The following is a 57,671-nucleotide window of genomic DNA, read 5'->3' as shown; positions in this document are numbered from 1 at the left end:
AAGCGATCAAACTGGATCTGTTGCTGATGGAACTGGCCTCGCAGCAAAGTCCGTTGACCGAACAGTTTTATCAGGCCTCGCATAGCAAACTGGATGCAGTCTGGAATGATTTCTTTGCCCTGGCCCAGCAGTACCGCTTTATTCAGGTCGATCTTCCAGAAAAACAGACCGAGCTGATCGTATCCCTGCTGACCGGAACCCGTCATCAGAAAATCCTGCTGGGTCTCAGCCTTCCCCCTTCAAGCGCAGAACAGCAACAGATCATTAACGAGGCCATTGAACTGTTTATGCTGAAATATGCCCTGCCGGATTAACTCCTTTCCTTCGGACTGATCGCCGATAACCATATGTGGCCTAAAATTTGCTAAAAAAGCAGCCAATGCTCTGCAACTTTTGTCTCTAAGGGACTTGGATTGTCATGCAGTCGCGGTATAGTCAAAGCATGCATGTGAGGGAATAAAAAATGATTCAACAGATTGATGCACCACTACGCGAAGACGTACGCTTACTGGGTAATTTGCTGGGGGAAACCTTAAAATTACATGCGGGGCAGGATTTGTTTAATCAGATTGAGCAGATTCGTGCTTTATCTAAAGGCGCACGTGATGGACAGGTCGAAGCAGAAAAACAGCTAGAACAATTATTTTTGAGTCTGGAAGATGCAGAAATCCTGCCGCTGACCCGCGCCTTTACCCACTTTTTAAACTTTGCCAATATTGCCGAACAATATCATGTGGTACGTCGTCGCCGTCAGAGCGAGTTTGATGACACTGCAGAATCGCCCAATCCTCTGGTGCCTTTATTTGAAAAATTTAAACAGCAGGAGATTTCTGCCGATACGCTGTATCAGCAAATCTGTGAACTGAAAATTGAACTGGTTCTGACCGCGCATCCCACAGAAGTCAGCCGCCGTACCCTGATTCAAAAATATGACGGTATCAATAATGCCCTGTCCAAATTTGACCAGCAGAAACTGACTCCACGTGAACGTCAGGCAGTTCTGGCCGATCTGAAACAGCTGATCAGCTCCGCCTGGCAAACCGATGAAATCCGTCAGCATCGCCCGACTCCGATCGATGAAGCCAAATGGGGTTTTACCACCATTGAGCAAACCTTATGGAATGCAGTACCGAAATTTATCCGTGAACTAAATGGCATGGTGCAAGCGCAATGTGGCCAGAACCTGCCCTTAGATGTCGCACCCGTACGTTTTGCCTCATGGATGGGTGGTGACCGCGATGGCAACCCCAATGTCACCCACACCGTCACTCAGGAAGTACTGTGGCTGTCGCGCTGGAAAGCAGCCGATCTCTATGTACGCGATATTGAAAACCTGCGCTGGGAACTGTCCATTCAGCAATGCAGTCCGGAAATTTCTGAAGCCTTGGGCCAGCCCCATCCTGAACCTTATCGTGAATATTTACGTGATACCCGTACCCGCCTGAAAGCCACCCGTCACTGGCTGGCAGAAAAATTAAAAGGCAATGATGCCGATGACAGTCTGGTGATTAAAAGTAAAGATGAACTTTTACAACCGCTCCTGACCTGCTACCGTTCACTGATGGACTGCAATCTGGCCGAAATTGCCAATGGCAGCCTGCTGGACTTTATTTACCGGGTCAACAGTTTTGGGATCGAACTGCTAAAACTAGATATCCGCCAGGAATCGGGTCGTCACCGTCAGGCGATTTCTGCGATTACCGAATATTTAGGACTGGGGAATTTTGAAACCTGGACTGAACAGGCACGGCAAAACTTTTTACTGCAAGAGCTGCAAAGCAAACGTCCGTTGCTGCCAAAACATCTGAATGAGCCAGCAGGCAGCCTGATTGAACATCCGGATGTACAGGAAGTGTTTGCCACCATGCGTACGCTAGCCGAGCAACCGAGCGAATCTCTGGGTGCTTATATCATCTCGATGGCGGAATATCCAAGTGATGTGCTGGCGGTTTTATTGCTACAGAAAGAAGCCGGCATCAAGCAGGCGCTACGGGTGGTTCCCCTGTTTGAAACCTTAAAAGATCTGGATGGCGCAGCCGCAACCATGTCGACCCTGTTCAATATGCACTGGTACAAACAGCATATTCAGGGCAAACATGAGGTCATGATTGGCTATTCGGATTCTGCCAAGGATGCTGGTTTTATGTCGGCCAACTGGGCCCAATATCGTGCCCAGGAAGAACTGACCGCAGTTGCCCAACAACATGGCGTGCAATTGACCCTGTTCCATGGTCGTGGCGGTTCAATTAGCCGTGGCGGTGCGCCAACCCAGCAGGCACTCTTCTCTCAACCGCCAGGGTCGATTTCAGGTGCGATCCGGGTGACTGAACAGGGCGAAATGATCCGTTTCAAATTCGGTCTGGAAGAAATCGCCCTGCAGAATCTGGAAATTTATACCGCTGCAACACTGGAAGCGACCTTACTCCCGCCACCTGAACCCAAACAGGAATGGCGCGACTTGATGCATCAAATGACCGAGCTATCGGTGCAGGTCTATCGCCAGACCGTCCGGGAAAATCCGCATTTTGTGAAATACCTGCGTACCGTCACGCCAGAACTTGAACTGCAAATGCTGCCACTGGGTTCACGGCCGGCGAAACGTAAAGTCAGTGGTGGGATTGAATCACTGCGAGCGATTCCCTGGGTCTTTGCCTGGACCCAGATTCGCCTGATGTTACCGGCCTGGCTCGGTACCGGTGCTGCATTAAATGCGGTACTGGATCAGGGACAACGCACGGTACTGGATGAGATGCTGGCAGAGTGGCCGTATTTTCAGACCCTGATTGATATGCTGGAAATGGTACTGTCCAAAGCCGATGCCAATGTGGCGCTATATTATGAATCGCATTTGACTCAGGATGAAGATCTTAAAGTTCTGGGAACAGAACTGCGTCAGCGTTTGCAGGATGCTGTACAAACCCTGTTGAGCTTAAAAGGCGAATCGAAACTCCTGAGCAGTAACGGTGTACTGGATCAGTCGATGAAAGTACGTAAACCCTATTTGTTACCGCTGCACTTACTGCAAGCTGAACTGATGAAACGTCGCCGTTTATATCTGGAACAGCAGCAGGCTGAAAATACCCCGGTCGATCATGCCTTAATGGTCAGCATTGCCGGCATTGCAGCCGGTTTACGTAATACCGGCTGATTTTTCGCCCTCGCATTCAAAGCACATCCTGGTGATGTGCTTTTTTTGTACATGAATTGGCCAAAACCACTCACTGCATCGTATTTTTTATAACTAAAATAACAAATCTTTATGAGTGAATTTTAAGCATAGCTATATGATTAATCCACTGATTTAACGCTACTTTTATATTAAAAATATTTACCAATTGATAAAAAATAAATAAAAGTCAATGAATTAACTTGAACAAAAAGTTGAAAGGAGTGATTAAAACTTCCAAAAAACCGGAGTATGATGTGCACAATTTATCTTTTGAGTGCTCATTTTATGTCCAGTTGGTTTCCCAAATGGCGCCCGTATGAGGGCAGTATCGATGCACGACCAGTAGGTACCGCAGAGTATTTGCCACCCGCACAAACGGTAGTTTTGGGTGTACAGCATGCCTTTGCCATGTTTGGCGCAACCGTACTGGCACCTTTTTTAATGGGCTTTGATCCAAACCTGGCAATTTTAATGTCAGGGATCTGTACCATCCTGTTCTTTTTAATCACCGGTGGCCGGGTTCCAAGTTATCTAGGTTCAAGCTTTGCCTTTATTGGTGTGGTCATCGCAGCAACTGGTTATGCGGGTGGTGGCGGACTGAATCCGAATATTGGCGTTGCAGCAGGCGGGATTATCGCATGTGGCATCTTCTATGCGCTGATGGGCTTTCTGGTCATGGCGACGGGCACCCGCTGGATCGAAAAGCTGATGCCACCGGTAGTGACCGGTGCCGTGGTGATGATCATTGGCCTGAACCTTGCTCCAGTCACGGTTAAAAGCGTCATGGGCAACACCTTTAATATGTGGATGTCTCTCGTTACCGTGATGTGCATGGGCTCGATTGCCGTCTTTACCAAAGGCCTGCTGCAACGCCTGCTATTATTGGTCGGTCTGTTACTGGCCTATCTGATCTATTTCATGCTCAGCAATGTCATGGGTTATGGCACTGCGATTAATTTCCTGCCAATCCAGCAAGCAGCCTGGTTCGGTTTACCGACCTTCCATGCACCGACCTTTGAAGTCAATGCCATGCTGATCATCGCACCAGTTGCCTTGATTCTGGTGGCAGAAAATCTGGGCCATATTAAAGCCGTAGGCGCGATGACCGGTGAAAACCTGGATCCGCATATTGGTAAAGCCTTTGTAGCAGATGGTATTGCAACCACTTTAGCCGGTGGTGTGGGTGCGCCGGGTATGACCACCTATGGTGAAAACATTGGTGTAATGGCCGTGACACGGGTTTACTCGACCATCATCTTTGCAGTCGCGGGTGTCTTTGCTGTGTTCCTGGGTTTATCGCCTAAGTTTGGTGCGGTGATTCATACTATTCCAACGGCGATTCTGACCGGTGCTTCGATTATAGTCTTTGGTTTGATTACTATTGCTGGTGCCAAAATCTGGATTGAGAACAAGGTCGATTTTTCGCAGAACAAGAACCTGATGGTGGCTGCGGTGACCATTATTTTAGGTACGGGTGATTTTGCCCTGACTTTTGGTAGCTTCAATCTAGGTGGTATTGGTACGGCAACGTTTGCAGCCCTGTTCTTAAACTGGTTCTTCAGTCTGGTCGATAAAAAATAAAATTCAGCGATGACTGGGCACAGCCTGTTGCAAGCAAAAAGACCGAACATATATGTTCGGTCTTTTTTGTAGCCTAAAACAGTCTGTCTAGAATGAACTGTTTTAAGTGACTGGCAATTGATTCGCGTTGGCTTATTTCTGTTTTTTAAGCGCTTGCTTCAGTTGCTTCAATTTGCCTTTATGTTTTGAAATCTTTTTCAAACGTGCTTTGATTTCTTGCTTTAAAGATTTAACTTGCTTAGCCATGGTATTACTCCCTAGTAAGGCTATTCGTTAGGCTTGTGTTGTTTCACAAAACCACGAATAAATTTTCTTAATTCACGAGCAGCACTAGTATCCAGTTCTTCGCAGAGACGAATAAATTCATCACGCTCCGTACTCTGAATACGAATTAAAAGTTGTCCATCTTTCTTGCCTGTCTTTATTTTTTTGATTTTCTCGCTCATTGCTTATCTCTCCAAAATAAAGACTGCTTTGCAAAAGATGTATATACAATATATATACTTTTTAAATTAAATCAAACTTACATTGTAAAAATATTTAATAAAATCAATTTATTTTTTTTACCATAATTTCTATAAAACCGTGCAAAGCCCGTCCAGGCAAGGCTTTAGGCACTTGGCTGAATGGGCTTTTTATGGATAAATTATTTTTGCAAAAAGGCGATGTTGTGCTTAAAAATCGCCATGGCTACAGCAAGATCTCCTGCATAGCTTGAAGATCGTCCGGCGTAGTTGAACTGAAATGAGCCCGTTTAAGGACGAAACTCTTTCAGTTCACGTTGAATAAAGTATTGGAACATTTCACGGTATAGATGTTCAATAAACTCCTGATCGAGGCCCTGCTTTTGCGCCAATGCCCTAACATTTTCTACAATCTGTTCCATACGTTCTGGTGACTGCAAATCGGTTTCGGTTTTTTTGAAACGGGTGGTTTGATCAACATAAAATTGACGCGCAGCGATCAGCTCAACTAAAGCTGTATCAATGGCATCGATCTGTTGACGTGCATGTTCTAGTGATTCAGCTTTGATCTTTTCCATGTTTTTTCAGTTCACTTTCAGTTTGATTATTACTCTTATACTTTTCTTCTAACACATTACTGAAAATACTTTCAATCATCCAGACCCGATATAAGCTATTAAATGTATAACTTTGATCATCTATGCGCAGTTCCAGTACCGGAAAATTCGGCTGCGACTTCATTTCACACAGCATATCATTGTCCTGCAGCTTGGCCAGAATATCGTCCTGGGTCAGATCTACAATATTTAACTGTTGCTGCAAATGCTTGAAATGGGGTGCATAAGACAGGTCTTCACCACGGGTCCAGACGGCCTGCAAGATCTGGTACATCGCCTCAATCCGCTGCTCCTCGGGACAGCTATAAAATAACTGTGCCATTGGCGCGATCGCCTGCTCGGTCGGTCGGCAGAACGGGGTAAATTCTACGTCAGTCCGTTTGGATAAACGTGTGGCCAGACTCCAGTCAAACTCATCCCGGCCACGATAGGACAAGGGATAAACATTCAGCTGGATATTATAATAATCCGCCAGTTCTTCCTTGATGTAAGCTAGGAGCAGCCAGGAAATCGGATCTTCCAGCGCGAGATACAAGTCCAGTTCCGGATCCATCGACTGGATCTCGTTCAGCTCTTCAGCATCACTGATCAGATGCTCACGCCATTCAATGTGATCGATCATAAAAATCGGATTACCGGTCAGCAGTTTTTGCTGCTCCAGACGCCGGGTCAGACGCAACAGGTCATCGACTGCCTGATACTGGCGACCGCCTAAATTAAAATAGCTGGCCAGAATCGGGGTCTGATCAAAAATACGTTCGGGAAAGTCCTGTGGCTGATGATGACGACTGGCCATGGCATAAAGGGTTCGTAATTTTCCGGTCTGTTTTTGCCAGAGCATATGGAAAACATCTTCCAGCAAATACAGGAAATCTTGTCCACGCAGAGGTGTATGCCGCAAAATCAGTTCAGCCTGTTTTAAGGCCTCAGCGCTCGGTAATTCCGGCGTATCATGAAAACTGAAACGATGCTGTTTTGACAGAATCTTGGCATCATTTAGGGTGTAGTGCTGCCATTCATCAAAAGACATCTGATTTGGGGGGGCTGCATGCGAACTGGAAATAATTACTTTCAGCGGCTTGAGCTGCGGACTTAAAATTTCTTCGAGCTGGGGCAGCTGCTGTACCGCCAGATAGCTGTACACATCATCCAGTCTTAAATGGATACTCAGCCCATCTTGAATAGATAACACCGTTTGACGGATTGGTTTCTGGTAAAACCAACTCGATCGGATTGGATCAAACCAACGGCGTAACAGGGACATGAGTTCGGCCTCGACAAAGATGACGGTGTGCAGTTCAAAAAATTGAATCTGTACAGAATAATCTATTTTTAAGATCGCAGAGCCAAAGCCCTGCATGGTGTAAAAACTTATATCAAGTCTTGACATACTCCCGCCACTTTCGACTAGCTCAAGTGGGGGATTCTAAAAGCAAAAGCTCTTAGGTGACTTCCTCACGGATTTCACTTGCTTTCTGCTTCACAGGGCGATCTTTACCGCATCTTCCCTCGACAGACAAAACGGTATGTCCCACCGCTAAAATGTTACGAGAAGCGTTAATATCTGCATTCTCGCTAAAACCACAACTAACACACTCAAACTTAGCCTGAGTAGGTCTATTTTCTTTTGCAACATGACCGCATGAACTACAAGTCTGACTTGTATATCTAGGGTCAATCTTAACGAGTAAACCACCTCGCCATTGTTGCTTATACTCCAACATATTGACAAGCATTGACCAACCTTGATCTAGGATTGATTTGTTTAAGCCTGATTTAGCTTTAACATTCTTTCCTTTTTCTTCGATTGAGCCTTTGGCTGACTTCGACATATTGGCTACTTTTAAGTCCTCAACTACGATCATTGCGTGGTTTTTGCTGAGAGTTGTCGTGACTTTGTGCAAGTAGTCATGCCGAATATTGGCAATATGATGATGTAATTTATTGATCCTTAAATTAAGTTTTTTCCAATTTTGACTAAATTCGGTTTTCTTTCTCAACTTGCGTTGAAGCCTAGCCAACTTTACTTGATTGGCTTTAAAACTATTGATTGGGTCAAATACCTGACCTGTTGATATTGTAATTAATTTTTTAATACCAAGATCAACACCAATTGTAGATTTTGATGGATGAATTGGTTGTTCGATTTCACGGTTAGTAAAAAATGAAACATACCAAAGCCCACAAATTTTCTTAATTGTAATACTTGTGATTTTACCAACAATTTCTTGTGATTTTTTAAATCTTATCCAACCTGTTTTTTTAGGCAAAGAAACTCGATCACCAATAACCTCACAATCTGCAAATGGAAGTCTAAAAGATTGCTCACCATCTAATTTCTTCTTGAATCTTGGCATGAGTGGTCTAAGCTCAATCTCACCACCATCAGCCAATTTAAAAAAATTGGGTTTACGTGGTTTCCGCTTGTTTTGCTTTAAACGAGCTTGTTCTTTTTTGTTGTAAAACTTACCCCATGCTTGAGCAAGATCACGTATTTTTTGCTGTAAGCAAGCTGAATATGTTTGACCAAGAAAAGAAAATTCAGGTGTTTTTTTAAGGGGTACTAATTTTTTTTCAATGCTTTCGTAACGAATATATTCATCTTTAGCAAACATTTCAAATGATTTAGCGAGAATTTGATTCCACACAAAACGAGCAGAACCTATTGCTTGATTAAGCAATATTTCCTGTTCTTGGTTAGGCAGAAGCCTAAACTTGTAGTGTTGTAAAATCTTCATTAAATCATTGTTTATAAAAGAATTGTAGTGTTTGAATTATAGCAAAAATAAGCAATAAAACCAAGAAAACATTATCTTTAATATGGCTATCGCCACTCGCTTGTATCCCCCACCTGACTGTCGGTGAGGGTCTTACGCCCGATTAAGATAAACAAATGTTCAATGTTTAACAATGGATTAGAGGTCAAGATTCAAGTCAGTGACCGCCCCGGTTTCTGCACCTGAGGTCAGTTTGGCGAATTTGGCCAGTGCTCCATGGGTATAGTTCGGTTTTGGTTTGATCCAGGCTGCTTGACGTGCTGCAATCTCCGGCTCATCCACATGCCAGGTCATTTCCCGGGTTTCCGCATTAATTGAAATCTGGTCGCCATTTTGTACCAGACCAATCGGGCCGCCATCATAAGCTTCGGGGGTGACATGACCAATCACAAAACCGTGACTGCCACCCGAGAAGCGTCCATCGGTAATCAGGGCAACTGAAGCGCCTAAGCCCTTCCCGATAATCGCAGAGGTCGGTTTCAGCATTTCTGGCATTCCCGGGCCACCTTTGGGACCAACGCCACGAATCACCACCACTTCACCCGGCTGGACTTCGCCATCCAGAATACCGCGCATGGCACCCTGCTCACCTTCAAACACGCGAGCCGGGCCAGCAAAATGCAGTCCTTCCTTACCGGTAATTTTGGCGACCGCGCCCTTCGGTGACAGATTGCCTTTTAGAATCACCAGATGTGAGTCTTTTTTCACTGGCGCATCAAAAGGCAGAATAATCTGCTGGCCTTCCGGATAGTCCTGCACATCGGCCAGATTTTCTGCCAGCGTCTTACCTGTGACCGTCAGACATGAGCCATCCAGCATGCCGGCATCCAGCATGCGCTTCATCAGTGGTTGAATTCCACCAATCGCAATCAGTTCTGACATCAGATATTTACCTGATGGACGCACGTCGGCCACCACCGGAATATCTTTACCAATCCGCACGAAATCATCCAGACTCAATTCCACTCCTGCTGTATGTGCCATGGCTAAAAGATGCAGTACACCATTGGTCGAACCACCCAGCGCAATCAAGACTTTAATCGAGTTTTCAAAGGCGGCTTTGGTCATGATGTCGCGCGGCTTAATATCCAGTCGCAACAGGTTCATCACCGCTTCACCGGCCCGGGCACAGTCAATTTGCTTGTCTTCCGATACCGCTTCCTGTGCCGAAGAGCCCGGCAGGCTCATGCCTAAAGCTTCAATCGCAGAGGCCATCGAGTTGGCCGTGTACATACCGCCACACGAACCCGGACCTGGCAAGGAAACCTCTTCAATATGCTTGACCTGAATCGCGTTGATTTCACCTTTGGCATATTGACCCACCGCTTCAAACACTGAAATCATGTCGGTATGACCTTCACCCGGTTTGATGGTTCCGCCATAAATAAACAGCCCCGGACGGTTGAGGCGCGCCAATCCCATGATGCAGCCGGGCATATTTTTGTCACAGCCACCAATGGCAATCACACCATCATAAGCCTGACAGCCGACCACGGTTTCAATCGAATCTGCGATCACTTCCCGTGACAGCAGGGAATATTTCATGCCGTCGGTGCCATTGGAAATGCCATCTGAAATGGTAATGGTATTAAAGATAATGCCCTTGCCACCCGCCGCACTCACGCCCTGCTCTACGGTTCTGGCCAGACCATCAATATGCATATTACAAGGCGTGACATTGGCCCAGGTCGAAGCGATGCCAATAAATGGCCGTTCAAAATCGGCATCTTTAAAACCGGTAGCACGCATCATGGAACGCGCCGGTGCATTTTCAATACCTTCATAAACAGGGGCAGAATGCTCGCGGATATTATCTTTACTCATTATTCTCTTCCTGGGCGATGACCGATTTTAAGTGTCGGTCTTGGACAATTTATTTTAAGGCCATTGTTTGACATACTCCCACCACTTTCACTTTATTCAAGTGGGGGATTCTAAAAGCATCAGCTCTTAGGTGACTTCCTCACGGATTTCGCTTGCTTTCTGCTTCATCGGGCAACCTTTACCGCATCCACCCTCCACAGACAAAACGGTGTGTCCCACCGCCAAAATATTACGAGAAGCGTTAATATCCGCATTCTCGCTAAAGCCACACGCAACACATTCAAAATGTGCCTGAGTAAGCCTATTTTCTTTTGCAACATGACCGCAGGAGCTACACGTTTGACTTGTGTATTTCGGGTCAATCTTAACGAGTAAACCACCTCGCCATTGTTGTTTGTACTCCAACATATCAACAAGCATTGACCAACCTTGATCTAGGATTGCCTTGTTTAAGCCCGACTTGGCTTTGACATTCTTTCCTTTTTTCTCGATTGTGCCACTTGCTGACTTCGACATATTGGCTACTTTTAAGTCCTCAACTACGATCATTGCGTGGTTTTTGCTGAGAGTTGTCGTGACTTTATGTAGGTAGTCATGCCGAATATTGGCAATATGATAATGTAGCTTGTTAATTGTGGTGTTCAACTTTTTCCAATTTTCACTAAACTTCACTTTTTTGCTCAACTTACGTTGAAGTTTAGCTAATTTAATTTGGTTGGTTTTAAAACTGTTCTTTGGGTTAAATACCTCACCCTCAGATGTTGTGACTAATTTCTTGACACCTAAATCAACACCAACTGCGGTTTTGGATGGATGTACTGGATTTTCCAATAACTCTTTTTCACTGCCAAATGAAATATACCAATGACCTGATCTCTTACTGATTGTCACATTCTTAATTGTGCCTAGAATATCTTGTGATTTTCTAAATTTCACAAATCCTATGCCATTTGGCAGCTTAACTCGATTACCCTCAATTCGACAATATTTATCAAATTGCACCAATCTAATTGAATCGTAACCATCTGATTTTTTCTTAAATCTAGGCATCAGTGGGCGTAACTGGATTTCAGAACCATCAGTGAGTTTGAGGAATTTGGGCTTGCGTGGTTTACGCTTATTTTCTTTTAATCTTGCATGTTCTTTTGCATTGAAAAACCTTGTCCAAGCCGAAGCCAGATCACGAATTTTTTGCTGTAGGGAAACAGCATTAGAATGATTTGCTAAAAAAGCATATTCAGGATTCTTTTTAAGACTGGTGATTTTATTCACCAAATTGGTTGCATTGATAAATTCATTCTTTGCAAACATTTCAAATGACACAACTAAAATTTGATTCCAAACAAAACGCGCAGAACCAACAAGATTGTTTAAAATAACCTCTTGCTCTTCATTAGGCTCAAGCCTAAATTTATACGCCTTGTTGATTTTCATTTTTTTTAAAACTTATTTAAATACAATGTTATATTTCTTTTATTTTAACATAAAAACGAATTAAAGCTAAATTAAAAAACTTACGAAATTCACCTCCACCCTGACTGTCGGGTGGAGTCCTCTTTCATTTTAAGATAGTTTCTTGTATAAAAAAAGCACCCCATCTGGAGTGCTATTTAAATCTGTAAAATTACAAATTAGATATCACGTACCGCACCTTTCGACGCACTAGTAGTATGCATCGCATACGCTTTCAGTGCTTTAGACACTTTACGCGGACGCTGTTCAGCAGGCTGCCAGCCTTTGGCTTCTTGTGCTTCACGGCGCGCTGCCATGGTTGCATCATCCACTGCCAGGTGAATGGTACGGTTTGGAATATCAATTTCGATACGGTCGCCATCTTCCACCAGACCAATTGCACCGCCTTCAGCCGCTTCAGGCGACACGTGACCAATCGACAGACCAGACGAACCACCCGAGAAACGGCCATCCGTTAAAAGTGCGCAGTCTTTACCCAAACCTTTCGATTTTAAGTAACTGGTTGGATACAGCATTTCCTGCATACCCGGGCCACCACGTGGACCTTCATAGCGAATCACGACGACATCACCCGCAGTGATTTTGCCGCCAAGAATGGCTTCAACTGCAGCATCCTGACTTTCAAACACACGTGCAGTCCCGTTGAATTTCAGGATTGAATCATCCACACCCGCAGTTTTTACGATACAGCCTTCTAGCGCGATGTTGCCGTAAAGTACCGCTAGACCACCATCTTGTGAGAAGGCATTGGCTGCATTACGGATCACGCCATTGTCACGGTCACCATCTAAGCGCGCATAGTAACGGTCTTGCGAGAATGCGGTCTGGGTCGGAACACCGCCCGGTGCCGATTTGAAGAATTGATACACCTCTTCATCTTCGGTACGGATGATGTCCCATTTATCCAAGGCATCTTTTAAAGTTTTTTCATGCACGGTTGGAACAGAAGTATCCAGCAAGCCCGCGCGATCCAGTTCACCCAGGATCGACATGATGCCACCGGCACGGTGTACATCTTCCATATGCACGTCCTGCTTCGCCGGCGCAACCTTACAAAGAACTGGCACATTACGTGACAAACGATCGATGTCAGTCATGGTAAAGTCGACTTCTGCCTCGTGTGCTGCTGCCAACAAATGTAGAACCGTATTGGTTGAACCACCCATGGAAATGTCTAAAGTCATCGCATTTTCAAACGCTGCTTTGGTCGCGATTGAACGTGGCAATAAGCTGTAGTCATTTTGCTCATAATGACGTTTAGTGATTTCAACAATCAATTGACCCGCACGCTCGAATAATTTTTTACGGTTGGCATGGGTTGCCAGCGTTGAACCATTGCCCGGAAGCGATAAACCAAGTGCTTCAGTCAAACAGTTCATCGAGTTTGCGGTAAACATGCCTGAACATGAACCACAGGTTGGGCAAGCTGAACGTTCATATTCAGCAACTTCTTCATCAGTGAAGCTGTCATCTGCTGCAACAATCATGGCATCAACCAGATCAATGGCTTTTTCATTGCCACGGATTTTGACCTTGCCCGCTTCCATTGGACCGCCAGAGACAAATACTACTGGAATGTTCAGACGCATCGCGGCCATTAACATGCCTGGGGTGATCTTGTCACAGTTCGAGATACATACCATCGCATCGGCACAATGGGCATTGACCATGTACTCGACCGAGTCTGCAATCAGGTCACGCGAAGGCAATGAATACAACATGCCATCATGACCCATCGCGATGCCGTCATCGACCGCAATAGTATTGAATTCTTTGGCCACGCCGCCTGACGCTTCAATTTGACGTGCCACCAGCTGACCCAGGTCTTTAAGATGCACATGACCCGGTACAAACTGGGTGAACGAGTTCACCACCGCAATAATCGGCTTACCGAAATCTTCATCTTTCATGCCGGTGGCACGCCATAAACCGCGTGCGCCAGCCATATTTCTTCCGTGTGTCGATGTTTTTGAACGATAGTCAGGCATTTTATATTTCCAACAAAGTTTGAGCTTGCAATGAATCGGGCAGATCCACTCTGGCTAAATCATACTGACAAGGAGCTTAAATCAGTTGAATTTTAAACCTATCATACTACAAGCCCTTGATTTACAAGATGGCCTTTTGGGTGTAGATACAGGCAAAAATGTCTATAGAGAGATTTGGATGATCTGACGATAAAAATTTCTTAATGAAATCTACTATACCGCCATCATCATCAGGACAATACAAAACTTTCATGAATAATTTTTACAATTTGCATGAGTTTTTTTTATATAAAAATTCCACTGAAATTCAAGCACTCACCAAGCTTCTCGGATAAGTTTTTGCAACGATTAGGCTGAAATTTGGCTTTTGGCTTATAATAGCTTTTAAGTTTATTTGGAATTTCATGTGTGAAGATCATATTTGCAGGCACACCAGAATTTGCAGCGACTGCATTGGCTGCGTTGCTTAGAACCGAACATGAAATTGTGGCGGTCTATACTCAACCGGACCGCAAGGCCGGACGTGGACAAAAGCTCACGGCATCTGCGGTGAAGCAGTTAGCGCTTGAACATCATCTTTCGGTCTATCAGCCTTTACATTTCAAGTCATCGACTGAAGAAGGTCTGGCGGCGCAAGCGGAACTTAAAGCCTTAAATGCAGATGTGATGGTGGTGGCAGCTTATGGCCTGATCCTGCCACAAGTGGTTCTGGATACGCCAAAATATGGTTGCCTGAATATTCATGGTTCGCTGTTGCCACGCTGGCGCGGTGCAGCCCCGATTCAGCGCGCGATTGCTACCGGCGATATCGAAACAGGTGTGACCATTATGAAAATGGCAGCCGGTCTGGATACCGGGGACATGATGTATAAAACACTGTGCCCGATTAGCGCCGAAGATACATCTGCCAGCCTGCATGACAAACTGGCGCTGCAAGGTGCTGAGGCGATTGTGGCCGTGCTCGAATCGGAACAGACTTTACAGCACTATCTTGAGACCCGTGAAGTTCAGGATGAAAATCTGACTGTCTACGCGCATAAACTGACAAAAGCCGAAGCACAAATTGACTGGACCCAGCCTGCAGCAGATATTGACCGTAATATTCGTGCCTTTAATCCCTGGCCAGTGGCATTCACCCCGCTAGATGACGGCAACAATTTACGCATCTGGAATTCATCACTTTCCACACAAAAGGCAAGCAATGCCCTGCCTAGTGAAGTGATTGCCCTGGATAAAGATGGCGTGCATGTGATGTGTGGTGATCAACATGCTATTTGCATCACCAATCTGCAATGGCCAGGTGGCAAAGCCCTGAATGCTGTTCAAATTAATCAAACTCAAAAACTATCGGTAGGATATAAATTCGCATGAGCCAAATTCAATCATCAGCTAAAAACTTGAATTTGCGCGCGCAAGTTGTAAAAACCCTATTGGCTGTACAAAACGGCCAATCACTTGCTTCTGTACTCAATCAACATATCAACATCGTGTCTGAGCGTGACCGTGGTCTGTATCACGAGTTAACTTTGGGCTGTTTACGTCAGTGGCATGGCCTGAAAGCCATTACTTTACCTTTATTAACCAAACCTCTTGATAACCAAGCTTTAGAAAGCTGCTTATATCTGGGTTTGTATCAGATTCTATGTACCCGTATTCCGGCGCATGCTGCGATTTCAGAAACCGTGACTGCAGCCAAACAGCTGGGCTTTGAACCTTTAAGCGGTCTGGTCAATGCCGTTCTGCGTCGTGTTTCACGTGAAACAGAAGAATTTGACCTGGCTTTAAATCAGGCGCATGGTCTGCCAAGCTGGCTCTACAAGCGTTTAAAGAAAGACTGGCCAGAACAGCTTGCCGAACTGTCGCATGACTTGAAACAGATTGCGCCGCTCACCTTGCGTGTCAATGTCAACCAGGTCAGCCGCGATGAATATCTGGAAATTCTGGAAGAAGAAGGTTATGAGGCGCGTGCCTGCACTCTTTCCGAAGTTGGCATCGTTCTGGAACAGAATGTCCATATTCCGAATCTGCCAGGCTATGAAGCCGGTGGTTTCTCGGTTCAGGATGAACATGCCCAGCTATGTGCGACCTTAGTTCCTGACCTTGAAGGCAAAGTCGTGGTAGATGCCTGCGCCGCTCCAGGGGGTAAGACCGCGCACATTCTGGAAAAATATAGCCCGAAAAAGCTTTATGCGATTGATCAGGATGCCAAACGTTTAGTCCGTGTGGCAGAAAATCTGGAACGTTTACTATTAACTGAATATGCGGAAGTTGAAATTATCGCGGCTGATGCGATCACTTGGACAGCACCTGAGTCGGTGGATTGTATCGTGCTGGATGCACCATGTTCCGCAATTGGTGTGATCCGTCGTCATCCGGATATTCGCTTGCTACGTCACTCTACAGATATTCCGCAAACGGTACATCTGCAAAAGCAGATTCTGGAAAATATGTGGCAGCAACTGAAAGTTGGTGGTACGTTGCTGTACATCACCTGTTCAATTCTGAAAGCCGAAAATGAACAACAGATGGTCGAGTTCTTTGCTCAACATGCCGATGCCAAAGAAATCAAAATCGAAGCCGATTGGGGCATCGAACAGATTCATGGCCGTCAATTGTTACCGAAAGCGGATCAAGGCGACGGCTTCTTCTATTGCCGTATTGAAAAAACGGCATAAATCATGCGTTTAAAATGAAAGGCAGCCTAAGCTGCCTTTTTTATATCTCGTGATTTAGTGAATATGAGGTTTATTGAATAAACTTAAAAATCACCAGACTGCTGGCCAATGCAGCCATGCCACTGACCAGCCCATATACCGTTTCATGTCCTTTGGCATAGCGTTTTGCCGTCGGCAATAATTCATCCAGTGCCAGATAAACCATCACGCCGCCAATCACCCCAAAGATCAGACCATAGACGGTTTCACTCATATAAGGTGCCAGAATAAAATAACCGAGCGCTGCCCCCAATGGTTCGGCCAAACCCGAAACCAGACTGGCCCAGAGCGCATAATCTTTACGGCCCGTGGCCATATATACCGGCAAGGCAATCGCCACACCTTCTGGTACATTATGAATCGCAATTGCCACCGCCAGTGGCGCACCCAAAGCAGGGCTTTCCAGTGTGGCAAAAAACGTCGCCAGTCCTTCCGGCAGGTTATGTGCGCTAATCGCAAACAGGGTCAACATGCCGGTACGCAGTAATTGGGTTGAACTGACGCCCTTGGCAGAATGGGTTTCAATGGTGTCATGGGGATTCGGCACAAAGCGATCCAGCAATAACACCAGAACTACGCCCAGTAAAAAAGCAAAAGTGCCAAAGGCAAAACCGTTTTTTTCATCAAAATCCAGGCTAAAGGACGCGATCGATTTGTTCAGAATTTCGGTTAAAGAGACATAAATCATGGCACCGGCAGCAAAGGCCAGACCAAAGGCTAGCAAACGGAAATTAGGTTTTTTTAAGAATAATACCAGTCCCCCACCCACCACGGTGGCCAGCCCGGCAAATAAAGTCACGGCAAAGGCTGTATGGACTTGTCCATCTGAAACGGAAATCATGTCAAAGCATCAGCCATTAAAAAAGTCATTATCATCAAGGATGATAATGACTTCTATTTATGGTAACAGTAGGTTTATGTGAAGATTTTTAGTCTTCTGGTTCTTCCGGATTCTTTGCCAGATGAATCACAGCCAGTACCAGACCACCCCATAATAAAACGATAGAGATGATCATCATGATTAGTGCAGATGTATTCATAGTCGCTCTCCTAGCTGTGACGATCTTTAATCAGGCTGAATAGAATGGCACCCAGAATAAAGAATGCCATTACTCCTCCACCTACCATCCATAGGGTACTGGCAGCATAGCCACCATAACCTTCTGCCATGATCGATTTCAGGGTCAGGCCCAATGCCAGCAATAATGACAAAGGCGTGATCACCGTTAGCATGAAGTTCCAGCTCGCACCCAGTTTCACGCTGGCAAACTCATTCACATGGCCTTCCAGCTGTTTCATTAATGGACGACGGAACCACGACAACAGAATAATCGATAACAGACCGCCACCGACAATACCGATGTTATTGGCAAAGTAGTCGATGATATCGACAAAGGTAATGGCACTATGTGTCGAGAACATCAGGGTAGAAATCACTGCTGAACCACCAGCAATAATCGTCACTGACTTGTTCTTTGACCAGCCCAGTTTGTCCTGGAACGCAGCAATCGGAACTTGCAGGATACTGACCATCGAGGTAATACCGGCAACCGTCAATGAACCAAAGAACAGGAAACCGAACAGGTCACCACCTGCACCTAAACTGGAAATGATTTTCGGAAACGCAATAAAGGCCAGACCGATACCGCCAGATACTACATCTTCAACTTTCGCGCCTGAGCTGAACGCCATAAAACCAAGCGCGGCAAAGACACCAATACCCGCCAGAATTTCAAAAGACGAGTTGGCCAATGCCACCACAATCCCTGAACCGGTCAGGTTAGTTTTGCGTTTCAGGTAAGATGCATAGGTCAACATGATCCCGAAGCCCACTGACAGTGAGAAGAAGATATGACCAAAAGCGGCTAACCAGACTTTATAGTTGGCCATCGCTTCCCAGTTCGGCGTGAAGAAAGCATTTAAACCATCGACTGCACCAGGTAAACGTACTGCCTGAATCACTAGGATCGTGAATAAAATCACCAGCAATGGCATAAAGATTTTATTCGCCAGTTCTACCCCACGGCGTACTCCACCGTAAAGAATCAGCATGACTGCTGCCCAAACGACCACCAGACCAAAGAACAGCACAGGTACAAAACCGAGCGTCAGACCCTCACCATTTTGTAGGTAAGTATTGAAGAAGAAGCCTTGGGTATCTGTGCCCCACTGCTGTCCAAAGGAATAGAACATATAGCTGCCAGCCCAGGACAAGACGCTGGCATAGTAAATCCCGATCACCAGAGTGACCATGACCTGCCACCAACCCAAGGATTCGGCATTCATGAGTTTTTTATAGGCCATAGGCGGTGCTTTACGGAACTTGTGTCCGACCGCATAGTCTAAAAACAATAAAGGTAAACCTGCTGCGAAAATCGCAATCAGATAGGGGATCAGGAATGCCCCGCCACCATTTTCATAGGCAACATAAGGGAAACGCCAGATATTCCCCAAGCCAACGGCGGAACCAATCGCTGCAATAATGAATCCTGATCGTGCGGACCAATTCTCACGAGTTTCTGTCATAGAACACCTAAACTTTTAACCCCTTTAGATGCTGCTTGTTATGGTTATGGCGCAAGCAAAAAAAGAAGCATTTTCAATAATTTTGGGTGTTTGAATTAGAGGGCACCTTGTGGGCGTCGAATTCTAATGTACAAACAGGTCAGCAGGTCTTACATCTTGCTTAAAGTCTGATCGAAAAACTGACCTTGTAGATGATTTAACAATACTGACTTTTTTAAATTTTTTCTGTAAATTCTGCTTAAAATATTCGTTATTTATAATCTATTCGAATTAAGCGTTCAATAATTCTGCAAAATAAGGCAGATTAAACAAGTTATATATTGACAAACTTTTTGGAATATATTTTTCTTAAGTTTTACTACAGGGTCGCTGTTTCAAAAAATGTATTCCAAGACTCTGATCCAGCATCTGTTTTTAGATCATTATTTGAAGATGAAACGGCTCATACTAAGGCACATGACCAAGCCGTGATATGGGAAATCAAATTCTCTCATGGAATTTTGACCTCTTTAAAAACCGGTTTAAATATCACAAGCAGATTTAAAAACCAGCCACCTGTGATATCGAAGCGATGAATTGAATATTCTGAACCTAGGCTTTAATCACCAGCATGCGCTCTTCCTGCATATCGCGAATGGCGGACTGAATTCCTTCACGACCCAGACCTGAATCTTTGACCCCGCCATAGGGCATGTTATCGACCCGGAAAGACGGAATATCATTGATAATGACACCGCCGACATGCAGATGATCCCAGGCATACAGCATCTTGTTCAGATTCTGAGTATACACTCCAGCTTGCAAGCCAAAACGGCTGCGGTTGATACAGGCAATACCGGATTCGAAATCAGCATACGCTTCCAGAATTGCCACCGGGCCAAAGGCTTCATCACGGTAGATTTCCAGACTGTGGTCTACATTTTCCAGCAAGGTCGGTGCGAACATCACACCATTCAATTCGCCTCCAATCAGGATTTTCGCGTCTTTTTTCACGGCTTTATCCAGCCATTTTTTCAGGCGTTTGGCTTCATCTTCCTTGATCATCGGACCAACCAAGGTTGTGCTCAGATTCGGATCAGCGGCTTTAATCGTTTTCAGTTTCGCCAGCAGTTTGTCCTTCACTTCAGTATAAATCTGCTGATGCACCAAAATGCGTTGCACACTGATACACACCTGTCCGGCATGGTTATACGCCCCGCCAATTAGACGGTTAATCAAGACATCGTTAATTTCGGTATCTGGCTCAATCATGACAGCAGCATTGCCACCCAGCTCCAAGACCACTTTTTTGCGTCCGGCACGCGCTTTCATATCCCAGCCCACAGCATCGGAACCGGTAAAACTGAGTAATTTAAAACGCTCATCAGTGACCAGTAGATCGGCCAGCTCTCGCGGACAGGGCAATACCGAAAAGGCACCTTGCGGTAAATCGGTTTCCGCCAGAATTTCGGCAATTTTTAAGGCAGAAATCGGGGTTAGACTCGGCGGTTTCAGCACAAAGGGACAACCGGCTGCAATCGCAGGAGCAATTTTATGCGCGGTCAGGTTTAAAGGAAAATTAAACGGACTGATCAGAGACACTGCACCAATTGGCACCTGCTTCACAATACCCTGATAACCGGATGCTGCCGCAGTCACGGCCAAAGGCAGCATACGTCCCTGATCAACCTGGGTCACGGCATCTGCGGCAATCTGAAAGGTATTAATCAGACGCTCAACTTCAGCTTCGGCCGCTTTACGCGGTTTACCGCCCTCTGCAATCAGAATTTCGGTCAGTTCTTCATGAATCTCACGAAAACGGCGTACGCAATGCAGCAGAATTTTCTGTTTCTGGAACGGCTCTAAGGCAGCCATTTCGGCTTCTGCGTCTACGGCAGACTGAATCGCCTGTTCCAGTGTGTTGGCATCTGCCAAAGCGACACGGGCATACAGTTCGTGGTTATATTTATGTTTGACCTCTAGCCATTCACCCGTCTGAGCCACCTGACCGGCGACATATAATGCATACTCTTTCGCTTGTTGTGTGCTTCTCGCTACCATCTTATTGTCCTGCAAAATCTAAGGATATACATTTTTGAAATTCTCTATATCATGCACTTGCTACTCCATATTAAGAAGATGCTTTTAAGTAACCAGACACTTCTAATTTTAATAAAGCTTTAGGGAATAGAGCCATGCGCGCAAAAATACTCACCACCTTATTCTTCGGTTTTGGACTCAGTACGCTCAGTCATGCAGATGTGATTGGCGTGAAAGCGGATCTCAGCTACTGGGATTTTGACGGCTATAGCCAGGATAACAATTTCAAGCATGAGCTGGATCGACAAGGTACAGCACAACTATCTGTCGCTGTAGAACATCCGGTACCGTTATTGCCAAATGCCAAGATTAAATACGTCAATCTGGACAGCACCAGCGAACAGAGTTCTCCTGTCAATGCCTCAGATATCGAGCTGAACAATATTGACTATATTCTGTATTACGAATTGCTGGATACCATTGTGCATGCGGATATAGGTGCAGGTTTAACCAATCTGGATGGTACGGTGGAAAACCGGACTGCCGGCGCTTTCACGCAATACGATCTGGATGAATATAGCCCACTGCTCTATGCAACAGCCGGGGTTAAATTGCCATTTACCGGTATGAGTGCCAAAGCAGAAGCGGTTTACAGTCGCGGCAGCGATACCCGAAAAACCGACGTACAGGCAGAATTGCAATATGATTTCATTGATAATCTGCTGGTCGATGTCGGTGCCAAAATCGGTTATCGCCTCATGCAGGTAGATTTTGAACAGGATCAACGTCCAGACTTACAGCTGGAATTTAAAGGTCCTTATATCGGCTTAGATATACATTTTTAATGCAATACAACCGGTTAAGTTTGCACAGCTTAATTTCTCTGCGCTGATGTAAGCCAAAGCGTACAGCAATAACCGCAATCTGCTGCTAGTGCGCCACCGGGATGTGTATTACTTTATAAACATAGAGAGCAGGATGCTCCAGAAGACCTAAAAACAAGAATAACATCGCAACACCAGGACGTGAGGTACGACAGGAGTTATACCTAAATCACGAGATACGAAAAAGCCCCGACAGGATGTCGGGGCTTTTTTTTCTGCCTATTATTTTATTTATCATTGCTTAACAGTTCCGAGCTAAAACTCCAACATTGTAAGAATCCCCTTGTTGTTAAGCTAAAAATCCTCGCATTTTTTAGGAACAGCAATCATGGTAAAAAAGGTCCTCTTTATTACATCTAATCAAGGCATTGAACATGATGAACTCACTGAGCCTTTAAATTTTCTAAAGTCCAAAGGTTTTGAAGTGATTCATGCTGCCGAAAAAAATGAAGATGTCGCGACGGTCAAAGGTGATACCAAAGCTGCCACCCAATATACGCCGGATACCAGTCTTGAACACGTCGATCTGGATGATTATGATCTTTTGGTGATTCCCGGCGGTACAGTCAATGCGGATACCTTGAGAATCAATCAGGATGCGCAAAAAATCATTCAGCATTTTGCCGATAATCACAAACCGATTGCCGCGATCTGTCATGGGCCATGGACCTTGATTGATGCACAGCGTATCAAAGACAAGAATCTGACTTCATATAAGAGCATCAAGCTGGATCTGGAAAATGCCGGTGGAAAATGGGTCGATGAACAGGTTCACCGCTGCAATACTGGCGACTGGGTACTGATTACTTCACGTAATCCGGATGATTTACCGGCTTTCAATGAAGCGATCTTAAAAGAGCTTGAAGGTGATGCTGCCTAAGCTCATACCATAAAAAAGAACCTCAAATTTGAGGTTCTTTTTTATATTCAGACACCACCGGCCAGACTTTTCAGATAAGTCACAACGTCTTTATTTCCGGCCATTTCGGCCAATTCTAAAGCAGTATTAGGACTGCGATGTGCAATATCAGCACCCTTGCTGACCAAGAGTTTGACCACTTCCAGATGATCATTTTCAGCAGCGGCCTGTAAAGCACTATAGCCTTCTTCGTCGGCAGAGTTAACGTCCAGACCTTTCTGTAAGCCTTGCTCGACCTGTTCAACATCGCCTAAAGAAGCCCAGTACACCAGTTCAGGAAGATGCAGTTCATCATCTTCAAGGATTGGGGAGAATGAGTTGAGTTTCATAAAATTATCCGTTTCAAGTTATTTAATTGAAAAATCTTCATTAGCATAACCTACCGTAACCTCAACTGAGATAGGATCACTGGTAGTTTTGATAACCCATACACCGATAAAATTATCGGTTCTTATAGTTGTAAAATACAATGACAATAATGATTCTATTGCTTTAATTTCTTTAGGTAATGTATCAACAAAATTTTTTAAATTTTTATCATGTCCCCATGGATTATCTGCATGAAGATATTTACCTAATTTGTCATACAATCTGATGAAATTATTAATCGTTAAAAAATTCTCTTTTTGTCTTTCAAAGTGATAATACCCTTCCTTGACAAGAAAGGGTTCTGATAAAGGAATAGGATAAAAATCTTTATTGATATTTTTTAATATTTTGACAATAGTGCTAGCTTTATAATCTTTACGGTAATCATTACGACTTTCAGCTTTTAACCTAAATTTTGCATACTCTGTTTTATTTGGAGCTATAGCAGCAAAAGCTAATAATTCTAAAGTTTTCCTCAACTGAAGTATTGCAGACTCTAAATAAGCTTGCTTTGAGGAATTTAAATAAATTTCTAAAAATTCTTTTGTAACTTTTAAACGCGATAATGCTTGTTCAATATTCTGTATATAAATATATTTCAATTCTTCCATGTTTTTAATTTTCAAAAATAAATATTAAAAACAAAATATATAATATCTCAAAAATAAAAAAGCCCCCTTTCGGAGGCTTCTTATTTAAAAACTTAGCTTTAAGCTTTAGACACTGCGGGTTCAATTGAACCAATCTTTTCAGACTCATTGTCATGCATGATCAACGCAACCGCAATTGCAGTAATCAGAACCGGTAAACCAACTGCCATAAAGTTAAAGTAAGCAGGCAGATTCATACCAAGTAAGCCACCAATCAGGATCGGCCCTACAATCGCGCCCATACGACCGATCGCAGAAGACCAGCCAATACCTGTCGAACGTACCGCAAGTGGGTAGAACTGCGCCACATAGCTATACAGCAACATTTGCGAACCAATCGACGCTGCCCCCGCCAAGAATACTAGGATGTAAAGTAAGAATTGGTTAGATGCAAAGCCCATTGAGCTCATCACAATCGCACCCATCATACCCAGGAACATCAGTACCGGTTTCAAGTGGAAACGATCCGCAAGAATACCACCACCGACAATACCTACAACCGCACCAACGTTCATCACCATCATGAACATCAAACTGTTGTCCATCGAGTAGCCCGCTGCCATCATTAACTTCGGTAACCAGCTGCTCAGTGCATACATGGTTAACAGACAAGTGAAGAACGCGACCCAGAACAGTAAAGTATTGACCGCACGACCACGACGGAACAAGCTCACCACGTTGGCTGCTTCAGGCACATTTTCCTGTGGCAAAGTGAAAGTTGTATTCTCGGTAACTGTCAGATTTGGCGCCAAGCGACGTACAATACGACGAGCTTCTGGCTGCTTATTCTGTTTCACAATAAATGCGAGAGATTCAGGCAGGAATTTCCAGATCACTGGTAACAAAAACAGTGGAATACCCGCGATAAAGAACATGATTTGCCAACCAAAACTTGGGGTAAACCATGAACCCAATAACGCAGCCATTACGCCACCTACCGCATAACCACTAAACATGGTGGTCACCAGCGTACTACGCATTTTTTGTGGGGCATATTCCGAAGTCAATGCCACCAGGTTTGGCATTACGCCACCAATACCAAGACCGGCAAGGAAACGTAAAATACCGAATTCGGTTGGGTTTGAAGCAAAGCCGCCGGCAAAAGTTAAACCACTAAATAATACAATACAGATCATGATCACTTTCTTACGGCCGATCTTGTCCGCGAGGGAACCAAAGATCATCGCACCAAACATCATGCCAGCCAGTGCGGTACTTGCAAGCATTCCGGCCTGCACTGCACTTAAGCCCCAGTCTTGCATCAATAACGGTAAAACTACACCATTGATTGCGAGATCGTAGCCATCAAATAAGATAATGAGTAAACACCAAGCAACTACATTGAAGTGGAAAGGCGTGAATTTCGCATTATCGACTACAGAATTTACATCTATTTTTTCCGTTGTCATCGTTCTCATCTCCCATGAGTACTTGTCCATAACATCTTGTTGAAGACTGAAGTCAATCTTCAATGTCAGGCAATATACGCAAGCGGGATTTAAGGCACAATAAGACTAATTGATATTCTGCTATGCTCACCGAAAGGTCATTTATTTGCGTGATATGTCACACTATTACTAATATAAACTTTTGAATAATTGATATTTATTTTTTAATTCGCCCAATATTTAAGCTCTTTTAATCCGCTTATTCTTTTGACCAATTGAATATTGATTTAATTTCATACTAAAGATATGAAAAAGCCCCTTTAAGTAAGGAGCTTTTTAACTGAGTAGGTCAATTACGAGAGTTTAAATTTTGGCTGTTTTTAATTTTTTCACCATAACGCGACCAGGTTGTGGCTTACGAATCATTGAAATAGCGATGATGCCAATAATACCTGGCATTGCAACTGCGATAAAGTTCCATTTATGTGGTAACTCCATCCCAAGCAGCATACCAATCACGATTGGGCCAACGATTGCACCTGTACGCCCTACAGCAGAAGCCCAACCAATACCAGTAGAACGTACTGCAACAGGATAGTATTGAGCAACATAGCTATATAACAAGATACTGGTACCAATAGATGAGGCACCTGCTAAACTGACAAGTAAATAAATAACAGGGGTTGGAGAATTAAAGCCCAAACCAACCAAAGACAGTACACCGACAGTTAACATACTCATAAGAACAGGTTTAAAGTCAAAACGGTCTGCCAAAATACCACCGCTAATGGTTCCGATCACGGCACCAATATTCAGTGCTAATAAGAACATTAAACTGCTACCTAAAGAATATCCCGCGGCCATCATAAGTTTTGGTAGCCAGCTTCCAAGTGCGTAAAGCATGAGTAAGCACATAAAGAAAGCAATCCAAAATAAGAATGTTCCTGTGGCACGATTTTCTGTAAATAAAGCTTTTACTGATGCACTTTGGGTTTGATCAGCGCTAGCTAGAACAAGTTCAGTATCTGCTTGTATGTCTGCAGTTGGCTCGACTTGCTTTATAAAGCGACGTGCTTCATTCACTTTTTGTTCTTTAACGAGGAAAGTTAAAGACTCAGGTAAGAACTTCCAAAAAAATGGAACAAAAAGTAATGGAATACCTGCAATGAAGAACATAATTTCCCAACCAAAACTTGGTGTAAACCATGTACCGCATAATGCAGCCATAATACCGCCTACGGCATAACCACTAAACATGGTGGTTACCAGTGTGCTTTTTAAACGTTTAGGTGCATATTCAGACGTTAAAGCGACTAAGTTTGGTAATACACCACCAATCCCTAAACCAGCAATAAAACGTAAAATACCAAACTCTGTTGGATTAGTGGTAAATCCACCTAAAAATGTAAAAGCACTAAATAAAGACACACAAATCAAGATAACTTTTTTACGACCAATTTTGTCTGCAAGCATCCCAAACAGCATGGCTCCAAACATCATGCCAGCGAGTGCTGTACTTGCAAGCATGCCTGCTTGAACAGCACTCATACCCCACTCTTGCATAAGTAGAGGCAGAACGACACCGTTAATTGCTAAATCATATCCGTCAAATAGGACAATAAACAAACACCACAATACAATGCTTAAGTGAAATTTAGTGAATTTTGCCTGATCAATCAGATCATTCACACTTACCGTGTTTGCTACTCTGTTCATGTTTTCTGCCATTTTTACTCACCTCCTGTGAGTTTTTTTCGTTGTTTTCAGCACGACACATGACCCTAACTCTTATTTATTATTTTTAATGATTCTTATCGCCATGTCTTCGCAACAACTTAGTTCAACACAGCTACTTTTCATGCAATATCCGACTAAAGTCTTACTTATTCCTTAAAATTCTAAACCCATGAGTCCAGTTTTTAATCAATACTCAACACTTCAACAATTATTTGACTAAAACCCGCGCATAAAAAAACACCCCCTATCAAATGACAGGGGGTGTTTCGAATAATGAGCTGGCGATGACTTACTCTCACATGGGTAACCCCACACTACCATCAGCGCTAAGAGGTTTCACTTCTGAGTTCGGGAAGGGATCAGGTGGTTCACTCTTGCTATGGTCGCCAGCACAACTGTTTATGGATACTTGCTAGGTCTTATTGAGATGCCTTGCTTTCTACCAAATAGAATTCATTAACAGGTTTTATTTGAGTTGAATATTGTCATACTAACGAGCTTATGAATCAAGCTGTTTTGCTGAATATCGAATCAATTGATCCTCACTTCTTTCGAAGTTCGTACAACAACTGTTTGGGTGTTGTATAGTCAAGCCTCACGAGCAATTAGTATTGGTCAGCTTCACATATCACTATGCTTCCACATCCAACCTATCAACGTCGTAGTCTTCAACGGCTCTTTAGGAGACATAAAGTCTCGGGGAAATCTTATCTTGAGGTAGGCTTCCCGCTTAGATGCTTTCAGCGGTTATCCCTTCCGAACATAGCTACCCGGCGATGCCACTGGCGTGACAACCGGTACACCAGAGGTTCGTCCACTCTGGTCCTCTCGTACTAGGAGCAGATCCTCTCAAATTTCCAACGCCCACGGTAGATAGGGACCGAACTGTCTCACGACGTTCTAAACCCAGCTCGCGTACCTCTTTAAATGGCGAACAGCCATACCCTTGGGACCTGCTTCAGCCCCAGGATGAGATGAGCCGACATCGAGGTGCCAAACACCGCCGTCGATATGAACTCTTGGGCGGTATCAGCCTGTTATCCCCAGAGTACCTTTTATCCGTTGAGCGATGGCCCTTCCATACAGAACCACCGGATCACTAAGACCTACTTTCGTACCTGCTCGACTTGTGGGTCTCGCAGTTAAGCGCGCTTTTGCCTTTATACTCTACGCGTGATTTCCGACCACGCTGAGCGCACCTTCGTACTCCTCCGTTACTCTTTAGGAGGAGACCGCCCCAGTCAAACTACCCACCAGACATGGTCCTCGTCCCGGATAACGGGACAGAGTTAGAACCTCAATATTACCAGGGTGGTATTTCAAGGACGGCTCCATCGCAACTAGCGTCGCGACTTCAAAGCCTCCCACCTATCCTACACAAGTAAGATCAAAGTTCAATGTCAAGCTGCAGTAAAGGTTCACGGGGTCTTTCCGTCTAGCCGCGGGTACACCGCATCTTCACGGCGAATTCGATTTCACTGAGTCTCTGCTGGAGACAGCGCCCCCATCATTATGCCATTCGTGCAGGTCGGAACTTACCCGACAAGGAATTTCGCTACCTTAGGACCGTTATAGTTACGGCCGCCGTTTACTGGGGCTTCGATCAAGAGCTTCGCTTACGCTAACCCCATCAATTAACCTTCCAGCACCGGGCAGGCATCACACCCTATACGTCCACTTTCGTGTTTGCAGAGTGCTATGTTTTTAATAAACAGTTGCAGGGGCCTGGTTTCTGAGGCTGTCGGCCGCTCAAGGAGCAAGTCCTATCACAGACAACAGCGTACCTTCTCCCGAAGTTACGGTACCATTTTGCCTAGTTCCTTCAGCAGAGTTCTCTCAAGCGCTTTGGTCTACTCGACCTGACCACCTGTGTCGGTTTCGGGTACGATTCCTGTGTAACTGAAGCTTAGAGACTTTTCCTGGAAGCATGGTATCAGCCACTTCACTGTACAAGTACAGCTTGCTATCAGTTCTCAGCATAGAGTACCCCGGATTTGCCTAAGATACATGCCTACAACCTTCCACCTGGACAACCAACGCCAGGCTGACTTAACCTTCTCCGTCCTCTCATCGCATTACACAGAAGTATTGGAATATTAACCAATTTCCCATCGACTACGCCTCTCGGCCTCGCCTTAGGGGTCGACTCACCCAGCCCCGATTAACGTTGGACTGGAACCCTTGGTCTTTCAGCGTGCGAGTTTTTCACTCGCATTGTCGTTACTCACGTCAGCATTCGCACTTCTGATACCTCCAGCAGACTTCTCAATCCACCTTCATCGGCTTACAGAACGCTCCCCTACCACGCATAATAAATTATGCATCCGCAGCTTCGGCATATAGTTTTAGCCCCGTTACATCTTCCGCGCAGGCCGACTCGACTAGTGAGCTATTACGCTTTCTTTAAAGGGTGGCTGCTTCTAAGCCAACCTCCTAGCTGTCTATGCCTTCCCACATCGTTTCCCACTTAACTATAATTTTGGGGCCTTAGCTGGCGGTCTGGATTGTTTTCCTCTTGACTACGGACGTTAGCACCCGCAGTCTGTCTCCCGGATAGTACTCATTGGTATTCGGAGTTTGCATCGGTTTGGTAAGTCGGGATGACCCCCTAGCCGAAACAGTGCTCTACCCCCAATGGTATTCGTCCGAGGCGCTACCTAAATAGCTTTCGGGGAGAACCAGCTATCACCAAGTTTGATTAGCCTTTCACCCCTATCCACAAGTCATCCCCTGGCTTTTCAACGACAGTGGGTTCGGTCCTCCAGTTAGTGTTACCCAACCTTCAACCTGCTCATGGATAGATCACCTGGTTTCGGGTCTATACCCAGCAACTAAACGCCCTATTAAGACTCGGTTTCCCTACGGCTCCCCTATTCGGTTAACCTTGCTACTGAATATAAGTCGCTGACCCATTATACAAAAGGTACGCAGTCACCGGACACAATGCCGGCTCCCACTGCTTGTATGCATGCGGTTTCAGGATCTATTTCACTCCCCTCACAGGGGTTCTTTTCGCCTTTCCCTCACGGTACTGGTTCACTATCGGTCAGTCAGGAGTATTTAGCCTTGGAGGATGGTCCCCCCATATTCAGACAAGGTTTCACGTGCCTCGCCCTACTCGACATCATCATATAAGCCCTTTCGTGTACAGGACTATCACCGTCTACGGTCGCACTTCCCAGAGCGTTCCACTAGAACTTATATGACTTAATGGGCTCTTCCCCTTTCGCTCGCCGCTACTGAGGGAATCTCAATTGATTTCTTTTCCTAAGGGTACTGAGATGTTTCACTTCCCCTCGTTCGCCTTGCAACACTATGTATTCATGTTGCAATACCTACCTTATGGTAAGTGGGTTTCCCCATTCAGACATCTCCGGATCACAGGATATTTGCCGCCTCCCCGGAGCTTTTCGCAGGCTATCACGTCTTTCTTCGCCTCTGACTGCCAAGGCATCCACCACATGCACTTAATTACTTGACTATACAACCCCAAACAGTCGTTTATCCTTACAAGTAGGATAAGCAACAGAGCTTGTCTTGCGACTCACTCATACAGTTGGCGTTTGTGCACTTAAGCACTGTACAGCTTCAATTAGATTCATATACCAAAACGCTTGATTCAGTTAATTTCGCTAGAACTCATTTCCTTAATCTTCACATCACAGTAATAAATCACTGTTAGTGTTGATCTTAAAAACGAGTTTGAACAAATTATTTCAACTCAAATATATTCTGTTAATGATTTTTCCAGCCTTCGTCAGGTCAGGAAACTGTGATAAATCACAGAGATTATCAAGTGCGCGTATCATAACGCTTGTACTTGCTAATCTCTAGGATCTAAACACTTGATCGCTTAGGAACTAAACAACTTCATCACTGTATGCTTACATACTGCGCGAAGCGTAGCTTCTTGCTTAAATTTCAAGTAAAAGCCTTAAAGCAGTGCTTTAAGTTTTATGATCTTGAAATTTGGTGGAGACTAGGAGAGTCGAACTCCTGACCTCCTGCGTGCAAAGCAGGCGCTCTACCAACTAAGCTAAGTCCCCAGCTTATCAATAAGTCAATGTATCGTTCTGTTCTGTTTGCTTCAGCACTTTCATGCTTCGTTAGTCAGATTTGGTGGGTCTGACAAGACTTGAACTTGTGACCCCACGCTTATCAAGCGTGTGCTCTAACCAACTGAGCTACAGACCCTCAGATACATCGTATGAAGAACAACTTGTTGTGGATTCTTACCAATCGTCAATCTTTCGTTAAGGAGGTGATCCAGCCGCAGGTTCCCCTACGGCTACCTTGTTACGACTTCACCCCAGTCATCTGCCACACCGTGGTAAGCGTCCCCCCTAAGGTTAGACTACCTACTTCTGGTGCAACAAACTCCCATGGTGTGACGGGCGGTGTGTACAAGGCCCGGGAACGTATTCACCGCGGCATTCTGATCCGCGATTACTAGCGATTCCGACTTCATGGAGTCGAGTTGCAGACTCCAATCCGGACTACGATCGGCTTTTTGAGATTAGCATCCACTCGCGTGGTAGCAACCCTTTGTACCGACCATTGTAGCACGTGTGTAGCCCTGGTCGTAAGGGCCATGATGACTTGACGTCGTCCCCGCCTTCCTCCAGTTTGTCACTGGCAGTATCCTTAAAGTTCCCGGCTTAACCCGCTGGCAAATAAGGAAAAGGGTTGCGCTCGTTGCGGGACTTAACCCAACATCTCACGACACGAGCTGACGACAGCCATGCAGCACCTGTATGTAAGTTCCCGAAGGCACCAATCCATCTCTGGAAAGTTCTTACTATGTCAAGACCAGGTAAGGTTCTTCGCGTTGCATCGAATTAAACCACATGCTCCACCGCTTGTGCGGGCCCCCGTCAATTCATTTGAGTTTTAGTCTTGCGACCGTACTCCCCAGGCGGTCTACTTATCGCGTTAGCTGCGCCACTAAAGCCTCAAAGGCCCCAACGGCTAGTAGACATCGTTTACGGCATGGACTACCAGGGTATCTAATCCTGTTTGCTCCCCATGCTTTCGCACCTCAGTGTCAGTATTAGGCCAGATGGCTGCCTTCGCCATCGGTATTCCTCCAGATCTCTACGCATTTCACCGCTACACCTGGAATTCTACCATCCTCTCCCATACTCTAGCCAACCAGTATCGAATGCAATTCCCAAGTTAAGCTCGGGGATTTCACATTTGACTTAATTGGCCACCTACGCGCGCTTTACGCCCAGTAAATCCGATTAACGCTTGCACCCTCTGTATTACCGCGGCTGCTGGCACAGAGTTAGCCGGTGCTTATTCTGCGAGTAACGTCCACTATCCAAGAGTATTAATCTCGGTAGCCTCCTCCTCGCTTAAAGTGCTTTACAACCAAAAGGCCTTCTTCACACACGCGGCATGGCTGGATCAGGGTTCCCCCCATTGTCCAATATTCCCCACTGCTGCCTCCCGTAGGAGTCTGGGCCGTGTCTCAGTCCCAGTGTGGCGGATCATCCTCTCAGACCCGCTACAGATCGTCGCCTTGGTAGGCCTTTACCCCACCAACTAGCTAATCCGACTTAGGCTCATCTATTAGCGCAAGGCCCGAAGGTCCCCTGCTTTCTCCCGTAGGACGTATGCGGTATTAGCATCCCTTTCGAGATGTTGTCCCCCACTAATAGGCAGATTCCTAAGCATTACTCACCCGTCCGCCGCTAGGTTAGGTAGCAAGCTACCTTTCCCCGCTCGACTTGCATGTGTTAAGCCTGCCGCCAGCGTTCAATCTGAGCCATGATCAAACTCTTCAGTTTAAAATCAGTAGCACCTTTAAAGGGTGCCAATCTTGGCTCATCAATTTTCTGACAAATATTTCTCAAATAAACTTCGAGTAATTTCTACCATCAATCAATGAAAATAATTTCGATCGATCAACCAGTAAAAATCCACACAAGTTGTTCTTCATAATCTCTTAATGATCTTTCCAACACCTCGTCAGTGCCAGAAGCTGGACTTCGATAAACTCAACAACTCCGCCATTCTGCTTCGTTCGTTTCCGTCTATCTCGTCGGTATGTGCTCATTATAGGGCAATTTCTTACACGTGCAAGCGCTTTTAACGCACAGGAATCACGAGTGTTTTATTTTTATGCACCAAATTGGTTCAATTCCATACAATTCATTACATAAGTACATATTTTTAAAACAGAAATATAAATTAAATATTTCTGCTTTATTCTATGCCTAGTTTTTCACGACTGGTGCTTTAATCGTCACACTGGTGATTTTTACAGGGTTCACCGGCACATTTTGATGCATTCCATAGTTTCGGGTCGGTACTTTAGCAATCTGATCGACGATATCCATACCTTTAGTGACCTTACCAAATACCGCATAGCCGGCATTTCTAGCAGAACGATCCAGGAAATCATTATCGACCAGGTTCACAAAGAATTGTGCTCGGGCAGAATCCGGCTGATTGGTACGCGCCATGGCTAAAGTACCGCGTTTATTTTGCAGACCATTCGATGATTCATTTTTAATGGGTGCTTGAGTATTGGCTTTTTCTTGCATGTTCACATCAAAGCCACCACCCTGCACCATAAAGCCTGGAATGACGCGGTGAAAAATCGTGTCCTTATAGAAGTTGCTCTTTACATAGCTTTCGAAGTTCTTTGCCGAGATTGGAGCTTTGTCATTGAAGAGTTCAATTTCAATATTTCCAGATGAAGTCTTCATCTCAATAATCGTATTTGCAGCGAAGCTTGGTAGACTGACCGCAGCAAGTGCGATGACACATAATGATTTCTTTAACATTTATTAACTCATCTACTTAGAAGTAATGGTTGTGAATGACTATATATTAATCTTTTATAACTCATAATGCAGTGACCTGCCGACTAAAGACAAGAGAATAAGAATGAAGCATGCATTATTACAGGAGCAAAATATCCACCAGTTTCCACCTTGGCATTTGCAGGGTGAGGGTTTTATTCTGAATTATTGGCTGACCCCAAGCTTTATTGAGCAAGCGAAACAGTTCCGTATTGCGCCTTCTCCGCTGGGTCGTATGGTCCAAGTCTTATTGGTGCGTTATCACACTTCGCCGATTGGCCCTTATGAAGAGTTACTGATTCTGGATCATCCTTTAATTAGTAAACGGCGCCTCAGCTCGATTCCTAAAATTTATGTGTCTACCCATGAGTCTGTGGTACACGGTCAGCATTTATGGGGCATTCCCAAAGAACATGCGCAATTTGAATGGCAGGAAAAGGATCAGGAAGTACTGTGTCAGATTCAACACCAGAACCAGCATATGACGATTCGGCTGAAGAAAACCAAATCTGCACGCCAGTTCTATATTAATAGTCATCATATTCCAGCGTCTATGTTGAAAATCCAGCAAGCCTGGAAAGGCCAGCGTTTTCAGTTTAGTCCACAGTTTCGCGGTCACCTCTCCAAACTCTCGCAAGTAGAATGGCAAGATGCCGAGAATATATTTCCAGACTTTTCCAAAGCCAAATTGCTGCAAAGCTTTTATGTCCCCAAATTCAATCTGATCTTTCCTGAAGCGCAGATCAGCAGCAAAGTATAAGAACTGATAAAAACCTATCTATAAAAAAAGGTGTTTCATGAGAAACACCTTTTTGCATTTATGCTTTCGATTTAACTATTTTTGTCCCAGAATTTGCGGAAGTTCTTGCTGATCTCAATCACATATTTTTTGGCACGGCGGGAGATCGGGGTCAGGTTGATAAAACCATGGGCCTGATCGGTATATTCATCATAATGAACAGCTACACCATTCTGACGCAACTTGTGTGCATAGATTGAACCCTCATCATGCAGGACATCATGACGTGCTGTAATCACATAACTTGGCGGCAAGTTTTGCAATTCACCATAGGTCGGTGAAATCAGCGGATCATCCAGTTCAATCTGATGGGTTTGGGCATACATTAAGGTCACCAGATCAATATCCTGCTCTGAAAGTACCAGTCCATCTTTATAGGCATAGAAAGAAGGATGGCGGCTTTTAAAGTCGACCGCCGGATAAAGCAAAAGCTGCGCTCGTGCAGCATAAGATTTGCCTGCACTGCGCTGTGCCACGACAGTAGCCAGATTTCCACCCGCACTGTCCCCTGCCACGGCAATCCGGTTTTTATAGACTTTTAGCTGCTTGCTATGCTGATGTGCCCACGCCAAGGCATCTTCACAGACTTGTACCATCTGCAAGGGGCTAAATTCTGGCGTCAGCGGATAAGCTACGCTTAGCACCTGTACTTTGGCATGTACTGCCAGCAAGCGACAGAATTCATCATGGCTGTCCAGACCGCCCACCATAAATGCACCGCCATGATAAAAAATCACCATCGGCAACTTCTTTTGTGGAGCTGGATGATAATGCCGGGCAAAGATGCTGCCACTCTGTAGAGGAAGGCGGAGCTCTTCAACAAATTTGACCGCGGTCGGTCTAGCCCGGATGGCTTTCATACGTGCATCAAACAATGTGCGCGAATGAGCCAGATCCTCACTAATAAAACTGCTATGCCCCTGTTTTATCTGGATGGCCATCAGGCATTTAACCAATGGATCTAAATCAGGATAAACATGAGGATAATCCAGAGCCTTGACCAATGCTTCCTGTGCAATGCCAGGTAAGCGGTCCAGCATACGCGCTGCCGTCCCTTGTCCCTTTTCCATCACACTTTTCAGAACCGGAGGATTCACAGTCATTATTTTTAGTCCTTATTCTCTTAATTCTTCATAGTTTCTACACGATTAGTGTTTCAGTGACCATATTCTTATATAAGTCTTAATATCAATGTACATATAGCTTCTACTCGATACGTTACCCTCATTTATAAAAGATATCATTGACCGTTTAAAGGTTATTTTTGACGTACTTTTGCGAGCTTAAGTATATTTTTTATTACAAATCGGGAGGATGCCTATGGCTAGAAAAATTATAGCTCTGTCTTTGGCGACTGCATTTTTAGCTGTAGGCTGCGTCGCATTTCCTGAAGATGGTGGCTATTATGACGGCCGCTATGATCAGCGTTATGACCGTCGCTATGAACTGGACCGGCATTATGAACAAGATCGTCGCTATGAGCGGCAACGCTGGGAATATGAACAGCAACACAAACGTATTGAACTCGATCGACGTAAACAGGAATTACAACGTCGCAATTGGGAGCAGGATCGTAAAAGAAAGTTAGAGCTTGATCGACGTAAAAGCCAACTGGAACGGCAGCGCCATGAACAGCAACGTAAAAATATCATGACGCAACGGCAAAAACAGGCAGAAGCAGAACGCAAGCGTCGTCAGGATCTGGAGCGTAAACGTGCAACAGATCAGCGCAGTAAAAAAGTCCAGCAAAATCGTTCTAATCAACGCTGGAATGACAACCGACGCCATCAGGAACAACGTTCACGGGATCGTCGTGACTAAGACTTGAATCACCCTCTCTATTAAAAGCCCAGACTGGGCTTTTTTAATGAAAAAGGTAGCTGCCAGATAGACAAAGACCCTAAAGAAAATTTCTTTAGGGCCTTTGCAGAGGGTTATGTTAAACGAACTTCCACTTCGCTTATGCTTCTCAGCAATTCAACCAGAACATCCTGTTCTCTACACAAATTATCCTATCGAATCAACTTGCTCTCATGAAGCGGACATTCACTATCCAAGCTGTAAGTTTTATCTTACAAACCGCTAAAATAGAGACGACTGATTCCAACAAATTCAAAAAAGGTAAATTCTGGACAAAAAAAGGCTTATCTAGAGAACAGGATAAGCCACGAAAACACATTTCAAAATAAGAAGAAACTACAGCGATAGAATCTGGAATAAATATTAATCAAAAGTTCATCTATTGTGAAAGACTTTATTGCTTAGATATTAATCGTTTTTATGTCTAATAAATAAACAGGCAAAAAAAAGCTGAGTTTTGGGGATACTCAGCTTGAAAAAAGCAATTCTAAAATAGGGCAACAGCAACCCGGTTCGGCTCTCTCCTCTGAACAAGGTCGCTGTTAATAGAAGTATGATGCAATTTTTTTACCAATACTTAAAACGGATTAAAATTATTAATTTGATTCAAAAATACGATTATTCATTTTTTATGTTTATATTCAAATACTTAATTCTTAGATTTAGTCGCGAATTGAATCTATTCAGTTCAAAATTCGGATTCATCGCTGCTGATGTCCGTGTATTTTATTCTCATCCTATCCTGCTGTTGTGTTCTGAATAGCTTGTTCTGCTATCCGCTGGATTCAGTATTTTGTATAAATCTTAAATTTAATCTGGGTCGACGCTTGAATTTTTACACCCTGCCCCGATTTCTTTAGGTAATCAAGAACTTCACAACCATGGCAGTTCAGCATAAACGCAGTGAACACTGAGGCCTAAGGACTGTACATGTTTAAGAACCCATTTAAACGGAGTAAATCAATGGCGACTGAGCAAAACGAGCAAGCTCAACAACTTGAGCAAGAGCAAGCGGAACAAGATACAGCGCAAACTCAAGCTGAAACCGAGCAGGCTGAAGTTTCCGTTGAGTCTTTACAAGAGCAGATTGCGCAGCTTGAAGGTGATTTAAAGTTAGAAAAAGCCCGTACCGCCAATGCAGTCTATGAAGCACAAAAAAGTGTTGAACGTATTCAGCGTGAATCTGAAAAGCATAAAGATACGGTTCTGGAAAAGTTCTCTAAAGAGCTTCTAGAAACAGTCGACAATCTGGAGCGTGCCATTGTGGCTGCAGGTGAAGAGCAAACACCATTGCGTGAAGGCGTTGAACTGACCCTTAAATCGTTATTGCATACCTTGGAGAAATTCGGGGTTGTGGCAGTAGACACCAACAACGGTTTCAATGCTGACCTGCACCAGGCAGTCGGGATTGATCCAAATGCCAAAGCCAATGAAATTGGGACTGTTTTGCAAAAGGGCTACACGCTCAACAGTCGCTTATTGCGTCCTGCTATGGTGATGGTCGGCGCTTAAGCCAAATAATTTCGGGAGTTTGTGAAATTTTTCAAAAAATTTACTTGAAAAAAATCGAACGGCTCTCATATCGGATAACAAGTGTAAATCACAAAAAAATTTTAGAGGAAACATCCAAATGGCTAAAATCATTGGTATTGACTTAGGTACTACAAACTCATGTGTTGCAGTACTTGAAGGCGACAAAGTTAAAGTAATCGAAAACGCTGAAGGCGCACGTACCACTCCATCTATTATTGCCTATAAAGATGGCGAAATTCTGGTAGGTCAATCTGCAAAGCGTCAAGCAGTAACAAATCCGAAAAACACATTGTTCGCGATCAAACGTTTGATCGGTCGTCGTTATGAAGACCAAGCGGTACAAAAAGATATCGGTTTAGTTCCTTACAAAATCATCAAAGCAGACAACGGTGATGCTTGGGTTGATGTCAACGACAAAAAATTGGCGCCACAACAGGTTTCTGCTGAAATCTTGAAAAAGATGAAGAAAACTGCTGAAGATTACCTGGGCGAAACCGTAACTGAAGCTGTTATTACTGTTCCTGCTTACTTCAACGATGCACAACGTCAAGCAACTAAAGATGCAGGTAAAATTGCAGGTTTAGAAGTTAAACGTATCATCAACGAGCCAACTGCTGCGGCACTTGCGTTCGGTATGGACAAGAAAGAAGGCGACCGTAAAATCGCGGTTTACGACTTGGGTGGTGGTACTTTCGACGTTTCAATCATTGAAATTGCTGACCTTGATGGTGACCAGCAAATCGAAGTATTGTCGACTAACGGTGATACGTTCCTAGGTGGTGAAGACTTCGATAACGCGTTAATCGAGTTCCTGGTTGAAGAGTTCAAGAAAGAACAAAACTTTAACCTGAAACAAGATCCACTGGCGTTACAGCGTTTAAAAGAAGCTGCGGAGAAAGCGAAAATCGAGCTTTCTTCTTCAAATGCAACTGAAATCAACCTTCCATACATCACTGCTGATGCGACTGGTCCTAAACACTTAGTGATCAACGTAACACGTGCAAAACTTGAAGGTCTGGTTGCTGACCTGGTTGCGCGTACCATTGAACCTTGCCGTATTGCGCTTAAAGATGCAGGTCTTTCGACTTCTGACATCTCTGACGTGATCCTGGTAGGTGGTCAGTCTCGTATGCCAATGGTTCAACAAAAGGTTCAAGAGTTCTTCGGTAAAGAGCCACGTAAAGACGTAAACCCTGATGAAGCAGTCGCAATGGGTGCTGCGATTCAAGGTGCGGTACTTTCAGGTGACAAAACTGACGTACTTCTACTTGACGTAACTCCGTTGACACTTGGTATTGAAACCATGGGCGGCGTGTTGACTGCAATCATCGAGAAAAACACCACGATTCCTGCGAAGAAATCTCAAGTGTTCTCAACCGCTGCGGACAACCAGCCTGCTGTAGACATTTCAGTTTACCAAGGTGAACGTAAAATGGCGCAGCAAAACAAATTGTTGGGTAACTTCCAGTTAGGCGACATCCCACCTGCGCCACGTGGTGTGCCACAAATTGAAGTATCTTTCGACATCAATGCTGATGGTATCTTGAAAGTATCTGCGAAAGACAAGAGCACTGGTAAAGAGCAATCGATCCAGATTAAAGCAAACTCAGGTTTGTCTGATGCTGAAATCGAAGCAATGATCAAAGATGCTGAAGCGAATGCTGAAGAAGACCGTAAATTTGAAGAGCTTGCAAAAGCACGCAACGAAGCGGATGCTTTAGTTGCTTCTTCACAAAAAGCAGTGAAAGATCTTGGTGAACAAGTAACAGCTGACGAAAAAACTGCTGTTGAAACGGCGGTTTCTGAGCTTGAAGCTGCAACTAAAGAAAATGACGTTGAAGAAATCAAAGCGAAAACTGAAGCGCTGCAAAATATCATCATGCCAATTACACAACGTGCATATGAAGCTGCTCAAGGCCAAGGTGGTGCGCAAGGTTTTGACCCGAATGCATTCCAAGGCGGCGAAGGTCAATCTCAAAAAGCGGACGACGGCGTTGTAGATGCTGAGTTCACTGAAGTGAAAGATGACAAAAAATAATTTGTCGCTTTAACTGAAAAAACCGCGCGAAAGCGCGGTTTTTTTATGTCTCGACTTAAAAGAATAAAATAAAAATTACTAAAATTTGATCGTATTTTCAGGAAAAGCTGTTTAAGTTAAATCCAACATTAAAATACCCTGAACCCATGAAAATTCTAATTTTGCTGCCTTTACTGAGTTGCTTGGGCCTGACAGCGTGTAGCCTGCCCGTTTCATCTCTCCTATCTCAAAGCACTTCGACTCAATCCACCCAAGCCATTGCCCAATTATTTGATCAGGCGCAAAGCGCGGGTGTTCTAGTGATTCAGCGTGGTCAACAGATACAGGTTTATGGTAATGATTTAAGCCGTGCAGATACCGAATATGTTCCCGCCTCTACTTTTAAAATGCTCAATGCCCTGATTGGCCTGCAACATGGCAAAGCCACAACCAATGAAATTTTTAAATGGGATGGCAAGAAACGCAGTTTTGCAGCCTGGGAAAAAGACATGACTCTCGGCGAAGCCATGCAAGCTTCTGCTGTACCCGTGTATCAGGAACTGGCACGTCGCATTGGCCTTGAATTGATGCAACAGGAAGTACAACGCATCCAATTTGGTAATCAGCAGATTGGTCAACAGGTCGATAACTTCTGGTTGGTAGGCCCTTTGAAAGTTACTCCAAAACAGGAAGTCCAATTTGTTTCTGCGTTGGCCCGAGAGCAACTGGCCTTTGATCCTCAAGTCCAGCAACAAGTCAAAGCCATGTTATTTTTACAGGAGCGGAAAGCTTATCGACTATATGTCAAATCCGGTTGGGGCATGGATGTGGAACCGCAAGTCGGCTGGCTCACCGGCTGGGTTGAAACACCGCAAGCCGAGATCGTGGCATTTTCACTGAATATGCAGATGCGAAATGGTATGGATCCGGCGATCCGCCTTGAAATTTTGCAGCAGGCTTTGGCCGAATTAGGGCTTTATCCAAAAGCTGAAGGATGATGCAAATAAGCATGGGAAAGGCATTAAAATTAAGCTATATTTTTAAAAAATAGACATTTAAATAAAAAATATGCGTCTTCTGCTCTGTCTGCTCGTAGTGGGATTGATCATGTCTGCCTATCTACATATGCAGGCCCAAACCCATCCTCAACTGCGCTATAACTCGCTGGCTGATCGCTTGACGCATCCTTTCGATACACGCTTACGTTTCCGAATTGATCAGGTCGATTCAGGCTTTGGACTAAGTAAAGATCAAGTCATTCAACTGAGCAAGGAAGCGATCGAAATCTGGCATCAGGGAAGCAATCGTGATGATTTGATGGTCTATGATGAAAATGCCAGGCTGAGTATTCACCTGATCTATGATCAACGCCAGCAAGACTATGATGCCTTGAAGAAAGTCGAAAAACAGTTGCTGGCAGATGACGCCAAGTATCAACGTCAGGTCAAAAATCTGGAAGCATCCCATCAGCATCTGGAAAGTCAGCAGCAACGCCTCATTCAGCAAAAAAACCAGATCAATAGTGAATTTCAAGCCTTACAGCAACGACGCCGTCAGCCAAATTTATCTGCTTATGAACATGAGCAGATTGAATATGAGGTTTTGGCTTTACAGCGCAAATCGGAAAGTTTTCAACGGGAACTTCAGTACCTTCAGGAACAGCAAAGTTCCTTTAATATGAATGTTTCCATGCATCAACATGGTCTGCAAAACCATCAGCAGAATATCATTCAAGCCCAACAGCGTTTCCCTGCCCGCGAATTTCATAAAGGCGTGTTTATGGGTGATCAAATTCATGTCTATCAGTTTGATGCAGAAGATGATCTCCGTCTGACTCTGGCACATGAACTCGGACATGCCTTGGGGCTGTATCACCATAATGACCCGGAAGCACTGATGTATCCGGTGCTGGGTAAACAGAATCTGCAACACTTCCAGCTGCGACCTGCAGACAAGACCTTGCTTTATAACCGTTAAGTGATCAGCTTGAATTCCCTAATTAATTTAAGTGTATAAGTATTATAAAAAACACTCTATTCTGATTTCATGTTATTGTGATTGGCTACATTGTTCAGGCCATCTTTGGAGATTCGTGTGAGTTACTACCATATTTTAATTGAAGTAAATGACCACATTAGTACGATTGATGAAACCCGTGATATCGAAATCTTTGATATCGAGGACATCCAACCCTATCTTCATTCGATTTTGCTGCCTTATTTCAATGAACAACTGATTGAACTCGACGATGAAAATCTGGAATATAAAGATATTCTGCATCTGGAAATCAAACAGACTTTATTGCCGATCAATGACCTGATCGAAGAAGAACAGCGTCTGTTGCCAAGCGATACCGACATTACCATTAGCGCCTATGAAATTTTCAATAACCGCGAGTTGAGTCAGGATGTTACTACTGTAATCTTTGATCTGCTTGAAGCGGTAAAACTGGATAGCTAAACTTTCCTCCAGATATAAAAAAGTCCTCATTGAGAGGACTTTTTTTGTGCATGGATTTAGATCGAGAATGAAGATCCACAACCACAGGTCGTGGTCGCATTCGGGTTTTGTACCACGAAACGTGAACCTTCCAGACCTTCTAAATAATCTACAACTGAACCGACCAGATATTGATAACTCAATGAATCGACTAAGACTTTAACATCACCATTGGCAAATTCTGCATCATCTTCATTCTGGCTTTCCGCAAAGTTAAAGCCATAAGAGAAACCTGAACAGCCGCCACCGGTCACATAGACACGGAGCATTAAGTCTTGGTTACCTTCACTGTCACGCAACTGGCGTACTTTATTTGCGGCATTGTCGGTGAGCACAAGCGCTTGGGCATTCATGGCGGATTCCTCTGTTGAATGGAATGTCTTTAAAAAGAAAAGACCATATTTAAGTATAGCACACTCAATATATGGTCAGTCTGCACAGATTAAAAGTCAAATCAGAGTAATTTTATCAGGATTATTTGTAGTTCTCATCCTGTAAGGCACATTCAAAATTTGTCGGATTCTGTTTGCAGCGGAATTGCCACAGCAATTTCATCATGCGTTTGTCATAAACGCCGCGTTTGGTCAGGTCAATTCGGGAATCCCGCATCATTTTCTGATAACCCGGTTTATCTGCCGCAGGAATATCCATCCAGTATTTCGAAGGAATATCCGCTTTCATTTTACCCAAAATACCAAAGGCACGTGGTAACTGGCTCTTAACCCATTCACGTGATTTTTGTCCGTATCCGGCCGGGAATTTATCGGGACGGATAATAATATTACCGGTAACCTGTAATACCGGATAATTCACAATCGCACCTTTACTACCCAACCCTTTATGTAATTCTAAAGGCTTAAATGCTGCAGCTGGTGCACCGATAATATCCACCTGACCATTGTTAAACATACTGGCAAAATTGCTGATTTCGGCACTCACTGCTTGTGCACCAACCTGCTGTACCATGATTTTTTGTGCTTCGTCATGGCTTAGTACCGCAATTTTTTTACCGGCTGCTTTGGCAACAGTATTAATACTGCGGTCGTTCACTAACAGAAAAGCATCACCTACAGGAATGACACCGACTACCTCATATTTGCCTTGCAGCATATGTTTGGCAAAAGTTGGACTGGCCAGTCCCTGCATCACTTTAACCGCCAGATTCAGATCTGGAATTGCACCAATGGCATCGAGTGAACCAGTAAAATTATTAAATTGACGGCCACGCATACCGGTAACACTGATCCCATCACATTTCCCGGCTTTAAAATCTTCTGCAACCACCGCTTCATTGGTATTGACCCGCAGTTCGACATCTGCACCCCAGTTTTTGGCTGCCAACTGATAGTCTTTCATCACACTATAGACATCACCGTTTTTACCAACCAGATCAAATACGCAAATCACCTGTTTAGCTTGCGCCAGACCTGAAACAGCCAGTGTCGCCGTAGCCAATGCCAGTGCTTTCCATCCTCTATGCATCATCCTCATTTCCTTATCGCTTGTTTTTGTTATTGCACTTTTAGTCACATGTGATTGTTTTTTATATAAAACATGCGAATTTAATAGTTAATCAAGCTTAAGCTATTTTATTCGCTGCACAATGGCAGATCTGACCTGGTTCAGCCATAAAAAAAGCCTAGATCAATCTAAGCTTTTTTCTTTAAAAATCAGATTATTCGCCAGCCATTGAACATTCAAAGTTGGCCTTATCGACAGAACAACGGGCACGTTTTAAGACCGACATCATGCTGGCATCATAGATTCCACGTTTGGTCATGTCCATCCGGCCATCACGTAACATTTTCTGATACTTGGTTTTATCTTCAACGTTCAGGTTCATTTTATATTTCGACGGAATACCGGCTTCCAGACGTTTGATCATGGCCATGCTCTTTGGCAGGTTTTTGATAAACCAGTCACGCGATTTCTGTCCAAAACCTGCGGGGAATTTTTCTGGACGAATCACAAAATCAGACGTCACATGCAGCACCGGGAAATTAAACATCGCGCCGTTATTACCCAGACCTTTATAGATTTCTAATGGCTTGTAGGCATAGGCAGGCGCACCAACCATATCCACCTGACCATTGTTAAATTTGGCCACAAAGTTGGACACATCGGAAATCACGGCCTGTGCACCGACGCGCTGTACCATGATTTTCTGGGCATCGTCATAGCCGAGTACTGCGAATTTCTTGCCTGCGGCTTTTTCAATCGAATTGATATTCTTGTCACGGACGAAAATAAATGCCGAACCTAAAGGCGAAATACCGGCAATTTCATATTTTTTGCCGCCCAGATTGGTTACCATTTTCGCGGCATTACGTTTGTCCAGAGCAAAACTGATTGCACGCTGGGCAATGGCATTACTTGGTGCGCCGCCCAGTGCGTCAATAGAACCGGCAAATTTATTGTATTGACGGGCACGCATGGCGGTCATAAATACACCATCACATTTACCTGCCTTAAAATCATTGTCGGCAACCGCTTCATCCTGACGGGCAATCAGATTGATTTCTGCGCCCCAGCCTTTTGCAGCCAGTGCCCATTCTTGCGCCATCTGGAAAGACTCACCGGATTTACCCAGTAAGTCAAACACACAGATATCGACTTTTTCTGCATGCGCCGCACTTGCAAAACCAAATGCAGAGAATGCAGCCAATGATAAGAGTGTTTTTTTCATTGTAGTTATCCTTTGAAATCTTGTTATTCGCTGAGTGTCCGTACACGGGACAAATATTAAGCAAGTTTAATTAAAAAAAATAGAGCATTTACTCCATTTAAAACCGGCATTTTGGCCTATAAAGATAAATCAGCAATAGTTGCCTAAGTTATTTTTAAATATATATTTAAATATCAATATCTTAATGTTTAAAACTGCTTTCTTATAATTACATTTACCCAGATATAGTTACAAAGATATACATGATTTCAGATTTATTCGCCACCAATCGAACATTCAAAATTGGTTCTTTCTACCGTACAACGCGCGCGTTTCAATACGTTCATCATGCCCTGATCATAAATCCCCTGTTTGGTTAAATCGATCCGCCCATCACGCAGAATCTTTTGGTAGGCCACACGATCTTCACGGCTTAGATTCAGAATATATTTGCTTGGAATCTCAGCTTCCATGCGCTTGACCATGGCAAAGCTGCGCGGTAACTGTTTCACAAACCAGTTTCGGGATTGTGCGGCAAAGCTTGCCGGAAACTCTTCCTGACGAATAATCAGATCAGCAGTGACATTAATCACCGGAAAATTAATCATTGCGCCTTGACGGCCTAGTCCTTTCTGTAATTCCAGCGGTTTAAATGCATAAGCCGGTGCAGCGACAATATCCACTTCGCCCTGATTAAACTTGCGAATAAAATTGGAAATTTCCGACATGACCGGTACTGCTTCAATCCGGTCGACCATGATTTTTTGCGCATAGTCATAATGCAGCACGGCAAATTTCTTGCCTTTGACCTGTTCCAGTTTATTTAGAGTACGATCACGAACAAAAATATAGGCTGGGCCAATCTGACCAATACCCGCCACTTCGAATTTTTCTTTGCCAATCTGGGTGATCAGGCGTTTGCTATTGCGTTTATCCAGTACATAGCTGATGGCTTTCATGGCAATGTCATTATTCGGCACGCCGCCAATTGCATCAATCGATCCAGCAAATTTGTTATAAGCCCGGGCACGCATTGAGGTCATATAGAAGGCATCACATTTTCCGGCTTTGACGTCCTGATCGACCTTGGCTTCATCCTGATAAGCGCTTAGCTGAATTTCGGCACCCCAGCCTTTTGCTGCCAGCGCCCATTCCTCCAGCAGTTTGTAAGACTCACCAGATTTCCCCAGTAAATCAAAAACACAGACATTCACTCTGGCTTGAGTTGAAGTCGACACCAAAATGCCCAGTGCCGATAAAATTAAACATCCCTTTTTCATTTTTATTTGACTCTATGATATTTTTTGCTCCATCAGCCTGAACTATAAACCACTGTTCATGCATAAAATAGAGCTTTTACTCAACTTATGCGTCCACCCTAGATCAATTGACAGAGGTGAAAAGCACACTTATTTCAGCAAAAACGGTAAGATTTTTCATTTTCACAGGGCTTTCCTTTAGAATAGGCGCATCTTATTTCTTAGCTTTGATTTCTCAATGATTCAGTTAGACCAGTTATCTATACGTCGCGGTGGACGTGTTTTATTTCAAAAAGCGTCGATGCAGTTACACCCAGGATGGAAAATTGGCCTAACCGGTGTCAATGGTGCTGGAAAATCAACCCTGTTTTCAGCCTTGCTCGGCGGCATGGAATCGGACACCGGTTCGCTGACCCGACCTGCGGTATGGACCGTAGCGCATATGGCTCAGGAAATCAAAGCACTGAATATGAAAGCCATTGATTTCGTCTTGTCGGGCGATGAAGAATACTGGGATATTCAGCAGAAACTCGATCAACCGGATCAACTGGATGATGCAGAACTGGCTCATTTATATGGCCGTTTTGATGAAATTTCAGGTTATTCTGCTCCTGCCAAAGCTTCACAACTGATGGCTGGTCTGGGCTTCTTTGAACATCAATCACAGCTGGATGTTTCAAGTTTTTCCGGTGGCTGGCGTATGCGTTTGAATCTGGCACGTACCCTGATGAGCCGATCAGACTTACTGCTCCTCGATGAACCAACCAACCATCTGGACTTGGACGCAATTCTCTGGCTCGAAGACTGGCTGAAAGCCTATGAAGGTACGCTGGTACTGATTTCGCATGACCGGGACTTCCTCGATGCGATTACCGATCACATTTTACATATCGAAAATCAGGAACTGATTTTATATACCGGTAACTATTCGACTTTTGAGCGCACCCGTAGTGAGCGTTTAGCGCAGCAGCAACAGGCGTATGAAAAGCAGCTGGAAACCCGCGCGCATCTGCAAAAATATATTGACCGTTTTAAAGCGCAAGCGACCAAAGCCAAACAGGCACAGAGCCGGATCAAACAGCTGGAACGAATGCAGGAACTATCTGCAGCCCATGTCGATACGCCATTTACCTTCAGTTTCCGTGAACCGACCAAAATGAGTTCGCCGTTATTGCAACTGGAACATGCCGATATTGGTTATGGCGACAAGCTGATTGTCACCAATGTAAATTTACAGATCACGCCAAACAGCCGGATCGGTTTGCTTGGGATGAATGGTGCCGGTAAATCCACGCTGATTAAATCGCTGGTCGGTGACCTGAAACTGATTCAGGGTCTGCGGAAAGATTCAGAATTACTGAATATTGGTTATTTTGCCCAGCATCAAATGGATGCACTGGATGGTAATGCCAGCCCAATGTTACAGCTGGCACGTATCGCAGATAAAAAAATCAGTGAAGCCAGTCTACGCTCCTTCTTGGGTAGTTTCGGTTTTAGTGGCGAACGTATGGATACGCCAAGCGAAAGCTTCTCAGGCGGTGAACGTGCACGTTTGGCCCTAGCACTGATTGTTTGGCAGCGTCCGAATGTACTGATTCTGGATGAGCCGACCAACCATTTAGACCTGGATATGCGTCATGCACTGACTATGGCTTTACAAGATTTTCAGGGCGCGGTAGTTCTAGTTTCGCATGAACGTCAGCTCATCGCCAGCGTCTGTGATGAACTGCTACTGGTACATAATGGTCAATGCCGTGAGTTTGATGGTGATCTTACTGCCTATGCTGACTGGTTACGCCAAGCCCGTATTGAGATGATTAAAAATGGGCAAAAGCCAGCAGAACCGGTGAAATCCCAAGTCGAAGTCAAACCGACTATTTCCAAACTGGACAAGGAAGCACAACGTAAGGAAGCTGCTCGCCAGCGGGAACTAAGTCGTCCGATTCGCAAGAATATTGAAAAATGCGAAGCACAGATGGCCAAACTACAGCCGCGACTGATTGAAATTGAAAACCTGCTGGGTGACAGTGCTTTATACGAAGCATCACGTAAAAATGATTTGCTGAAACTGATGAATGAGCAAACCGAGCTAAAAGCCAAACTGGAAACAGCCGAAGAGCAAATGCTAGAACTGATGATGGAACTGGAAAGTCTGGAACAGACGTTCTAAAGCTCTTTTAGTAAGATTTAAGATAAGAGATGAATGACCAACGTTGTTCATCTCTTTTTTATTCACTATTTTTAATGTTTTCTCTTCCATTTTCCCCCCTGTATTTTTTCATCTACGTCTAGATGTTTCTTTAATTCTGTTCTTTTCTATTCATTCGACACATAAGGTCATGAATTACACAAACCCTATATAAGTTTATTTTTTAAACAGTTGGATGCCTTATTTCATACATTAATTTACAGCGCGCTGTTTCATCCTAAGGCTCTAATACAAGTGTTTTTTAATTTTTGGCAGCCTTGCTACGAGTCTGTTTAATGTTGAACTAGAGAGAGGAAATCCGCATGCGTGCTCTTACCTATCATGGTGCTCGGGATGTACGAGTTGAATCCGTTCCAGATCCAGTGATTCAGGAACCAGATGACGTTATTTTACGGGTGACAGCCACCGCCATCTGTGGCTCAGATCTGCATTTATACCGGGGAAAAATCCCGGCCACTGAAGACGGTGATATTTTCGGCCATGAATTTATGGGAATTGTAGAAGAAGTCGGCCCAGAAGTAACCGAAGTCAAAAAAGGTGACCGGGTGATTATTCCCTTTGTGATTGCATGCGGTCACTGTTTTTTCTGTGAACATGAACTCATGGCTGCCTGTGAAAATACCAATACCGGTCGTGGTGCAATTCTCAACAAAAAACAGATCCCACCAGGGGCAGCTTTATTTGGCTTTAGCCATCTGTATGGGGGTATACCGGGTGGTCAGGCTGAATATGTACGGATCCCCAAAGGCAATGTCGGACCATTTAAGGTGCCGGGTTCCCTGCCTGATGAAAAAGTATTATTCCTGACCGATATTCTGCCAACTGCGTGGCAAGCAGTGAATAATGCCCAAGTCGGTCGAGGTTCCAGTGTGGCGATTTATGGTGCTGGCCCGGTCGGTCTGCTGGCTGCTGCCTGCGCGCGGATGCTCGGTGCCGAGCAGATATTTATGGTCGATCACCACCCTTACCGTTTGCGTTTCGCGCATCAAACCTATGGGGTAATTCCCGTCAATTTTGATGAAGTCGATGCCGCTGAATTTATCATTCAAAATACCACGGGTTATCGTGGAGTCGATGCCGTCATTGATGCGGTCGGTTTTGAAGCCAAAGGTAGCATGCTGGAAACCGTAATGACCAACCTGAAATTAGAAGGTTCGAGTGGTTCAGCGCTAAGACAATGTATTGCAGCGGTCCGTCGCGGCGGTGTGGTGAGTGTACCTGGAGTTTATGCCGGTCCAATTCATGGCTTCCTGTTTGGTGATGCCTTTGACAAAGGTTTGACCTTTAAAATGGGACAAACCCATGTGCATAATTACTTGCCGCAGTTGCTAGAACATATTGAAAATGGAGATCTGTCTCCAGATCTGATTATTACCCATCGCATGAAACTGGAAGATGCTGCGGAAGGTTACCGTATTTTTGATAAAAAGGAAGAAGACTGTCGTAAAGTCATTCTAACACCATAAATATGATTAAAAAAAAGCGCCGTCAGGCGCTTTTTTATTTTTCATCGTCATTTTATCAATCCTCTTTTTCTTGTTCCTAATCAATATCATTTCAGCGATTCCCTCCCTCTTTTCTATCGAGTAATAAAAGAAATGCCCGATTTTCAATAATGAAATCAAGAAATAACTCAAAAATGAGAAATAAAAAAGTTAAGCAAAAATCGATAAAAGTATGATTTTAAATAAAAATGAAAGTTCACTTGATTATTAAATCAATTATGTAGTTTAGCTACATCTTGAGTTTTTAGTTAACAATATGTTCCACGGTAATGATTAGAGAAACTACACTATATTTACAAGTATTTAATTTATAATAATTTTTTATTTTAAAGCCAATCCAAGGAATAGTCTGGTCATACTAGCAATATATCGCCAAATCTAGCTTTAAATTTAAAATGCTATTTTAAATTTAAAAACACTTATCCACAAGATAATCGATTTCAAATTTGAATTTAAAATAAAGAATTAATACGTGGATTAAAGCTTGCGGAAAAATACTATCTTATTCACATAAAAATTATGGATAACTTTAGAGTTATTCACATCTCTGATCAGGCTTTCTAGATGCTTGAAGCAATATTATTCACGTATTATTTAGCGTATTAGACCAAGTTTCTTATAAGCTATTGAAAATTTAAAATTTAGTTTTAGCAGCTTTTTATTTATTTTTAAGATATTGGATCTTCTGAATAGGCGATTTATTATTTTTTAGTCGAATCCACCTAAAGTATTCGATCTGTTTTCATTACACGCATCTTTAAATACCACTTTGACTGATCCAGTTTTCACCTAGTGTCGTGAACTGCATGCAAACTTCTCATCGTATAAAGAACGTCTTTCTGCCTCACTTTCCTATTCAAAAATTATTTTAGAAGTTCTGATGCAGATCATTTTTATAACGATAGATTCACTCCAGATTTCAGGTATTCTCCCGAGTTGGTAATCTCTATACATAAACCCTTTCTTAGAGTCGATTTGGCTTACTCAACTTGGCTTTTTAAAACCTAAATGAACCCGTTCCATATCTAAAAATCGGTCCAAAATTACTTTATTTTGCCTAGCTCACAGGATATGAGTAAAAAAATTGGTCTAAAAAAAGCGCCTCGAAAGGCGCTTTTTTATATCTGATTTTATCCTGAAGGGTTATGCATCAATATCTGCATTCAAGGCATTTTCTTCAATGAAAGCACGACGTGGTTCTACGTCATCGCCCATCAAGCAAGAGAACATACGATCCGCTTCAATCGCATCAGTAACTGTCACTTGCAGCATGTTACGGTTGTCTGGATCCATGGTGGTTTCCCATAACTGTTCCGCATTCATCTCGCCCAGACCTTTATAGCGCTGGATCATCATGCCACGACGTGAGTCCTGCAAGATATGTTGCCAAACCTGATGGAAATTGCTGACCTGAATCTTGCGATCGCCTTTTTGCAAATATGCACCCTCTTCAAGCAGACTAAACCAGCTCTTTGAATTCTTTAATAAACGTGCATATTCACTTGAACCTAACAGTACTGAGTCTAACAGGTAGCTATGTGGCAAGTTATGTACATAGATCGTGATACGTGGCAACCAGCTTGCAGTTTTTTGACCATCTGCCAGTTCTTTTTCAAAACGCTCCAGGGTTAATTCTGGACGTAATGTTGGCTGAATGGCTTCAATCGCTGCACGCAGATTCTCACCCCATGTTTCCACATAGGTTTTGTCTTCCAGCTGATCCAGCTTAAAACCTTCCAGTGACAGCAGCGCATCAAGCAGACTCGCAGGATAACGCTGGGTTAAACGCGCCAAGCTCTTCTGTGAAGTCTGATAATCGGCAATCACATTCGCCAGTGCTTCACCACGAATCGCTGGTGCTTCTGCACTGACATGCAGTTCCAGCTCATCAATCGCGTTCGAAATCAGGTAAGTTTCCAGTGCATCATTGTCCTTGATGTACTGTTCTTGCTTGCCTTTTTTCAGCTTGTATAGTGGTGGCTGTGCGATATAAATATGACCACGTTCCACAAGTTCCGGCATTTGACGGAAGAAGAAGGTCAACAGCAGCGTACGGATGTGTGAACCATCCACGTCAGCATCGGTCATGATGATGATTTTGTGATAACGTAGTTTGTCCGGATTATATTCTTCACGACCAATACCACAGCCCAGTGCGGTAATCAGTGTACCGACTTCAGCAGATGAAATCATACGGTCAAAACGGGCACGTTCCACGTTCAAGATCTTACCTTTCAGCGGTAAAATCGCCTGCATTTTACGGTTACGACCCTGTTTGGCCGAACCACCTGCAGAATCACCCTCGACCAGGTACAGTTCAGACAAAGCTGGATCTTTTTCCTGACAATCGGCCAGCTTACCTGGAAGACCGGCAATATCCAGCGCACTCTTACGACGTGTCATTTCGCGTGCTTTACGCGCTGCATCACGGGCACGTGCTGCATCAATGATCTTGCCGGCAATGGCCTTGGCTGCTTGTGGATTTTCCAATAAATATTCAGAAAATGCCTTGTTCATGGCCTGTTCAACAGCGGTTTTTACTTCACTCGATACCAGTTTTTCTTTAGTCTGTGAAGAGAATTTCGGATCAGGCACTTTGACTGAAACGATTGCAGTCAGGCCTTCACGCGCATCATCACCCGATACCGCAACTTTTTCCTTTTTCAGGATATTTTCGCTGTCCATGTAGTTGTTTAAACCACGGGTCAACGCAGCACGGAAACCGGCCAGATGCGTACCCCCATCCTTTTGCGGGATGTTATTGGTAAAGCAACGTACATTTTCCTGATAAGAATCATTCCATTGTAATGCGACTTCTACCGTAATACCGTTGTCGGCCTGTGCAGCAGTGAAGTGGAAGATATCATTCAGGTGCGTTTTGCCTTCGTTAATATATTTAACGAACTCAGATAAACCACCTTCGTAGTCATAGACATTCTCAAGATTGACGCGTTCATCACGCAGGACAATACGTACACCCGCGTTTAAGAATGACAATTCACGTAAACGACGCGCTAAAATATCAACATTGAAAATGGTTTGACTAAAGGTTTCAGCACTTGGGTAGAAACGTACTGTTGTACCCGATTTATCAGTTGTACCTGTTTCACGTAATTTATAAACAGGATCACCATGACGGTATTCCTGTTCATAAGTTTTGCCCGCACGGCTAATATTTAATAGCAGTTTTTCAGACAGCGCATTGACCACCGAAACACCAACGCCATGCAGACCGCCAGAGACTTTATAACTGTTGTCGTCGAACTTACCACCGGCATGCAGAATGGTTAAAATTACTTCTGCTGCAGACACGCCTTCTTCAGGGTGAATGTCGGTCGGAATACCACGACCATTATCAGATACTGAAACCGATTCATCTTCATGGATCGTCACTATAATTTCATCACAGTGGCCTGCCAAGGCTTCATCAATCGAGTTATCGACTACTTCAAACACCATGTGGTGCAGGCCTGTACCATCGTCTGTGTCACCAATGTACATGCCCGGACGCTTACGTACTGCGTCTAAACCACGTAATACCTTGATGCTAGAGGAATCATAAGCCTTTTCAATGGTTTGTTCTGTTTGAGAAGCAGCTTGATCTTCTGAACTCATGGTTTCTCCCTAGTGAAAAATAGGTCTATCCAAAGATGGGTAAAACTCAAAAAATATTATTGCACAACTTGAACTGTACCGTTTTCAACACTGAATAACTGATATGAGATAGACAAATCATGTAAGTGCTTTTGTACTGATTCATGGTCTAAGGTGGTAATAAAAACTTGACTACCAAGTTGGCTCAATCGCTCAATTAAACGTTGTTGTGCGGTTAAATCTAATTCTGCTGTCACATCATCTAATAATACCACAGTTTCCTTATTACAAGAATGGAGCATTGCGATTTGCGACAGTTTTAGTGCGATCATCAGCAGCTTTTTCTGACCCCGCGACAGGATCACGTCGGCATCCCCCATCGGGGTCTTTAAACGCAAATCCGCGCGATGTGGACCATATTCGGTATAGCGTCGATCACAGTCTTTTTCATGCTGGTTGGTCAGATCATTCAGCAGGCCAGTTTCACTGTGAAAGCCCGGACTGTATTCCAGACTGACTTGCAAATCAGGTAATAACTGTTTCAGGTCATCTTCAAAAAAGGGCTTCCATTGTTCCACGATCCCGACACGTTGCGAATGTAAAATTTCACCATATTCACTGAGCATCTGGTTCCACGGTTCCAGATCTGACAGACTGAGAAAGCGTTTGCTTTTGAGCAAACTATTTCGCTGTTTCAGCGCACGAGAATAATATTGCCAGGCATGATAAAACTCTGGTTCCACGTGGAACATTAACCAGTCAAGGAGTTGGCGTCGTGGTTTAGCACCATGATCGATAATATCGGTGCTTTGCGGATCAATCAGCTGCAAGGGCAACAGTTTGGCCAGCTGTCCCTGGGTTGCGACCAGATCACCATTGACCTTGATCAGTTGCTCCCCGCTGGCCATTTTTTGCATGCCAATTTTTTCAGTCGCAGACTGTGCAAATACAATCGCATCCTGCGCGCCATGCTGGATATAATTTTTGGGAATATGAGTACGGAAGGAACGACCGGCAGCCAGTAAATGAATCGCCTCTAAAATCGAGGTTTTACCTGAACCATTTTGCCCATAAAAAACATTAAACGGCTGCAATCCGTGGAGAGCAACCGTCTTTAAATTCCGCACACGCTCAATATGTAAACGCGTAATATGCATGTCTTATATGAATATCAGAAGCCGCGGCTTAAACACGCATCGGCATGACGACATAAGTCTGATCAGTATGCGCCGGGTCTTGTACTAAGACAGACTGATTCGCTTCAGTCATAGTCATTGACACATCATCGCCATCCAGCACACCGAGGACTTCAATCAGATACTGCGCATTGAAGGACATTTCTAGCGGTGAATCGGCATATTGAATCGCCAGGTCTTCAATCGCTTCATCCTGCTCCGGGTTATTGGCACGAAGTTGCAAAGAATCAGCATTGAAGTTCAGAAACACACCGCGAAGTTTTTCATTACTTAAAATCGCCACACGCTGCAAAGACTGCTTGAACACGTCATGTGCGATCATCACGACTTTGTCGCCCCCACGTGGAATCACACGGCGGTAGTCCGGGAACTTACCATCAATCAGCTTGGTAGTGAAACGCACGGTAATGTTCGCCTGTTCCTTGTCACGGCTTGGCATATTGATGGTCACATTGAGCAGTTCACGACCAATCAATAGAGATAATTGCTCATCTTCAACGCTGAGCAGGCGCTGTAATTCTGCAACGGCCTTACGTGGCACAATTGCCTGAATCGGCTGTGCTGCAGTGGATTGTGCTGCTGTTTCACACAGTGCTAGGCGGTGGCCATCGGTGGTCACAGCACGTAGCTGATTGGCATCAATTTCCAGCAAAGTACCGGTCAGGTAAAAACGCACATCCTGAACTGCCATGGCAAAGGCGGTTTTTTCGAACAGGCGTTTAAGTTCACGCTGTGTCACCGTCACTTGCGTGCCTTGGGTGTTTTCAGTGTTCAGTAATGGATAATCATCAGCAGGCAAGGTACCCAGTACAAAACGACTGTTGCCTGATTTAAGGATGCAGCGCTGATCTTCAGTAATATGCAAATCCACCAATGCCGCTGAAGGAAGTGACTTACAGATATCAATCAGCTTACGTGCAGGAACTGTGGTCTCGCCTTCCTGCAGACATGCACCTTCAGCCAGTGCTGTACTCGCCACCAGTTCGACTTCCAGGTCGGAACCGGTCACGGTCAATGCTTGCGTAGTCACCTGAATTTTCAGGTTAGACAGGATATTCAAGGTATGGCGACGTTCAACCGCTCCTACGACATGTGAGAGAACATTCAGTAAGCTTTCTTTCGCGATTTTTAAACGCACAGTGCATTCCTCTAAAGCTGAAGATTAATATAGAAAAAGTGATTTTTTTGACGGTTTACTATGCGGCAAAAGCAGCCGCATAGCAAGAATAGAATTTGAGCGATTTAGGTCAACTTTGCAACAGACGTTGCAGGTTTTTATAGTCTTCGTTAAAGATCGGATCTTCTTCACGCAGACTCTGTACTTTCTCGCAAGCATGCATCACGGTACTGTGATCACGACCGCCAAAAGCCATGCCAATTTCCGGAAAACTGTCGCCTGTTAATTCACGTGCCAGCCCCATCGCCAGTTGACGTGGGCGGGCATAAATCCGGGTGCGTTTTGGACCGACCAGTTCTTTCAGCGGAATCCGGAAATACTCACTCACGACACGCTGAATATTTTCGGTACTGATGGTACGGGCACGAATCGCCAGCACATCTTTTAAAGATTCACGCACCACATCCAGATCAATTGGTGTGCCTTTAAAACGTGAAATCGCCACCACTTTGTTCAGCGCACCTTCAAGCTCACGCACGTTAGCCACCACCTGCTGGGCGATAAACAGCGCACAGTTACGTGGTAAATCGACCTGGTTGCTTTCGGCTTTTTTCAGCAGAATTTCAATTCGGGTTTCAATATCTGGTGGTTCGACTCCGACCGATAAGCCCCAGGAAAAACGTGAAACCAGACGTGGATCCAGTTCGGTTAGTTCTTTAGGATAACGATCCGAAGTCAAAATAATTTGCTTAGATTCATCCAGAAGTGCGTTAAAGGTGTAGAAAAACTCGACCAGGCTGGCTTCTTTACCGGCCAACAAGTGAATATCATCGACCAGTAATAAATCCAGAGAACGGCAATTTTTCTTAAACTCTTCAACTTTGCCCTGCTGTAACGAGCTGACAAAGTCCTGTACGAAACTTTCTGCGGTCATGTACATGACACGTGCATTCGGTTTGGCCTGTAACAGTGCATTGCCGACCGCCTGCATCAAGTGGGTTTTACCCAGACCGGTCGGACCATATAAAAATAACGGGTTGTGCTGTGAAGCACCCAGCTGAGTCAGCACCTTGCGACAGGTTTCTGCCGCCATCTGGTTAGATCGACCTTCCACAAACAGCGAGAAGGTAAACAATGGATTCAACTGACGTCTACGGCTATTTTTGCCGCTGTCTTCTTTTTCTTTCTTCGGTTTCGGCACCGGCATCGGTGTCGAGGTCAATGCCGCTGTCGTGGTCGCCGGTTGCTCACTGGCAGATAAAATTGCCCCTGGACGTGAATCGACCAAAATTTCGACCTTGCGTACCCGTCCTTCAGACAATTGCTCTGCCAGAATCGTGATCAGTTCCAGATGATGTTCTTGAATGTAACGCGTCCAGTAAGGATTAGGTGCATACAAACGCAAGCTGTCTTCCAGCTCTTCTGCAACCAATGGGCGAATCCACATTGTAAAGACATTTCCAGAGAGCTCTTGTCGCAGGCGATTTAAGCAGTCCGTCCAAAGCAT

General features: G+C 44.3%; 41 protein-coding genes, 2 tRNA genes and 3 rRNA genes (1 of these 46 running past the window's edge). 16 read left to right on the top strand and 30 right to left on the bottom strand.

Annotated features, from left to right (window positions below; translation table 11 throughout):
• From PYW33_RS00230 to PYW33_RS00220, 3 genes are all read left to right on the top strand, one after another.
• Positions 1-314, top strand: partial view of a TetR/AcrR family transcriptional regulator gene (locus PYW33_RS00230; RefSeq protein ID WP_004647680.1) — the 3' portion only. 310 nt of this gene lie to the left of the window's left edge; only the last 314 of its 624 coding nucleotides appear in the window; its start codon lies beyond the left edge, outside the window; its stop codon occupies positions 312-314.
• Positions 315-463: 149 nt separating this feature from the next.
• Positions 464-3,148, top strand: a complete 2,685-nt coding sequence (gene ppc, locus PYW33_RS00225) for a phosphoenolpyruvate carboxylase (RefSeq protein ID WP_004647681.1) — start codon at positions 464-466, stop codon at positions 3,146-3,148.
• A gap of 306 nt (positions 3,149-3,454) precedes the next feature.
• Positions 3,455-4,750: a solute carrier family 23 protein gene (locus PYW33_RS00220; RefSeq protein WP_004647682.1), complete on the top strand. Its 1,296-nt coding sequence runs from the start codon at positions 3,455-3,457 to the stop codon at positions 4,748-4,750.
• 266 nt (positions 4,751-5,016) lie between these two features.
• Here the strand turns inward: PYW33_RS00220 and PYW33_RS00215 are convergent, their stop codons facing one another.
• The 7 genes from PYW33_RS00215 to ilvD (PYW33_RS00185) all read right to left on the bottom strand — a co-directional run bounded on the left by PYW33_RS00215 (position 5,017) and on the right by ilvD (PYW33_RS00185) (position 13,893).
• Positions 5,017-5,196, bottom strand: coding sequence for a hypothetical protein (locus PYW33_RS00215; protein WP_004647684.1), 180 nt, complete (start codon positions 5,194-5,196; stop codon positions 5,017-5,019).
• Positions 5,197-5,504: 308 nt separating this feature from the next.
• Positions 5,505-5,792: a chorismate mutase gene (locus PYW33_RS00210; RefSeq protein ID WP_004647685.1), complete on the bottom strand. Its 288-nt coding sequence runs from the start codon at positions 5,790-5,792 to the stop codon at positions 5,505-5,507.
• Positions 5,773-7,095, bottom strand: coding sequence for a hypothetical protein (locus PYW33_RS00205; RefSeq protein ID WP_026055738.1), 1,323 nt, complete (start codon positions 7,093-7,095; stop codon positions 5,773-5,775). The genes PYW33_RS00210 and PYW33_RS00205 overlap by 20 nt, the downstream gene beginning before the upstream one ends.
• A 178-nt stretch (positions 7,096-7,273) precedes the next feature.
• A complete protein-coding gene (locus tag PYW33_RS00200; protein WP_004647687.1) occupies positions 7,274-8,569 on the bottom strand; it encodes an RNA-guided endonuclease InsQ/TnpB family protein in 1,296 nt (431 codons plus the stop codon).
• Positions 8,570-8,746: 177 nt separating this feature from the next.
• Positions 8,747-10,432: a dihydroxy-acid dehydratase gene (ilvD, locus tag PYW33_RS00195; RefSeq protein ID WP_004647688.1), complete on the bottom strand. Its 1,686-nt coding sequence runs from the start codon at positions 10,430-10,432 to the stop codon at positions 8,747-8,749.
• Positions 10,433-10,558: 126 nt separating this feature from the next.
• Positions 10,559-11,866: an RNA-guided endonuclease InsQ/TnpB family protein gene (locus PYW33_RS00190; protein WP_004647689.1), complete on the bottom strand. Its 1,308-nt coding sequence runs from the start codon at positions 11,864-11,866 to the stop codon at positions 10,559-10,561.
• A 197-nt stretch (positions 11,867-12,063) separates the two neighbouring features.
• Entirely contained in the window at positions 12,064-13,893 is a 1,830-nt protein-coding gene (gene ilvD, locus PYW33_RS00185; protein ID WP_026055737.1) for a dihydroxy-acid dehydratase, read from the bottom strand.
• A 408-nt stretch (positions 13,894-14,301) separates the two neighbouring features.
• Here ilvD (PYW33_RS00185) and fmt point away from each other — a divergent pair, with 408 nt between their 5' ends.
• Both fmt and rsmB read left to right on the top strand, forming a co-directional pair.
• Positions 14,302-15,264 (top strand): methionyl-tRNA formyltransferase, encoded by a 963-nt coding sequence (gene fmt, locus PYW33_RS00180; RefSeq protein WP_004647691.1) that lies wholly within the window; start codon positions 14,302-14,304, stop codon positions 15,262-15,264.
• Entirely contained in the window at positions 15,261-16,568 is a 1,308-nt protein-coding gene (gene rsmB, locus PYW33_RS00175) for a 16S rRNA (cytosine(967)-C(5))-methyltransferase RsmB (protein ID WP_004647692.1), read from the top strand. The genes fmt and rsmB overlap by 4 nt, the downstream gene beginning before the upstream one ends.
• A gap of 70 nt (positions 16,569-16,638) precedes the next feature.
• On the opposite strand, the gene zupT is transcribed toward rsmB, so the two are convergent.
• The 4 genes from zupT to PYW33_RS00155 form a co-directional block, all read right to left on the bottom strand.
• Positions 16,639-17,448, bottom strand: a complete 810-nt coding sequence (zupT, locus tag PYW33_RS00170; protein WP_004647693.1) for a zinc transporter ZupT — start codon at positions 17,446-17,448, stop codon at positions 16,639-16,641.
• Between the two features lie 88 nt (positions 17,449-17,536).
• Positions 17,537-17,647, bottom strand: coding sequence for a methionine/alanine import family NSS transporter small subunit (locus PYW33_RS00165; RefSeq protein WP_004647694.1), 111 nt, complete (start codon positions 17,645-17,647; stop codon positions 17,537-17,539).
• A 10-nt stretch (positions 17,648-17,657) separates the two neighbouring features.
• The gene (locus PYW33_RS00160; RefSeq protein ID WP_004280815.1) at positions 17,658-19,133 is read right to left on the bottom strand and encodes a sodium-dependent transporter; all 1,476 of its coding nucleotides are present in this window, start codon (positions 19,131-19,133) and stop codon (positions 17,658-17,660) included.
• Positions 19,134-19,724: 591 nt separating this feature from the next.
• Positions 19,725-21,173, bottom strand: coding sequence for an aldehyde dehydrogenase family protein (locus PYW33_RS00155; RefSeq protein ID WP_004647695.1), 1,449 nt, complete (start codon positions 21,171-21,173; stop codon positions 19,725-19,727).
• Positions 21,174-21,307: 134 nt separating this feature from the next.
• Between PYW33_RS00155 and PYW33_RS00150 the strand changes: the two genes are divergently transcribed.
• Together PYW33_RS00150 and PYW33_RS00145 are read left to right on the top strand one after the other, a co-directional pair.
• Positions 21,308-21,997, top strand: coding sequence for a TIGR04219 family outer membrane beta-barrel protein (locus tag PYW33_RS00150; protein WP_004647696.1), 690 nt, complete (start codon positions 21,308-21,310; stop codon positions 21,995-21,997).
• A 367-nt stretch (positions 21,998-22,364) separates the two neighbouring features.
• Complete coding sequence (locus tag PYW33_RS00145) at positions 22,365-22,916, top strand: type 1 glutamine amidotransferase domain-containing protein (RefSeq protein ID WP_004647697.1); 552 nt, start codon at positions 22,365-22,367, stop codon at positions 22,914-22,916.
• Between the two features lie 47 nt (positions 22,917-22,963).
• Here the strand turns inward: PYW33_RS00145 and PYW33_RS00140 are convergent, their stop codons facing one another.
• From PYW33_RS00140 to PYW33_RS00095, 10 genes are all read right to left on the bottom strand, one after another.
• Entirely contained in the window at positions 22,964-23,284 is a 321-nt protein-coding gene (locus tag PYW33_RS00140; RefSeq protein ID WP_004647698.1) for an ankyrin repeat domain-containing protein, read from the bottom strand.
• Positions 23,285-23,302: 18 nt separating this feature from the next.
• Entirely contained in the window at positions 23,303-23,935 is a 633-nt protein-coding gene (locus PYW33_RS00135) for a hypothetical protein (protein ID WP_004647699.1), read from the bottom strand.
• 98 nt (positions 23,936-24,033) lie between these two features.
• Positions 24,034-25,383, bottom strand: a complete 1,350-nt coding sequence (locus tag PYW33_RS00130) for an aromatic acid/H+ symport family MFS transporter (RefSeq protein WP_004647700.1) — start codon at positions 25,381-25,383, stop codon at positions 24,034-24,036.
• Between the two features lie 342 nt (positions 25,384-25,725).
• Positions 25,726-27,090 (bottom strand): MFS transporter, encoded by a 1,365-nt coding sequence (locus tag PYW33_RS00125; RefSeq protein ID WP_004647701.1) that lies wholly within the window; start codon positions 27,088-27,090, stop codon positions 25,726-25,728.
• A 285-nt stretch (positions 27,091-27,375) separates the two neighbouring features.
• Positions 27,376-27,490: ribosomal RNA gene (rrf, locus tag PYW33_RS00120) — 5S ribosomal RNA — on the bottom strand.
• Positions 27,491-27,683: 193 nt separating this feature from the next.
• Positions 27,684-30,580: ribosomal RNA gene (locus PYW33_RS00115) — 23S ribosomal RNA — on the bottom strand.
• A 489-nt stretch (positions 30,581-31,069) separates the two neighbouring features.
• Positions 31,070-31,145 (bottom strand) — tRNA-Ala (locus PYW33_RS00110).
• A 71-nt stretch (positions 31,146-31,216) separates the two neighbouring features.
• Positions 31,217-31,293 (bottom strand) — tRNA-Ile (locus PYW33_RS00105).
• A 60-nt stretch (positions 31,294-31,353) separates the two neighbouring features.
• Positions 31,354-32,891 (bottom strand): 16S ribosomal RNA (locus PYW33_RS00100).
• Together the 16S, 23S and 5S rRNA genes with 2 tRNA genes alongside form the textbook arrangement of a ribosomal RNA operon.
• Before the next feature lie 429 nt (positions 32,892-33,320).
• Entirely contained in the window at positions 33,321-33,893 is a 573-nt protein-coding gene (locus PYW33_RS00095) for a peptidylprolyl isomerase A (protein ID WP_004647112.1), read from the bottom strand.
• 103 nt (positions 33,894-33,996) lie between these two features.
• On the opposite strand from PYW33_RS00095, the gene PYW33_RS00090 reads away from it, so the two are divergent.
• Positions 33,997-34,671 (top strand): acetoacetate decarboxylase family protein, encoded by a 675-nt coding sequence (locus tag PYW33_RS00090; protein ID WP_004647113.1) that lies wholly within the window; start codon positions 33,997-33,999, stop codon positions 34,669-34,671.
• A gap of 71 nt (positions 34,672-34,742) precedes the next feature.
• Here the strand turns inward: PYW33_RS00090 and PYW33_RS00085 are convergent, their stop codons facing one another.
• Positions 34,743-35,813 carry an alpha/beta hydrolase gene (locus PYW33_RS00085; RefSeq protein ID WP_004647114.1) on the bottom strand — a complete coding sequence of 357 codons (1,071 nt, stop codon included), beginning with the start codon at positions 35,811-35,813 and terminating at the stop codon, positions 34,743-34,745.
• Between the two features lie 217 nt (positions 35,814-36,030).
• Between PYW33_RS00085 and PYW33_RS00080 the strand changes: the two genes are divergently transcribed.
• From PYW33_RS00080 to PYW33_RS00055, 6 genes are all read left to right on the top strand, one after another.
• Entirely contained in the window at positions 36,031-36,531 is a 501-nt protein-coding gene (locus PYW33_RS00080; protein WP_004647115.1) for a hypothetical protein, read from the top strand.
• 1,002 nt (positions 36,532-37,533) lie between these two features.
• A complete protein-coding gene (gene grpE, locus PYW33_RS00075; protein ID WP_004647116.1) occupies positions 37,534-38,082 on the top strand; it encodes a nucleotide exchange factor GrpE in 549 nt (182 codons plus the stop codon).
• A 118-nt stretch (positions 38,083-38,200) separates the two neighbouring features.
• On the top strand, positions 38,201-40,141 hold the full coding sequence (gene dnaK, locus PYW33_RS00070) for a molecular chaperone DnaK (protein ID WP_004647118.1): 1,941 nt from the start codon (positions 38,201-38,203) through the stop codon (positions 40,139-40,141).
• Positions 40,142-40,287: 146 nt separating this feature from the next.
• Positions 40,288-41,118: an OXA-134 family carbapenem-hydrolyzing class D beta-lactamase OXA-283 gene (locus PYW33_RS00065; protein WP_004647119.1), complete on the top strand. Its 831-nt coding sequence runs from the start codon at positions 40,288-40,290 to the stop codon at positions 41,116-41,118.
• Positions 41,119-41,188: 70 nt separating this feature from the next.
• Positions 41,189-42,097, top strand: a complete 909-nt coding sequence (locus PYW33_RS00060; protein WP_004647120.1) for a matrixin family metalloprotease — start codon at positions 41,189-41,191, stop codon at positions 42,095-42,097.
• A gap of 105 nt (positions 42,098-42,202) precedes the next feature.
• Positions 42,203-42,580: a hypothetical protein gene (locus PYW33_RS00055; RefSeq protein ID WP_016806936.1), complete on the top strand. Its 378-nt coding sequence runs from the start codon at positions 42,203-42,205 to the stop codon at positions 42,578-42,580.
• A 56-nt stretch (positions 42,581-42,636) separates the two neighbouring features.
• Here the strand turns inward: PYW33_RS00055 and erpA are convergent, their stop codons facing one another.
• The 4 genes from erpA to PYW33_RS00035 all read right to left on the bottom strand — a co-directional run bounded on the left by erpA (position 42,637) and on the right by PYW33_RS00035 (position 46,564).
• Complete coding sequence (erpA, locus tag PYW33_RS00050; protein WP_004281944.1) at positions 42,637-42,972, bottom strand: iron-sulfur cluster insertion protein ErpA; 336 nt, start codon at positions 42,970-42,972, stop codon at positions 42,637-42,639.
• Positions 42,973-43,093: 121 nt separating this feature from the next.
• Positions 43,094-44,101 (bottom strand): putative solute-binding protein, encoded by a 1,008-nt coding sequence (locus PYW33_RS00045; protein WP_004647122.1) that lies wholly within the window; start codon positions 44,099-44,101, stop codon positions 43,094-43,096.
• Positions 44,102-44,294: 193 nt separating this feature from the next.
• On the bottom strand, positions 44,295-45,305 hold the full coding sequence (locus PYW33_RS00040) for a putative solute-binding protein (RefSeq protein WP_004647123.1): 1,011 nt from the start codon (positions 45,303-45,305) through the stop codon (positions 44,295-44,297).
• A 254-nt stretch (positions 45,306-45,559) separates the two neighbouring features.
• On the bottom strand, positions 45,560-46,564 hold the full coding sequence (locus tag PYW33_RS00035; protein WP_004647124.1) for a putative solute-binding protein: 1,005 nt from the start codon (positions 46,562-46,564) through the stop codon (positions 45,560-45,562).
• A gap of 217 nt (positions 46,565-46,781) precedes the next feature.
• Between PYW33_RS00035 and PYW33_RS00030 the strand changes: the two genes are divergently transcribed.
• Both PYW33_RS00030 and PYW33_RS00025 read left to right on the top strand, forming a co-directional pair.
• Positions 46,782-48,713 (top strand): ATP-binding cassette domain-containing protein, encoded by a 1,932-nt coding sequence (locus tag PYW33_RS00030; RefSeq protein WP_004281940.1) that lies wholly within the window; start codon positions 46,782-46,784, stop codon positions 48,711-48,713.
• Positions 48,714-49,054: 341 nt separating this feature from the next.
• Complete coding sequence (locus PYW33_RS00025; RefSeq protein ID WP_001202407.1) at positions 49,055-50,218, top strand: zinc-dependent alcohol dehydrogenase; 1,164 nt, start codon at positions 49,055-49,057, stop codon at positions 50,216-50,218.
• A 1,182-nt stretch (positions 50,219-51,400) separates the two neighbouring features.
• Here the strand turns inward: PYW33_RS00025 and gyrB are convergent.
• The 4 genes from gyrB to dnaA form a co-directional block, all read right to left on the bottom strand.
• Complete coding sequence (gene gyrB / locus PYW33_RS00020) at positions 51,401-53,872, bottom strand: DNA topoisomerase (ATP-hydrolyzing) subunit B (RefSeq protein ID WP_004647127.1); 2,472 nt, start codon at positions 53,870-53,872, stop codon at positions 51,401-51,403.
• Positions 53,873-53,928: 56 nt separating this feature from the next.
• Entirely contained in the window at positions 53,929-55,008 is a 1,080-nt protein-coding gene (gene recF, locus PYW33_RS00015) for a DNA replication/repair protein RecF (RefSeq protein ID WP_004647128.1), read from the bottom strand.
• A gap of 28 nt (positions 55,009-55,036) precedes the next feature.
• Positions 55,037-56,185: a DNA polymerase III subunit beta gene (gene dnaN, locus PYW33_RS00010; RefSeq protein WP_004647129.1), complete on the bottom strand. Its 1,149-nt coding sequence runs from the start codon at positions 56,183-56,185 to the stop codon at positions 55,037-55,039.
• Positions 56,186-56,294: 109 nt separating this feature from the next.
• The gene (gene dnaA, locus PYW33_RS00005; protein ID WP_004281934.1) at positions 56,295-57,671 is read right to left on the bottom strand and encodes a chromosomal replication initiator protein DnaA; all 1,377 of its coding nucleotides are present in this window, start codon (positions 57,669-57,671) and stop codon (positions 56,295-56,297) included.

Origin of the sequence: Acinetobacter lwoffii, assembly GCF_029024105.1 — a bacterium.
GTDB classification, from domain to species: domain Bacteria; phylum Pseudomonadota; class Gammaproteobacteria; order Pseudomonadales; family Moraxellaceae; genus Acinetobacter; species Acinetobacter lwoffii.
Note: the sequence above shows the minus strand (reverse complement) of the source record. Positions and strands in the feature narration are given on the sequence as shown.

Bases quoted from the DNA above. Each gene is read 5' to 3' on its own strand.
- ppc (WP_004647681.1), top strand. From the start codon at position 464: ATGATTCAACAGATTGATGCACCACTACGCGAAGACGTACGCTTACTG.
- PYW33_RS00220 (WP_004647682.1), top strand. From the start codon at position 3,455: ATGTCCAGTTGGTTTCCCAAATGGCGCCCGTATGAGGGCAGTATCGAT.
- PYW33_RS00215 (WP_004647684.1), bottom strand. From the start codon at position 5,196: ATGAGCGAGAAAATCAAAAAAATAAAGACAGGCAAGAAAGATGGACAA.
- PYW33_RS00210 (WP_004647685.1), bottom strand. From the start codon at position 5,792: ATGGAAAAGATCAAAGCTGAATCACTAGAACATGCACGTCAACAGATC.
- PYW33_RS00205 (WP_026055738.1), bottom strand. From the start codon at position 7,095: ATGTCCCTGTTACGCCGTTGGTTTGATCCAATCCGATCGAGTTGGTTT.
- PYW33_RS00200 (WP_004647687.1), bottom strand. From the start codon at position 8,569: ATGAAGATTTTACAACACTACAAGTTTAGGCTTCTGCCTAACCAAGAA.
- ilvD (WP_004647688.1), bottom strand. From the start codon at position 10,432: ATGAGTAAAGATAATATCCGCGAGCATTCTGCCCCTGTTTATGAAGGT.
- PYW33_RS00190 (WP_004647689.1), bottom strand. From the start codon at position 11,866: ATGAAAATCAACAAGGCGTATAAATTTAGGCTTGAGCCTAATGAAGAG.
- ilvD (WP_026055737.1), bottom strand. From the start codon at position 13,893: ATGCCTGACTATCGTTCAAAAACATCGACACACGGAAGAAATATGGCT.
- rsmB (WP_004647692.1), top strand. From the start codon at position 15,261: ATGAGCCAAATTCAATCATCAGCTAAAAACTTGAATTTGCGCGCGCAA.
- zupT (WP_004647693.1), bottom strand. From the start codon at position 17,448: ATGATTTCCGTTTCAGATGGACAAGTCCATACAGCCTTTGCCGTGACT.
- PYW33_RS00165 (WP_004647694.1), bottom strand. From the start codon at position 17,647: ATGAATACATCTGCACTAATCATGATGATCATCTCTATCGTTTTATTA.
- PYW33_RS00160 (WP_004280815.1), bottom strand. From the start codon at position 19,133: ATGACAGAAACTCGTGAGAATTGGTCCGCACGATCAGGATTCATTATT.
- PYW33_RS00155 (WP_004647695.1), bottom strand. From the start codon at position 21,173: ATGGTAGCGAGAAGCACACAACAAGCGAAAGAGTATGCATTATATGTC.
- PYW33_RS00150 (WP_004647696.1), top strand. From the start codon at position 21,308: ATGCGCGCAAAAATACTCACCACCTTATTCTTCGGTTTTGGACTCAGT.
- PYW33_RS00145 (WP_004647697.1), top strand. From the start codon at position 22,365: ATGGTAAAAAAGGTCCTCTTTATTACATCTAATCAAGGCATTGAACAT.
- PYW33_RS00140 (WP_004647698.1), bottom strand. From the start codon at position 23,284: ATGAAACTCAACTCATTCTCCCCAATCCTTGAAGATGATGAACTGCAT.
- PYW33_RS00135 (WP_004647699.1), bottom strand. From the start codon at position 23,935: ATGGAAGAATTGAAATATATTTATATACAGAATATTGAACAAGCATTA.
- PYW33_RS00130 (WP_004647700.1), bottom strand. From the start codon at position 25,383: ATGACAACGGAAAAAATAGATGTAAATTCTGTAGTCGATAATGCGAAA.
- PYW33_RS00125 (WP_004647701.1), bottom strand. From the start codon at position 27,090: ATGGCAGAAAACATGAACAGAGTAGCAAACACGGTAAGTGTGAATGAT.
- PYW33_RS00095 (WP_004647112.1), bottom strand. From the start codon at position 33,893: ATGTTAAAGAAATCATTATGTGTCATCGCACTTGCTGCGGTCAGTCTA.
- PYW33_RS00090 (WP_004647113.1), top strand. From the start codon at position 33,997: ATGAAGCATGCATTATTACAGGAGCAAAATATCCACCAGTTTCCACCT.
- PYW33_RS00085 (WP_004647114.1), bottom strand. From the start codon at position 35,813: ATGACTGTGAATCCTCCGGTTCTGAAAAGTGTGATGGAAAAGGGACAA.
- PYW33_RS00080 (WP_004647115.1), top strand. From the start codon at position 36,031: ATGGCTAGAAAAATTATAGCTCTGTCTTTGGCGACTGCATTTTTAGCT.
- grpE (WP_004647116.1), top strand. From the start codon at position 37,534: ATGGCGACTGAGCAAAACGAGCAAGCTCAACAACTTGAGCAAGAGCAA.
- dnaK (WP_004647118.1), top strand. From the start codon at position 38,201: ATGGCTAAAATCATTGGTATTGACTTAGGTACTACAAACTCATGTGTT.
- PYW33_RS00065 (WP_004647119.1), top strand. From the start codon at position 40,288: ATGAAAATTCTAATTTTGCTGCCTTTACTGAGTTGCTTGGGCCTGACA.
- PYW33_RS00060 (WP_004647120.1), top strand. From the start codon at position 41,189: ATGCGTCTTCTGCTCTGTCTGCTCGTAGTGGGATTGATCATGTCTGCC.
- erpA (WP_004281944.1), bottom strand. From the start codon at position 42,972: ATGAATGCCCAAGCGCTTGTGCTCACCGACAATGCCGCAAATAAAGTA.
- PYW33_RS00045 (WP_004647122.1), bottom strand. From the start codon at position 44,101: ATGCATAGAGGATGGAAAGCACTGGCATTGGCTACGGCGACACTGGCT.
- PYW33_RS00040 (WP_004647123.1), bottom strand. From the start codon at position 45,305: ATGAAAAAAACACTCTTATCATTGGCTGCATTCTCTGCATTTGGTTTT.
- PYW33_RS00035 (WP_004647124.1), bottom strand. From the start codon at position 46,564: ATGAAAAAGGGATGTTTAATTTTATCGGCACTGGGCATTTTGGTGTCG.
- PYW33_RS00030 (WP_004281940.1), top strand. From the start codon at position 46,782: ATGATTCAGTTAGACCAGTTATCTATACGTCGCGGTGGACGTGTTTTA.
- PYW33_RS00025 (WP_001202407.1), top strand. From the start codon at position 49,055: ATGCGTGCTCTTACCTATCATGGTGCTCGGGATGTACGAGTTGAATCC.
- gyrB (WP_004647127.1), bottom strand. From the start codon at position 53,872: ATGAGTTCAGAAGATCAAGCTGCTTCTCAAACAGAACAAACCATTGAA.
- recF (WP_004647128.1), bottom strand. From the start codon at position 55,008: ATGCATATTACGCGTTTACATATTGAGCGTGTGCGGAATTTAAAGACG.
- dnaA (WP_004281934.1), bottom strand. From the start codon at position 57,671: ATGCTTTGGACGGACTGCTTAAATCGCCTGCGACAAGAGCTCTCTGGA.